Annotated in this window: 45 protein-coding genes, 1 tRNA gene and 3 pseudogenes; 24 read left to right on the top strand and 25 right to left on the bottom strand. The window is 70.6% G+C overall.

All coding sequences use genetic code 11. The annotated features are described in order from the left end of the window. A partial coding sequence (locus G3I19_RS05990) for a hypothetical protein (protein WP_239073995.1) occupies positions 1–973 on the top strand: 973 nt, incomplete at its 5' end. Here G3I19_RS05990 and G3I19_RS05985 read toward each other — a convergent pair. After that, the gene (locus G3I19_RS05985; protein WP_239073994.1) at positions 946–2,487 is read right to left on the bottom strand and encodes a hypothetical protein; all 1,542 of its coding nucleotides are present in this window, start codon (positions 2,485–2,487) and stop codon (positions 946–948) included. The two genes, G3I19_RS05990 and G3I19_RS05985, sit on opposite strands and share 28 nt — an antisense overlap. Positions 2,488–2,659: 172 nt before the next feature. Here G3I19_RS05985 and G3I19_RS05980 point away from each other — a divergent pair, with 172 nt between their 5' ends. The 3 genes from G3I19_RS05980 (at position 2,660) to G3I19_RS05970 (ending at position 5,429) form a co-directional block, all read left to right on the top strand. Beyond that, positions 2,660–3,196 (top strand): WcaF family extracellular polysaccharide biosynthesis acetyltransferase, encoded by a 537-nt coding sequence (locus G3I19_RS05980; protein ID WP_164260227.1) that lies wholly within the window; start codon positions 2,660–2,662, stop codon positions 3,194–3,196. Beyond that, positions 3,193–4,362 carry a glycosyltransferase gene (locus tag G3I19_RS05975; protein WP_164260225.1) on the top strand — a complete coding sequence of 390 codons (1,170 nt, stop codon included), beginning with the start codon at positions 3,193–3,195 and terminating at the stop codon, positions 4,360–4,362. The genes G3I19_RS05980 and G3I19_RS05975 overlap by 4 nt, the downstream gene beginning before the upstream one ends. A gap of 185 nt (positions 4,363–4,547) precedes the next feature. Further along, the gene (locus G3I19_RS05970) at positions 4,548–5,429 is read left to right on the top strand and encodes an SDR family oxidoreductase (RefSeq protein ID WP_164260223.1); all 882 of its coding nucleotides are present in this window, start codon (positions 4,548–4,550) and stop codon (positions 5,427–5,429) included. A gap of 75 nt (positions 5,430–5,504) precedes the next feature. Here the strand turns inward: G3I19_RS05970 and G3I19_RS05965 are convergent, their stop codons facing one another. The 3 genes from G3I19_RS05965 to gmd form a co-directional block, all read right to left on the bottom strand. Next, positions 5,505–6,176 (bottom strand): hypothetical protein, encoded by a 672-nt coding sequence (locus G3I19_RS05965; RefSeq protein WP_164260221.1) that lies wholly within the window; start codon positions 6,174–6,176, stop codon positions 5,505–5,507. Positions 6,177–6,260: 84 nt separating this feature from the next. Beyond that, a complete protein-coding gene (locus G3I19_RS05960) occupies positions 6,261–8,981 on the bottom strand; it encodes a DNRLRE domain-containing protein (protein ID WP_164260219.1) in 2,721 nt (906 codons plus the stop codon). Between the two features lie 32 nt (positions 8,982–9,013). After that, positions 9,014–10,027: a GDP-mannose 4,6-dehydratase gene (gene gmd / locus G3I19_RS05955; RefSeq protein ID WP_164260216.1), complete on the bottom strand. Its 1,014-nt coding sequence runs from the start codon at positions 10,025–10,027 to the stop codon at positions 9,014–9,016. A 125-nt stretch (positions 10,028–10,152) separates the two neighbouring features. Here gmd and G3I19_RS05950 point away from each other — a divergent pair, with 125 nt between their 5' ends. Then, entirely contained in the window at positions 10,153–11,091 is a 939-nt protein-coding gene (locus tag G3I19_RS05950) for a GDP-L-fucose synthase (RefSeq protein ID WP_164260214.1), read from the top strand. 97 nt (positions 11,092–11,188) lie between these two features. Here the strand turns inward: G3I19_RS05950 and G3I19_RS05945 are convergent, their stop codons facing one another. Then, complete coding sequence (locus G3I19_RS05945; protein ID WP_239073993.1) at positions 11,189–12,592, bottom strand: sugar transferase; 1,404 nt, start codon at positions 12,590–12,592, stop codon at positions 11,189–11,191. Between the two features lie 550 nt (positions 12,593–13,142). On the opposite strand from G3I19_RS05945, the gene G3I19_RS05940 reads away from it, so the two are divergent. Beyond that, on the top strand, positions 13,143–14,750 hold the full coding sequence (locus G3I19_RS05940) for an endo-1,3-alpha-glucanase family glycosylhydrolase (RefSeq protein WP_164260211.1): 1,608 nt from the start codon (positions 13,143–13,145) through the stop codon (positions 14,748–14,750). Positions 14,751–14,847: 97 nt separating this feature from the next. Here G3I19_RS05940 and G3I19_RS05935 read toward each other — a convergent pair whose 3' ends face one another. After that, positions 14,848–16,569 (bottom strand): coagulation factor 5/8 type domain-containing protein, encoded by a 1,722-nt coding sequence (locus G3I19_RS05935; RefSeq protein WP_203599226.1) that lies wholly within the window; start codon positions 16,567–16,569, stop codon positions 14,848–14,850. Between the two features lie 419 nt (positions 16,570–16,988). On the opposite strand from G3I19_RS05935, the gene G3I19_RS05930 reads away from it, so the two are divergent. Together G3I19_RS05930 and G3I19_RS05925 are read left to right on the top strand one after the other, a co-directional pair. Beyond that, positions 16,989–19,658 (top strand): TIM-barrel domain-containing protein, encoded by a 2,670-nt coding sequence (locus G3I19_RS05930; protein ID WP_239073992.1) that lies wholly within the window; start codon positions 16,989–16,991, stop codon positions 19,656–19,658. 118 nt (positions 19,659–19,776) lie between these two features. Beyond that, the gene (locus tag G3I19_RS05925; RefSeq protein ID WP_164260208.1) at positions 19,777–20,658 is read left to right on the top strand and encodes a sulfite exporter TauE/SafE family protein; all 882 of its coding nucleotides are present in this window, start codon (positions 19,777–19,779) and stop codon (positions 20,656–20,658) included. On the opposite strand, the gene G3I19_RS05920 is transcribed toward G3I19_RS05925, so the two are convergent. The 3 genes from G3I19_RS05920 to G3I19_RS05910 all read right to left on the bottom strand — a co-directional run bounded on the left by G3I19_RS05920 (position 20,640) and on the right by G3I19_RS05910 (position 22,617). Beyond that, entirely contained in the window at positions 20,640–21,317 is a 678-nt protein-coding gene (locus G3I19_RS05920; RefSeq protein ID WP_164260206.1) for a GNAT family N-acetyltransferase, read from the bottom strand. The genes G3I19_RS05925 and G3I19_RS05920 overlap by 19 nt on opposite strands. Next, complete coding sequence (locus G3I19_RS05915) at positions 21,314–21,967, bottom strand: GNAT family N-acetyltransferase (RefSeq protein ID WP_164260243.1); 654 nt, start codon at positions 21,965–21,967, stop codon at positions 21,314–21,316. The genes G3I19_RS05920 and G3I19_RS05915 overlap by 4 nt, the downstream gene beginning before the upstream one ends. A 131-nt stretch (positions 21,968–22,098) precedes the next feature. After that, positions 22,099–22,617: a GNAT family N-acetyltransferase gene (locus tag G3I19_RS05910; protein ID WP_164260204.1), complete on the bottom strand. Its 519-nt coding sequence runs from the start codon at positions 22,615–22,617 to the stop codon at positions 22,099–22,101. A gap of 149 nt (positions 22,618–22,766) precedes the next feature. On the opposite strand from G3I19_RS05910, the gene G3I19_RS05905 reads away from it, so the two are divergent. After that, positions 22,767–23,081 (top strand): hypothetical protein, encoded by a 315-nt coding sequence (locus tag G3I19_RS05905; RefSeq protein ID WP_164260202.1) that lies wholly within the window; start codon positions 22,767–22,769, stop codon positions 23,079–23,081. A 254-nt stretch (positions 23,082–23,335) separates the two neighbouring features. Here the strand turns inward: G3I19_RS05905 and G3I19_RS05900 are convergent, their stop codons facing one another. From G3I19_RS05900 to G3I19_RS05885, 4 genes are all read right to left on the bottom strand, one after another. Beyond that, a complete protein-coding gene (locus tag G3I19_RS05900) occupies positions 23,336–24,274 on the bottom strand; it encodes a DUF2510 domain-containing protein (protein ID WP_343234997.1) in 939 nt (312 codons plus the stop codon). Positions 24,275–24,355: 81 nt separating this feature from the next. Beyond that, positions 24,356–24,886 carry a helix-turn-helix transcriptional regulator gene (locus tag G3I19_RS05895; RefSeq protein WP_164260200.1) on the bottom strand — a complete coding sequence of 177 codons (531 nt, stop codon included), beginning with the start codon at positions 24,884–24,886 and terminating at the stop codon, positions 24,356–24,358. Between the two features lie 168 nt (positions 24,887–25,054). Continuing rightward, the gene (locus G3I19_RS05890) at positions 25,055–27,076 is read right to left on the bottom strand and encodes an NADPH-dependent 2,4-dienoyl-CoA reductase (RefSeq protein ID WP_164260198.1); all 2,022 of its coding nucleotides are present in this window, start codon (positions 27,074–27,076) and stop codon (positions 25,055–25,057) included. Between the two features lie 206 nt (positions 27,077–27,282). Continuing rightward, positions 27,283–27,780: a DUF309 domain-containing protein gene (locus G3I19_RS05885; protein ID WP_164260196.1), complete on the bottom strand. Its 498-nt coding sequence runs from the start codon at positions 27,778–27,780 to the stop codon at positions 27,283–27,285. Between the two features lie 131 nt (positions 27,781–27,911). On the opposite strand from G3I19_RS05885, the gene G3I19_RS05880 reads away from it, so the two are divergent. Next, positions 27,912–27,985, top strand: a tRNA-Pro gene (locus tag G3I19_RS05880). 227 nt (positions 27,986–28,212) lie between these two features. Here the strand turns inward: G3I19_RS05880 and G3I19_RS05875 are convergent. Then, positions 28,213–29,010, bottom strand: a complete 798-nt coding sequence (locus tag G3I19_RS05875; RefSeq protein ID WP_164260194.1) for an SDR family oxidoreductase — start codon at positions 29,008–29,010, stop codon at positions 28,213–28,215. A 109-nt stretch (positions 29,011–29,119) separates the two neighbouring features. Between G3I19_RS05875 and G3I19_RS05870 the strand changes: the two genes are divergently transcribed. Continuing rightward, positions 29,120–30,079 (top strand): AraC family transcriptional regulator, encoded by a 960-nt coding sequence (locus G3I19_RS05870; protein ID WP_164260192.1) that lies wholly within the window; start codon positions 29,120–29,122, stop codon positions 30,077–30,079. Positions 30,080–30,196: 117 nt separating this feature from the next. Here G3I19_RS05870 and G3I19_RS05865 read toward each other — a convergent pair whose 3' ends face one another. Then, positions 30,197–31,042 carry a helix-turn-helix transcriptional regulator gene (locus G3I19_RS05865; RefSeq protein WP_164260239.1) on the bottom strand — a complete coding sequence of 282 codons (846 nt, stop codon included), beginning with the start codon at positions 31,040–31,042 and terminating at the stop codon, positions 30,197–30,199. 220 nt (positions 31,043–31,262) lie between these two features. On the opposite strand from G3I19_RS05865, the gene G3I19_RS05860 reads away from it, so the two are divergent. After that, on the top strand, positions 31,263–32,006 hold the full coding sequence (locus G3I19_RS05860) for an SDR family NAD(P)-dependent oxidoreductase (RefSeq protein ID WP_164260190.1): 744 nt from the start codon (positions 31,263–31,265) through the stop codon (positions 32,004–32,006). 91 nt (positions 32,007–32,097) lie between these two features. Here the strand turns inward: G3I19_RS05860 and G3I19_RS05855 are convergent, their stop codons facing one another. From G3I19_RS05855 to G3I19_RS05825, 7 genes and pseudogenes are all read right to left on the bottom strand, one after another. Further along, positions 32,098–32,721: a TetR/AcrR family transcriptional regulator gene (locus G3I19_RS05855; RefSeq protein WP_343234996.1), complete on the bottom strand. Its 624-nt coding sequence runs from the start codon at positions 32,719–32,721 to the stop codon at positions 32,098–32,100. Between the two features lie 95 nt (positions 32,722–32,816). Further along, positions 32,817–33,965: an FAD-dependent monooxygenase gene (locus G3I19_RS05850; RefSeq protein ID WP_239073991.1), complete on the bottom strand. Its 1,149-nt coding sequence runs from the start codon at positions 33,963–33,965 to the stop codon at positions 32,817–32,819. A 261-nt stretch (positions 33,966–34,226) separates the two neighbouring features. Continuing rightward, a complete protein-coding gene (locus G3I19_RS05845; RefSeq protein ID WP_343234995.1) occupies positions 34,227–34,859 on the bottom strand; it encodes a VCBS repeat-containing protein in 633 nt (210 codons plus the stop codon). Positions 34,860–35,095: 236 nt separating this feature from the next. After that, positions 35,096–36,184 (bottom strand): annotated as a pseudogene (locus G3I19_RS05840) (ABC transporter family substrate-binding protein); the annotation flags it as partial. Continuing rightward, positions 36,184–36,354: pseudogene (locus tag G3I19_RS05835) on the bottom strand (ABC transporter permease subunit); the annotation flags it as partial. The pseudogenes G3I19_RS05840 and G3I19_RS05835, both read right to left, overlap by 1 nt. Positions 36,355–36,459: 105 nt before the next feature. Next, positions 36,460–37,368, bottom strand: a complete 909-nt coding sequence (locus G3I19_RS05830; RefSeq protein ID WP_164260188.1) for a PDR/VanB family oxidoreductase — start codon at positions 37,366–37,368, stop codon at positions 36,460–36,462. Between the two features lie 12 nt (positions 37,369–37,380). Then, entirely contained in the window at positions 37,381–38,010 is a 630-nt protein-coding gene (locus G3I19_RS05825) for an MSMEG_1061 family FMN-dependent PPOX-type flavoprotein (RefSeq protein WP_164260186.1), read from the bottom strand. 151 nt (positions 38,011–38,161) lie between these two features. Here G3I19_RS05825 and G3I19_RS05820 point away from each other — a divergent pair, with 151 nt between their 5' ends. Continuing rightward, complete coding sequence (locus G3I19_RS05820; RefSeq protein WP_164260184.1) at positions 38,162–38,779, top strand: TetR/AcrR family transcriptional regulator; 618 nt, start codon at positions 38,162–38,164, stop codon at positions 38,777–38,779. A 50-nt stretch (positions 38,780–38,829) separates the two neighbouring features. On the opposite strand, the gene G3I19_RS05815 is transcribed toward G3I19_RS05820, so the two are convergent. Further along, entirely contained in the window at positions 38,830–38,982 is a 153-nt protein-coding gene (locus tag G3I19_RS05815; RefSeq protein ID WP_164260182.1) for a hypothetical protein, read from the bottom strand. Positions 38,983–39,306: 324 nt separating this feature from the next. On the opposite strand from G3I19_RS05815, the gene G3I19_RS05810 reads away from it, so the two are divergent. The 4 genes from G3I19_RS05810 (at position 39,307) to G3I19_RS05795 (ending at position 44,418) form a co-directional block, all read left to right on the top strand. Continuing rightward, positions 39,307–41,145, top strand: coding sequence for a serine/threonine-protein kinase (locus tag G3I19_RS05810; protein WP_239073990.1), 1,839 nt, complete (start codon positions 39,307–39,309; stop codon positions 41,143–41,145). Next, a complete protein-coding gene (locus G3I19_RS05805; protein ID WP_203599222.1) occupies positions 41,130–42,326 on the top strand; it encodes an FHA domain-containing protein in 1,197 nt (398 codons plus the stop codon). Before G3I19_RS05810 ends, G3I19_RS05805 begins: the two co-directional genes overlap by 16 nt. A 223-nt stretch (positions 42,327–42,549) precedes the next feature. Next, entirely contained in the window at positions 42,550–43,356 is an 807-nt protein-coding gene (locus tag G3I19_RS05800; RefSeq protein ID WP_343234994.1) for a class I SAM-dependent methyltransferase, read from the top strand. A gap of 162 nt (positions 43,357–43,518) precedes the next feature. Then, positions 43,519–44,418, top strand: a complete 900-nt coding sequence (locus G3I19_RS05795; RefSeq protein ID WP_164260180.1) for a DUF3048 domain-containing protein — start codon at positions 43,519–43,521, stop codon at positions 44,416–44,418. A gap of 89 nt (positions 44,419–44,507) precedes the next feature. Here the strand turns inward: G3I19_RS05795 and G3I19_RS05790 are convergent, their stop codons facing one another. Beyond that, positions 44,508–45,167 (bottom strand): TetR/AcrR family transcriptional regulator, encoded by a 660-nt coding sequence (locus G3I19_RS05790; RefSeq protein WP_343234993.1) that lies wholly within the window; start codon positions 45,165–45,167, stop codon positions 44,508–44,510. A 155-nt stretch (positions 45,168–45,322) separates the two neighbouring features. On the opposite strand from G3I19_RS05790, the gene G3I19_RS05785 reads away from it, so the two are divergent. The 4 genes and pseudogenes from G3I19_RS05785 to G3I19_RS05770 all read left to right on the top strand — a co-directional run bounded on the left by G3I19_RS05785 (position 45,323) and on the right by G3I19_RS05770 (position 49,870). Then, on the top strand, positions 45,323–46,792 hold the full coding sequence (locus G3I19_RS05785; RefSeq protein WP_164260179.1) for a cytosine permease: 1,470 nt from the start codon (positions 45,323–45,325) through the stop codon (positions 46,790–46,792). A 105-nt stretch (positions 46,793–46,897) separates the two neighbouring features. Next, the gene (locus tag G3I19_RS05780) at positions 46,898–48,556 is read left to right on the top strand and encodes an amidohydrolase (RefSeq protein WP_164260177.1); all 1,659 of its coding nucleotides are present in this window, start codon (positions 46,898–46,900) and stop codon (positions 48,554–48,556) included. A 124-nt stretch (positions 48,557–48,680) separates the two neighbouring features. Further along, positions 48,681–48,812: pseudogene (locus G3I19_RS05775) on the top strand (acyl-CoA dehydrogenase family protein); the annotation flags it as partial. Continuing rightward, positions 48,809–49,870: an enoyl-CoA hydratase/isomerase family protein gene (locus G3I19_RS05770; RefSeq protein ID WP_164260175.1), complete on the top strand. Its 1,062-nt coding sequence runs from the start codon at positions 48,809–48,811 to the stop codon at positions 49,868–49,870. The pseudogene G3I19_RS05775 and the gene G3I19_RS05770, both read left to right, overlap by 4 nt. Positions 49,871–49,887: 17 nt before the next feature. On the opposite strand, the gene G3I19_RS05765 is transcribed toward G3I19_RS05770, so the two are convergent. Then, positions 49,888–50,478 carry a TetR/AcrR family transcriptional regulator gene (locus G3I19_RS05765; protein WP_164260173.1) on the bottom strand — a complete coding sequence of 197 codons (591 nt, stop codon included), beginning with the start codon at positions 50,476–50,478 and terminating at the stop codon, positions 49,888–49,890. A 94-nt stretch (positions 50,479–50,572) separates the two neighbouring features. Between G3I19_RS05765 and G3I19_RS05760 the strand changes: the two genes are divergently transcribed. The 3 genes from G3I19_RS05760 to G3I19_RS05750 all read left to right on the top strand — a co-directional run. Continuing rightward, positions 50,573–51,595, top strand: a complete 1,023-nt coding sequence (locus tag G3I19_RS05760) for an alpha/beta hydrolase (protein WP_164260170.1) — start codon at positions 50,573–50,575, stop codon at positions 51,593–51,595. Between the two features lie 65 nt (positions 51,596–51,660). Next, positions 51,661–52,170 carry a VanZ family protein gene (locus G3I19_RS05755; protein WP_164260168.1) on the top strand — a complete coding sequence of 170 codons (510 nt, stop codon included), beginning with the start codon at positions 51,661–51,663 and terminating at the stop codon, positions 52,168–52,170. A gap of 57 nt (positions 52,171–52,227) precedes the next feature. Next, positions 52,228–53,736: pentapeptide repeat-containing protein (locus G3I19_RS05750; protein ID WP_164260167.1), on the top strand; the 1,509-nt coding region annotated here is incomplete at its 3' end.

Below are 53,736 nucleotides of genomic sequence, written 5' to 3'. Positions count from 1 at the left end.
CGCACTGCTCGCGGCGGGGGGCGCGGCCGTCGGCGGCCGCCTCGGACACACCTTCATCGCGCTCGGGCTCGTCCTGCCCTTCGTCCTGCTCCAGGACGGTCTGCGCTACTCGTTCTCCGCGCTGCAGCAACCGCACCGCGCCCTCGCCGCCGATGTGCTGCGGCTGCTCTGTGTGGTGCCCGCGCTGCTGCTCCAGCCCCACCACGCCGCTCCCGCCCGGCTGGTGACGGTGTGGGGGCTGTCCGCCGTCCCCGCGCTGCTGGCCGGGCTGCTGCTGTTGCGGCCGCTGGTGCGCGGGGCCACCACCCAGGTACGGCGCTATCTGCGCCGCGGCCACCTCGGGATGCGCTTCGTCGTCGAGTTCGCCGTCGGCAACGCCTCCAGCCAGCTGGCGGTCCTCGGCCTGGGGCTGTTCGCCAGCCCGCTGGCGGTCGGCGCGCTGCGCGGGGCCACCACCCTCTTCGGCCCGCTCAACGTGCTGTTCAACTCGGTCAACGCCTTCGGCCCGCCGGTACTCGGCAGGCTGGGCGGCCGCCGCGCCACCACGCGGGCCGCCGCCGTCCTGGGCTGCGTACTGGCCGGGGTGGGCTTCGGCTGGGCCGCGGTCCTGTACGCGCTGCCCGACCGCATGGGGCGCCAACTCCTGGGCGCCACCTGGCAGTCGGCGTCCGCACTGCTGCCCGCCACCGGCAGCCAGTACGCGGTGATGGCACTGGGGACCTGCGCGCTGGTCACCCTCCGGGTGCTCAGCCCGCGCGCCACCCTCTCGCTCCAGGTGGTCTTCTCCCTGGTGTCCGTGGCGCTGATGCTCGGCGGCTATCCGCTCGGCGGCGCCACCGGCGCGGCCTGGGGGCTCGCGGCTGGTTCCGCGCTCAAGGCGCTCGCCGCCTGGACGCGTGTCGCCCGGCTGGGACCGGCCGCCGAGCCGGTCACCGGCGGGGACGCTCAGCGCAGCGCCGCACCCCTGTCCTGACGGTAGGTGGTGACCATCGCGACACAGATCACCGCGATGGCCACCCGGCCCGACGCCTGGAGCAGCGGACCGCGCAGCAGGATGAAGGAGTATCCGGCGACGAGCGGCACCACGAGCGAGATCAGGCTCCCCGGCGGCGTGCGCCGGACCGCCCGCCTGGCGTACCGCCGGTCCACCCGGGCGGCCGCGTACCCCATCGCGAGCAGTCCCAGCGTCATCCCGGCGGGGCCGAAGTCGATCCACAGCTCCGCCCACACCGGTGAGGAGAGGTTGGTGTTGACCGCGTCCATCCACTCACCGACCATCACTCCGGTGTCGTGCGGTTTGCCGTGCCACACCGAGCGCGGCACGGCGAACAGGATGGACCCGGCCAGCTGCTTCCCGTACAGGTGGCCGACCCCGGACCGTTCGAAGGTGATGGTGTTGGCGAACATCCCGATCTGGTCGTAGTCCTTGAGCGCCAGCGGTTCGAGCACCGAAGTGGTCTCCACCGGGTGGTAGTTCTGCTCGTCGTAGCGGAAGCGGTCGGCGAACGGGAAGATCACCAGCGCCACCACCACCCCCAGGCTCAGCGCCGAGCGGTACATCGCCGCGCTGACCGGGAACAGCGTGAACAGCAGCGCGAGCAGGACGGTCAGGAACCAGTAACGCGGGTTGGATATTGGGTTGTTGACCACCGTGTTCAGCGCGGCCAGCGCGATCCAGACCGCGATCACCGCGGGGGACCTGCGGGCCCGCCGGGAGGTGACGAGCCAGCGGGTGTACGCGAGCAGCGCGAACAGCGCGGGAACGGTGCCGAAGCCGCGCAGCAGGGCCTGGCCCGCCTGCGAGTCGGCCTGCGAGATACCGGCCTCCTCGATCCCGGCGATGATCTCCTGGCGGCTGCTGAAGAAGACGGCGGGCCCGCCCAGCTTGACGATGAGCGCACCGCTGCACACGAAGGCCACCACGACCAGCAGATACAGCCGCCTGCGGTGCACCAGCGCGGGACGCGTCTCACCACGGCCCCTGCCGCCCGGCCGGTGCCGGGCGAGCAGCGCCCCCACATCGAAGGCCGCGCACCCGATCAGGACGAGCGCCACCGCCTCCGTCACATCGGAGCGCGGCCCGACCACCGGAGTGGGGACCTTGCCGAGCACCGCCTGGGCCAGCGGCGCCACCCCCATCGCCATATAGACGAAGAGCCAGAACGTCCCCTGGAGCAGCTTGCGACGGCTGGTCAGCACCATCCCGGACAGCCGGGCCCCCGCGTACACGGTCAGGGTGAGCTGGAGCCAGTACGCGGCGTCGTGCACCCCGTCACCGGGCTGTACGGCGACGAGCAGCGGCAGTACGAGCGAGAGACCCAGCGCGAGCGGCACCGACAGGGCCCGGGAGAGCAGCGTGCGCGGGGACACGGGGGGCGCGAAGCGGAAGGGGCTCGCGGTGGCCCCCGCCGCGCCGGGGAGCGCACCGGGCCCGGCGGCCGGCGCCGGGGACTCCGGCCGGACGCCCTCGCTGGTGTCCGTCGCCATGGCTAGGCCCCCGCCCCCTGGTTGAACGCCCGTGGCCGAACGCCCCGTTATACGTCCGGCGCACTTCTCCTGTGGTTCCCCGGCCGCAGTCTACCGACGCCACGCCCCCGCCACCCGGCAAGCACTAGGCTGACCGCCAGGCGTCTGGGGAGGCGCCAGTGGGGGTGAAGTGATGCGGAATCTACCGGCGTTCACGCTGGCCGGATACGACAAGGGCCGGGGCAGACTGACCCAGGCGCTCTGGTTCGCCGTGCTGAACACCGTCTTCATGGCGTGGTTCTGTCCGGCCCGGCTGCGGGTCGCGCTGCTGCGGGCCTTCGGCGCGACGATCGGCGAAGGGGTGCTGATACGCCACCGGGTGCGGGTCCTGTGGCCGTGGAAGCTCACGGTGGGCGACCACACCTGGATCGGCGAGGGCGCCTGGCTCCTCAATCTGGAGCCGGTCACCCTGGGGGCGCATGTCTGCGTCTCGCAGGAGGCGCTGCTCTGCACCGGCAGCCATGACCACCGGGCCGCGGACTTCCGCTACCGCAACGCCCCGATCGTGGTGCGGGACGGCGCCTGGATCGCCACCCGCGCCACGGTACTCGCGGGCGTCACCATCGGCGCGCAGTCCGTCGTCGCGGCGGGCACGGTCGTCCACCGGGACCTCCCCGACCTGACGCTGCACACGGCCGCCGGCCGCCGGCCGGTGGAGGAGCCGGTATGAGGGTCCTGCACGCCGTCACCCTGCACAGCCCGACCCACGCCTTCGGCGGTCCGGTCAGGGTCGCGCTCAACCTCTCGCAGGGGCTGCGGGCGCGCGGCCACGAGGCGCGGCTGCTCGCCCTCGGCGACGGCTTCGGCGCTTCGGGAGAGCGGCTGCCCACCGAGGTGGAGGGTGTGCCCGCCCGGCTCTTCCAGGCCCGCAGACTGCTGCCGCTCGGCTTCAGCGGCATCACATCGCCCGCGCTGCTCGCGGCCGCCGGGCGCGTGGTGCGCGACGCCGACCTCGTCCATGTGCACCTCGCCCGCGACCTGGTGACCCTGCCCGTCGCCCTGGCGGCGCTGCGCGCGGGCAAGCCGCTCGTGCTCCAGACGCACGGCATGGTCGACCCGAGCGACCGGCTCCTGGCGAAGGTGCTCGACACCCTTGCGGTCCGCAGAGTGCTCCGCCGGGCCTCGGCCGTGCTGTATCTGACCGGCCATGAGCGCAGGGGCCTCGAAGCGGTGGCGGCCGGGAAGCGGGGCCCGCTCGCCGGCCCCGGCAGCCAGACCGGTTCCGGCGAGCCCGGCGGCCCTCTCCGGCTGGTCCGCCTCGTGAACGGCGTACCGGCCCAGGAGGTGCGGCCCACCCCGTCAGGACCCCCGCGCATCCTGTACGCGGCCCGGCTCCAGGCCAGGAAGCGCCCGCGGGACTTCGTCACCGCGGTGCCGGAGATCCTGCGCCACCACCCGGAGGCCGAGTTCGTCGTCGCGGGACCCGACGAGGGCGAACTCGCCTCCGTACAGGCGCTCATCAGCCGTCTCGGCCTCGGCGAGCGCGTGCACTGCCCGGGGCCGCTCTCCGCCGGTGAGATGCTCGCCGAGCTCCGGCACGCCCATGTGTATGTGCTGCCGTCGGTGGACGAGCCGTTCCCGATGTCGGTCCTGGAAGCCCTCGCGGCCGGGACACCCGCCGTGGTCACGCGCTCCAACGGCCTCGCCGGTGACATCGCGGACGCCGGTGCGGGCCGGGTGGTCGACGGCGCGCCGGAGCTGGCCGGGGCCGTGCTGGAGCTGCTCGACCCCGCCACGGCCGGAGCGGCCTCCACCGCGGCCCGGAAGCTGGCGGCGGAGTCCTTCTCGATGGACGCCGTGCTCGACACCCTCCTCGGGGTGTACGAGAAGTGCTGACGGCCTGACGCCGATGAGGCACGCACGGGAGCGGGCGTTCAGCACGTCGTGACACGTATCGCCCTCAGGATCGCGGTTGCCATCCGGGCATGACCATGACCCCAGGACAGGTGATGGGACACCTGTCCCGTCACCGTGTATCGTCAGTGATGGGACAACGGTCCCATCACTTTTCGGGAGGGCTCATGGACGTCTTCATCACCGGCGGTACCGGCACTATCGGCTCCGCCGTCGTCGCCGAGCTGCTCGGCAACGGTCACACCGTTCTCGCACTGGCTCGTTCGGACCAGTCGGCGCAGGTCCTGGTGAGCGCCGGCGCCAGGGTGCTGCGAGGAGACCTGGCGGACGTCGACGTCCTGCGGTCCGGCGCTGCGCAGTGCGACGGCGTGATCAGTCTGGCGTTCGGACGCGACTACAGCAGTCCGGATGCGCTCGCGCAGGCCATCGCCGAGGAGAGCGCCGCTCTCACCGCGTTGGGGCAGGAACTCATCGGCAGCGACCGGCCGATCGTCGCGGTCTCGGGTACGCCCTGGGTGCCGGGACGCGCTTCGACCGAAGCCGATCCGCTGCCGCTCGACGGACCGGTGGGCGGCCGGGGCCGTTCGGTGACGGCGCTGCTGGAGCTCGGCTCGCACGGTGTGCGCAGCATGGCTGTCCGCATGCCGCGCACGGTCCACAACGAGGGCAAGGGAGGGTTCGCCGGCCTGCTGGCCGATCAGGCGCGCCGTACCGGGGTGGCCGGCTACCCCGGCGACGGCACCCAGCGCTGGCCGGCCGTGCACGCGCTCGACGCCGCGGTCCTGTTCCGGCTGGTCCTTGAATCGGCACCGGCCGGTACGGCCTGGCACGCCGTCGGCGACGAGGGCGACGCGGTACGTGACATCGCGACAGTCATCGGCCGGCGGCTGGACCTGCCGGTCAAGGAGGTTCCGCAGGAGACCTTCGGCCCGTTCGGCCCGATCTTCGCCATGGACCAGCCGGCGTCCAGCACCCACACCCGCGACGCACTCGGATGGCAGCCGACGCACCCCGGCCTCCTGGATGACCTGGAGAACATTCGGCCCTGACGGGCTCCGGCTGAACACGGCCCGGGCGCCGCGCGCCCCAGCGGAGTACGTGCTGGGGAGGTGGCCGGACGGGGTCTACGCGGGCACCCAGGCGTAGCAGCCCGACGAGGTGAACTCGGCGGCGCCCGCCGGGACCCTGGCCCTGACCGTCCCCTTGGCTCCGGTGCCCGGCCCGGACGCGAGCAGCTTGCCGCCGCTGTCCGTGACCCGCCAGGTGCAGTCGGCGGCAGCGGTCAGCGCCCGGTAGGTGCCGGCCCGCGGATTCTTCCGGGTGCCGTCGGGGAAGCCCGCGTCCGCGGCGTCGAGCACCGGCTTCTGGTCCGGGCAGAGCAGGGTGATGGCGGACTTCGCGTCGGGGATGTCGCCCGCGATGACCGCACCCACCGCCGCGTCCTTGTCGTGCGCGGCGGTCCTGGCCACCCGCTGGCAGCTCTCCTGTCCGGTCTGCAGCACGGCGGACGGATCCATGTCCTGCGGCACCCGGCCGCTCAGATACTTCTTGTCCTTCTTGCTGAACGAACCGGTGACGGGCGTGAGCCGGGAGTCCGGCAGCACCGGCTCCTTGGCGGAAGGGGACGGCGAAGGCCCCGTCGCGGTCTGCGGGTCCTGGACGCGCGGGGCCGGGGAGTGCAGGCCGCCGGCCGTGTCCTTCCCGTCGTGGGAACCGGACGAGCCGCAGGCGGATACGGAGACGAGAGCGGCGAGCGCGGCTGCAGCGGCGGCCGCACGGCGGTGGAGTGGACGCATGGGAGGACTCCTGTGGGACGGGCGGTGCGGGGCCCGGCCGACCGGGCCCCGCACACGGTCATGGTGGTGGTGTCAGCGGGCGGTTCACGGTGCGCCGAAGGTCAGCACGAGCTGCGGAGTGCCCTCGGCCGCCGCGGCCTCGTGGGACCACAGCCAGAGCGCGTCCGTTCCGGTACTGGTCAGGGCCAGGCTGTAGGTACTGCCCAGCGCCGGGGTGAGTGCGGTCGTGTCGAGCGGGGCCGAATAGACGGTGGAGCCGTCCGTGGCGCCGCTCAGGGTACCGAGTGTGCCGGGACCCGGCGTGGGCCGGTTGTTGTACGTCAGTCCCGACTCCGTCCAGTCCCCGGCGACCGGCACGACCGACTGGCTGTCCGTCGAACCCGCCCCGGTCTCGGTCGAGGTCTTCACCGACAGCCTGGCGCTCTTCAGCACCGTGCCGGCCGGGGCCTTCGGCAGGGTGAAGCGCAGACAGGACGCGTACGCGGATGTGCCGCGCACGGCGAGCGAGCTGGATGTGCCGTAATTCGCGTTCGGCGCACCCGCGTTGACGTAGGTGTCCTCGGACGCCCGGACCGTGGAGACGGTGTCCGCCGGGGCGCTCGCCAGCTTGTGGTGGTTGGCCACCTGCGCCGCCGTGAGCACCGAGGGGTAGATGGCCGTCTCGTCGATCTGGCCCGCGAAGAAGTTGCTCGTGGGCTGCTGCGGCCAGCCGCTGAGCTGGTCACCGCCGACCCGCCAGTAACCGGAGTACGCCTGGTTGCCCGTCACCTTGGACGATGCCTTCAGTGCGCCGTCGACATAGAGCGAGATACCGGACGCGCCCTGGGTGGCGACCACCTGGTGCCAGGCGCCGTCGTTGTAGGTGCCCGGCGTGGAGACGGTCCTGGCCCCGCCCGTGTACACGCCGAAGACCAGATTGCCGTTGTCGGTCAGGTAGATGTTCTTGTCGTAGTTGCTGCTGGTCTTCGTGGTGTTGTTGCCGAACCCGACGAGCTTGCCGCCCCGGTCGGTGGTGGTTCTGAACCAGGTCTCGATGGAGTAGTCACCGTCCACGGTCGTCCTGCGGTCGCTGTAGACGACCTGGTCGGTGCCGTCGAAACCCATCGCCGTACTGGGGCCGTTGACCGCCGCGGGCGTCTGCCGGAGCGACGGCCCGTTGAGCTGGATGCCGCTGCTGTCCGACGGGGAGGAGTCGCTGGTGAACGGGGCGCTCGTCTCGTCGTAACGCCAGTACTGCGTCGCGCCGTCCTTCAGCACGGCCGCCGGGTACGCCTCGGCCGACGAGGGGACCGTGACCGTGGCGGTGGGGGAGAGCCCGCTGGTGTTGCCGGCCGCGTCCGATGCCGTGACCCGGTAGGTGTAGGTCCGGCCCGCGGTCACCGAGGTGTCCCGGAACGACAGCTGGGGCCGCGACCACGGCAGGGATTCGCCGTCCACGGTGTACACCGGGGCCGACGAGCCGTTGCGGTAGACCTTGTACGTCAACGTGCTGTCGTCCAGGTCGGTGCTGGAGCGCCAGCGGACCTGCACCTCACCCGGTTTGATACTGACCGCACTGGCCTGCGGCACTCCCGGCACCCCGGTGTCGGGGCTCGACGCGAAGCGGGTCAGCCCCTGGGCGGGCGCGGCGTTGACCGTGGTGAACTCGCCGCCGACCCACAGGTACGTGTCGGAGCCGGTGTCCGAGACCGCCAGTGCGCGCGGGCCGATGCCCTCACCCAGGCCGTCGTTGGTGTTCGGGAACCAGCCCAGCTTGCCCACACTGGTGGTCGGCTGGGCCAGCAGATGGTTGCGCGCCCCGTCGGGGAACTCGCCCACACTGGAGCAGTCGTGCGCGTGCGACGCGCTGTACAGGACGTTCTCGTACGACAGCACGGCCTGCGTGGCGCCCAGACAGGTGTCCCGCCAGCGCTGCCCGAGATCGCTGAGGTTCAGCGCGATCCGTCCGTCGAAGACACCGCCGCCCGTGCCCTCGTTGCCGGTGTAGAAGCCGGTGGCGTCGGTCCCGATGGTCTTGACGACCGAGTTGGTCTCGATGAAGCCGGGATAGGTCTTCACGTTGTGGCCCGACGTGGCGTCGACCACGGCGAGCGCGTGCGAATCGGCGCCGTTGACGGTGAAGAAGTCACCGCCGAGCAGCACGTCGTGTCCGTCGGGCGTGACCGCCACGGCCCGCCCCGGCAGATCGGCGTCCGCCCGGAACGGGCGCAGCGCCCCGGTGGAGCTGTCCACCGCCGCGAACCGCTTACGGGTCTCGCCCGCCACACTCCCGAAGTCGCCGCCCGCGTACACCGTGTCGCCGGTGACGGCCAGCGCCCGCACCGTCGCGGGGAAGCCCGGGTGGAAGTCCGGCTTCGGAGTGCAGGTGGCGATGTCGATCGCGGCCAGGCTGCTGGCCGGTACGCCGTTGACGGCGCCGAAGTACCCGCCCGCGTACAGGGTCTTCTTGTCGGGCGATACCGCCAGCGCGCGTACGGTCGCGGTGCCGCTTCCCACGGTGAAGGACAGCTTGCAGGACGTGGGCGCCCCGGTGGCGGCGTTCATCGCCACGAAGTCGACGGCGTCCTGCGGTGTCCCGCTCGCCCCGTCCGGCGGCCTGACCTGTGAGAACGTTCCGCCGACGAAGACGGTCCCCTGCGCCTCGGCCAGTGCCCAGACGATGCCGTTGGTCTGCCAGGTCGGCAGGTCGTCGGCGGTGAACGCCACCGGCGGGGTGACGGCGGTGGCCGGCGCCGCCGCTGTCACCCCCAGAGCCGCTGTGACGGCCAGGACAAGGGCGGCCGAGAGCCCTCTGGATCTACGCATGTCCATACCCCCCAGGCATGAAGTCGTGCACGTCAGCGGTCGATGCGGACGTTCGCACCGGCCAGTTGGTCCGCCACCTGACGCATATCGGCGTCCACCATGATCCGGGCCAGCTCCTCGACGAGCACCTCCGGTTTCCAGCCGAGCAGCCGGTGCGCCCTGGCCGGATCGCCGATCAGCGCGTCCACCTCGCTGGGGCGCTCGTACTTCGGGTCGTAACGGACGTACTTGTTCCAGTCGAGACCGGCGTGCGCGAACGCCGTCTCCACGAACTCCCGCACGGTGGCGGCCACTCCGGTCGCCACCACGAAGTCGGTCGGTTCGTGGTGCTGGAGCATCCGCCACATCGCGTCCACGTACTCGGGGGCGTACCCCCAGTCGCGTACGGCGTCCAGGTTGCCCAGATAGAGCCGGTCCTGCAGCCCCGCCTTGATCCGGGCCACGGCGCGGGTCACCTTCCGGGTCACGAAGGTCTCGCCGCGGCGTGGCGACTCGTGGTTGAAGAGGATGCCGTTCACCGCGTACATGCCGTACGCCTCGCGGTAGTTGACCGTGGTCCAGTACCCGAAGACCTTCGCTGCGCCGTACGGGCTGCGCGGATGGAAGGGTGTGCCCTCGTGCTGCGGGGGCGGGGTGGCGCCGAACATCTCGGAGGACGACGCCTGGTAGTACCGGGTCTCGATACCGCTCGCCCGGATGGCCTCCAGGAGCCGCAGCGCACCGAGGCCCGTCACGTCGCCCGTGTACAGGGGGGCGTCGAAGGAGACCCGGACATGGGACTGGGCGCCGAGGTTGTAGACCTCGTCCGGTCTGAGGTCACGCAGGAGATTGACCAGCGCCACCCCGTCCGCGAGGTCCGCGTGGTGCAGTACGAAGGACCGCTCGGGCTGCTGGGGGCCCTGGTAGATGTGGTCCACGCGCTCGGTGTTGAAGCTGGACGAGCGCCGGAGCAGCCCATGGACCGTGTACCCCTTGGAGAGCAGCAGCTCCGCCAGATAGGAACCGTCCTGACCGGTGACCCCGGTGATCAGCGCGGACTTGCTCATATGGGATGTCCCTCTCTGGCGGACCGGTCCGGGACCGGCCCGGACGCCGCGGATATGGTGTGGTTCACGGAATAAGTCAGGATTCTGGGCGCAGTGGCGTGCTTCGTCCTGGCATGATCCGGCTCATGACTGAATCGCTGTTCCTGCCGGCCGGCGCCCGTATATTCGTCGCCGGCCACCGCGGCCTCGTCGGATCGGCCGTGGCCCGCCGGCTCACCGCCGACGGATACCAGGTCCTCACCCGCCCCCGTACCGAGCTGGATCTGCGCGACGCCGCGAGCACCGCGCGCTATCTCCACGACACCCGCCCCGACGCGGTCGTCCTGGCCGCGGCCAAGGTCGGCGGCATCATGGCGAACAGCACCCACCCGGTCCAGTTCATCGAGGAGAACCTGCGGATCCAGCTGAGCGTGATCGCCGGTGCGCACGCGGCGGGCGTCGGCAGGCTGCTCTTCCTCGGCTCGTCCTGCATCTACCCCAAGCTCGCCCCGCAGCCCATCAGCGAGGACGCCCTGCTGACCGGGGCGCTGGAGCCCACCAACCAGGCATACGCCCTGGCCAAGATCGCCGGGATCGTACAGATCCAGTCCTACCGGCAGCAGTACGGCGCGGCCTACATCTCCGCCATGCCGACCAACCTCTACGGGCCGGGCGACAACTTCGACCTGGAGACGTCGCACGTGCTGCCCGCGCTGATCCGCCGCTTCCACGAGGCCCGCGCGGCCGGCCGGGACGAGGTGGTGCTCTGGGGCTCCGGCGCACCGCGCCGCGAGTTCCTCCATGTCGACGACCTCGCCGCCGCCTGCGCGCTGCTGCTCCGCTCGTACGACGGCGCCGACCCGGTCAACGTCGGCTGCGGCACCGATCTGACGATCCGTGAACTGGCCGCCACCGTCGCCGAGGTGACCGGTTTCGAGGGGCGGATCGGCTGGGACACGTCGAAGCCGGACGGCACCCCGCGCAAGCTGCTCGACATCAGCCGGCTGCGCGCGCTCGGCTGGGCACCGGGCATCGCGCTGCGTGACGGGATCGCCGGCACATACGCCGCGTGGCAGCGCGGCTGACGGCGGGCACACCAGGGTCCGGGGCCGGGTCCGGACCCGGACCCGAGTGGGCGGCGGCCGGTGCGCCGCGGTCCGGTTCGGCACGGACGGCGGCCGGTCAGTACGCACCGCGGCCGTCGACCACGGCGCGGAGCGTACGGGCCATCACATCGACGTCGCTGGTGAACGACCAGTTGTCGACGTACTGGAGATCGAGCTGGACGGTCTCGTCCCAGGAGAGGTCGGAGCGGCCGCTGACCTGCCAGAGCCCGGTCATCCCGGGTCGCACGGCCAGCCGCCTGGCCTCCGTCTCGTTGTAGAGCGCGGCCTCCTCGGGCAGCGGCGGCCGTGGACCGACCAGGGACATGACACCCAGTAACACATTGATGAGCTGGGGGAGTTCGTCGAGCGAGGTGCGGCGCAGCAACCGTCCTGCCCGGGTGACCCGGGGGTCGCGCCGCATCTTGAACATCGGCCCGTCGGTCTCGTTCGCCGATGCCAGCTCGGCCTTGCGGGCATCCGCGTCCAGCCGCATCGTGCGGAACTTCCACATGACGAACGGGGTGCCGCCCTGCCCGATCCGCCGCTGCCGGTAGAAGACGGGGCCCGCCGAACTCACCCCGACCACCAGGGCTATCACCACGAAGAGCGGCGAGAGCAGCAGCAGTCCCAGCCCGGCGCCCACCCGGTCCACGACGGACTTCAGCACCGGCTGGGCGCCACGCCGCACCGGCGGCACGATCCGCAGCAGCGCCATCCCGGCCGCCGACGAGGGCTCCATCCGCTTGACGGAGATCTCCACCAGCCCTGGGGCCAGGGCCAGTTCGACCCCGGCATCGTGCAGTGCCCAGGACAGCCGCCGTAACCTCTCGCCCGCCATGCCCGCACCGGGCGCGACCAGCACGACATCGGCGGCCAGCTGGCGGGCGGCGCCCAGCAGCGGCACGGTGTCGTCGGCGGTGACCGCCGGGGCGTGCGGCGCAAGCCGGCCCGCCAGCCGTGAGCCGCCGTCCACCGGACCGGCGCCGACCGCCACGATGCCGACCACGACGTACGGATGGTCGGTGCGGCCGGCCAGATGACCGGCCACATCGCCCGCCGCGGTCGGCTCGCCGACCACCAGCACCCGGGTGACGACCTGGGCCTTGTGGCGCGCCGCCGTGAGATGGCGGTAGGTGGCCCGCCGGCAGACCAGCGCCGCCAGCAGGGCGGGGAGGAGCACCAACAGGCAGAGCAGCGGCGGGTGGTGGAGCTCGGCCGCGCTGCGGATCACTGCCAGCACGCCCAGTAGGATCAGCCAGTCGTGCAGGACGGGCAGGGCGCCCCTGGACTCACCCAGGGCGCGCTTGGTGTAGCGGTGCCTGAACGCCTGCACCCCGAGCCAGGTGACCGCGGTGACGGCGGCCGAGCGGAGCGCGTACGGCTGTCCCTGGGCGCGGAGGGCCAGAGTCACCGGCAGTGCTGTCGCCGCGGTGTCGGCGAGCAGCGCTGTCGGTAAGTACCACGGTGCTTTCAGGCGCATCCCGTGCGGGATCGCGCCTGATGACGTGCTGATGTCGGACGCACTTGTCTCAGGCGTTCGGACATGCCACATGTACCCCCCCGGCACGTGTTGACTGGTTCGTCCTGTTCGTCGATTCCCCGATCGACGAACTGGAGTCGCAACAGGGACAGTACGACAAACTCCAGGTAGCACAATGCCGTTTACGTAAACGTTGCGACCGATTGGCCCCGCATCGATCGGGAGACGATGTGGCGAAGTGGTGGTGACCTCGTGCAATTCCGCCTCGGGGGCTTCCGGGAGCGCCGCTGCCCGTATCCGGGTTCACCCGGCGGCCACGCGTGCGAACGACAGGGCGCCGGGGCGGGCATCTTCCGCGGTACGTGATGCGGAGGGGCGGCCTCGGCGGGCTGCGCCGCTGGTCACGCCGGACAAGCACCGGACGGCCGTGGGCGCGGGGCGGCGGCGTACGGCTCCGTCCGGCCCGGGCCCCTGTTGTCCCGAAGCCGCATTTCGGTTCTACTACTGCCCAACCCCCGTACTGCGGGCGGCTTTCCGGGAAGGAACGACGATGGCCCAAGCGCCGGTACGACCGTGGGCGCACCACCGCCGCAGAGTCACCGGGCGGCGCGTCCTGCTGCCGGGGGCCTTCGGTATCGGTCTGCTGCTGATCTGTCTGCTGGCCGGCAGCGGAATGGCCTGGTCGCCCTTCGGGACGGACGGCGGCCCCGCGGGCGGGACACCCGCGGCCGCACCCTCCGCGCAGGACCCGGCGGACCGCGCCGGAGCCCTCACCCCTCGGCCGCAGCGCGTCACCGGCAAGGAACTGCCCTTCGACCTGCCCGCACCGGCGACGCTGCGCGGCGGCCACCACCTGGTGTTCGCGCACTACTTCACGCCGTATCCGCTGTCCCTGGACAACAAGCCGGCCGCGCAGGACTACTACACACGCAACTACCTCACCGCGCGCGGCGAGCACGGCAAACACGCCCTGTACGGCGGGCTGTTGCGGGACCGGCCGCTGCCCGTCGCGCCCCGGAGCGGCGACTGGCAGCTCGCCAACCTCCAGCAGGAGGTCCGTACGGCCAGGGCCGCGGGCATCGACGGGTTCAGCGTCGACATCCTCGCGCTGACCGGACCGAACTGGGAACGGGTCAACCTCCTGCTCAGGGCGGCCGCTTCGGCCGCGCCCGGCTTCCGGATCATGCTGATGCCGGACATGACGTCACTGCACACCGACCCCGCGACGCTCGCCGACGCCCTGGCGGGGCTGGCGGCCTCACCGGCCGCCCACCGGCTCGGCGACGGGCGGCTGGTGATCTCGCCCTTCAAGGCGGAGGCGCACGATCCGGGCTGGTGGTCGCAGCTGACGACGCGGCTGCGCACCCACCACGGCATCCGGACGGCCCTGGTCCCGCTGTTCCTGGACTTCACCGCGAACGCCGACCGGTTCGCGCCCATCAGCTACGGCTTCTCGGAGTGGGGGAACCGCAGCTACACCGCACAGGCGGGCGCCGCCGCCGATGTGTCCCGGGCGCACCGGCTGGGCAAGACGTGGATGCAGCCGGTCTCGGTGCAGGACGCCCGGCCCAACCAGGGGGTGTACGACGAGGCGGGCAACACGGCGACGCTGCGGGAGGGCTGGGGCCACGCGATCGACGACGGCGCCGACTGGGTCCAGCTGACCACCTGGAACGACTACTCGGAGGGCAGCCAGTTCGCGCCGTCGCTGCACAACGGATACGTCTACCTCGATCTGTCCTCGTACTACCTGACCCGCTTCAAGACGGGGCAGTGGCCGAGGATCGTGCGTGACACGGTCTATCTGACCTCGCGGGTGCAGTTCGCCGGGGCCCGGCCCGTCCCCGGCGGGCAGCGGAAGCTGATGAGCCCGCGCGCCGGGACGGCTGCCCCACGTGACGCGGTGGAGGCGCTGACCTTCCTGACCGCGCCCGCCGACCTGGACACCGTGGTCGGGACCGACCGCAGGAGCCACCCGGTGCCGGCCGGGGTCAGGGCCACTCTGGTGCCGCTGCACACCGGATGGAGCGCGGCGACCGTCCGCAGGGACGGCCGGACGGTGGCGGAGGTGACCTCGCGCCACCCGGTACGGAGCCAGGTCCGGGTCCAGGACCTCCAGTACTACGCGGCGAGCAGCGGCCGCCCCGACATGCCCTGAGCGGGCGGCCGCTCCTCGTCTCGGTCTCACTGTCCGAATCTCACCTGCGGGATCTCACTGGCCGGAACTCACGGGGCCGGATCTCGCGCGGCTGACCTCACGGGTACGAGACGACCGTGGAGGGCACGGTCGATGTTCCCGATGTGGCGGAGCCGGTGTTGTTGATGACGTGGTTGTACTGGCCCTTCCCGCCGAGCGACACGACCAGCAGATCGTGGAACTTCACCCCCGCCTTGTCGGGCGCGGCGAATCCGTGGTCCTGCTGGATGGTCGGATCCGCGGTGAAGTTGCAGTAGCTGCCGAGACCCCAGCCCTCATGGGTGTTCACCGAGTCGGCGACCTTGTAAGCGGCGTACCCCTTGGTGTCACCGTCCTGGACCGCGGCCTGGTCGGGGGCGTCGTACGCCTTCTCGTTCTGGAAGAAGATCGTCTTGCCGTTCTCGCCGTTCCACTGGACGTCGTACTTGTTGAAGTGCTCGACGAACAGCCCGGTGGCCAGCACGTTGTCGCCGTTGACGGTGAGCCCGTAGTCGGCTCTGTTGGTGTCCCAGCCGACGCCGTCACCGTGGTCGGCACGCCAGAGCCAGGTGTGGTCGACGATGGTGTCGTTGCTGTTGATCTCCATGCTGGTGGTGGCCTTGCCGGGCCCCGCGCCGCCGATCCGGACGAAGACGTCCTGCACGGTGGTCGGATTGGCCGAGTGGTCGGCGGACGAGCCCTCCGGGCCGACCTGGAGCAGCGTGTCCGAGTTGGTGGTGCCCGCGTCGATCAGCAGGCCGGCCAGCTTGACGCCGTCCACGTCGGCGACCTTCATCGCCGTCACCCCGTTGTCGGGGACCAGCGTCGCGTATCCGAGACCCAGCACCACCGTGTTGGCCCGCTTCACGTCGATGGTCTGGTCGAGGTGGTAGATCCCGGGCGTGAAGAGGAGGTTGAGCCCCTGGTCCAGCGCCTGGTTGATGGTCGCAGCGGTCGCGCCCGGCTTGACCACGTAGAACTGGTCCAGCGGAATCGACTCACCCTTCGGCGCGCCGTTTCCCCAGGTGGTGCCGCTGGCGTTGGTGCGCTTGTCCGGTGTGAACACCTTGTAGTCGTTGCCGTCCAGGTACAGGAACGGCTTCTCCCGGGAGACCGGGGTGGTGTCCAGGGTGGTGTACGTGGGGTCGGGGAAGCCCTGTGCGGGTGCGCCCTGCACGCCCGAGAACACCATGTTCCAGACGCCGTTGGCCCAGCCGCCGACCGAGCTGTCCCGGGTGTACCACTGCTGCTGCGAGTACGGGCTGACCGTCCCGTCGATCTTGCTGTCGGCGATATAGCCGCCGCTGGCCCAGCCGTAACCGTCGGGGGCGAGGTTGAGCCCGCCCTTGACGTGCATCCGGCGGAACGGGGCTGCCTGGGCGACGGCCCAGCGGTCGGTCCCGTTGGCCGGGGTGAGGGCCAGGTTCTCCGCCGAGCGCCAGAAGTTCTGGGTGGCGTTCCCGTTGAACCAGCCCGCGTCCACGGTGACATCGCCGTTGATGTTGGTGTCGTCGGGTGAAAGGCCGAGACCGGCGATCGAGGTGTAGAAGCCGAGCTGGGCGTTGATGTTGCTGTAGGTGCCCGGCTTGAAGAAGAAGGCGTCCCTGCCGGTGCCGAACTGTGCCGACTCCTGTTGCTTGAACACCGAGTCGAGCTGGCCCTGGATGTCGGGCGTGGACGGGTCGAAGACGTGCACGTTCGGTCCGAGGTCGCCGCCGCCCGGCAGATCGGCGGCGTGCGACTTCGACGGGGCGACGACGAGGAGGGCGGCGGCGAGTGCGGCCGCCGCCACCACCGACATCCTTCTCCTGCGTGCCGTGGGGGGAACAAGCATGGGGAAATCTCCCGCAGTTGGTGGCTCAACGGTGAGCCTTCAAGAAGTGAAGAGCGAAAGTGTCTGGGAGCGCTCTCTGATGGGTTGGATCGTTCCTCCGGGCGTGCGCCACGTCAAGAGTTGTGCAAAAAGTGGGGGAGATGGCCGGTGTTTCTCCAACTCTGTTGAATAAGGGGCTATTTGAGCGAGCCGGGCGGTGTTCCGCGGCGCCGTCGGCGAGGGTGACGGCAGGCCGGGGGCAGCCCTGCGCGAGGGGGGTGGATCGCGCCGAAACGTTGACATGTACTGACCCCAAGGTGAATTGTGATGCTCGAATTTCCAGTGTTCCAAGCATGTCTGCGCAGGCATTGCACATTTTGCTGTTCGGTACGAACGGAGAACACTCCTTGCGAATCCTCAGAACCCGCCCCCGGCAGGGCGCGGCCGCCGCGGTGTCGGCACTGGTACTCGCCCTCACCACCTTGACCGTCCCGGCGTCGCAGGCACACGCGGCCGCCGCCCCGTCGGGGACCCTCGACAGCGGGACGAAGAGCGTCACCTGGCAGAGCCCCGTCTACGCCAAGGGCACCGTCGACGGGCCCGACAAATGCGGTACGGCGGCCGACGACCCGGACCAGGCCAAGTGCGCCCGGTTCGATCTGACCGTGAACCCGCCGGCGGGCCAGTGGGACGACAACCCCGAAGGCGGTGTCCCGGTCTCCATCCAGTGGCAGACCCCCACCGACGACTTCGACATGTACATCTACGACAAGGACAACAAGGAGGTCGCGTCGAGCGCCGGGACCGCCGACCCCGAGGCGACGGTCATCCCCAAGGCGTCGGGCACCTACCACGTGGTGGTCGTCCCGTACACCGTCCACAACAACTCCTTCACCGGCAAGGCGTATCTGCCCGAGTCCACCGACGCGGGCAACCTCACCGGCTTCAGCGGCTCACACGGGACCTACGACTTCGCGGCCGGCGCTCTGAAGGCCCGCGCCTCGTTCTTCACCGACGAGACGATGCGGCTCCAGGCGTCCCCCGACGGCGACCTCTCCGGTCCCGCGGGCAGCCACATGATCCAGCAGCAGCCGAAGGCCGAGCCGCACACCTCGTCCTTCAACGCCGGTTCCTACTACGGGATCCGCTCCAAGGGCGTCGTGCTGCGCGTCTACAAGAAGCCGCTGAAGCTCGCCCTGTACAAGGCGGACAACCGTACGGTGATCTGGGCGGAGGCCGACCCGCTCCGCTGGACGTCCGGCGGTATGCGGCAGAGCCTGAAACGCGGGCCCAAGGAGCAGTTCTTCGGCGGAGGCGAGCAGAACGGCAGCTTCTCCCACCGCGACCAGGTCATGAACGTCGGCAACAACACCGACTGGGACGAGGGCGGTTACAACAACTCCCAGCCGTTCTACATCTCCACCGCCGGCTACGGCGTCTTCCGCAACACCATGACGGCCGGGGTGTACGACTTCGGCTCACCGGTCAGGACCGGACAGCAGGAACGCCGCCTGGACGCCTACTACTTCACCGGTGACACCAAGAAGGTCATCGGCGAGTACACCTCACTGGTCGGCAAGCCCTTCATGCCGCCGGTGTACGGTCTGGAGCCCGGCGACGCCGACTGCTATCTGCACAACGCCAACCGGGGCGAGCGCCACACCCTGGACTCCCTCAAGGTCGCGGACGGCTACGACCAGAACCAGATGCCGCTCGGCTGGATGCTGGTCAACGACGGCTACGGCTGCGGCTACGAGGACCTGCCGCAGACCGGTGCGGGGCTCAACAAGACCCACACCCAGCTCGGCCTCTGGACCCAGGACGGTCTGCCGAACCAGGCCGACGAGGCCAAGGCCGGCGTACGCGTCCGCAAGCTGGACGTCGCCTGGGTCGGCAACGGCTACGGCATGGCGCTCGACGCCTGCGACCAGGCCAAGGCCGGTATCGAGGACAACAGCGACGCCCGCGGCTTCGTCTGGCTGCCCGTCTCCTGGGCCGGTGCCCAGCGCTGCGGTGTGCTCTGGAGCGGTGACCAGAAGCTCTCCTGGGACTATCTGCGCTGGCAGATTCCCACCTACGCGGGCGCGACCCTGTCCGGGATCGCGTACAACACCGGCGACGTCGGCTCGATCTACAGCCACGACCCCAAGATGTACGCCCGCGACCTCCAGTGGAAGGCGTTCCTCCCGGCCATCATGACGATGGACGGCTGGGCCACCGACATCACCACCAAGAAGCCGCACGACCAGCAGCCCTGGCTGGACGGTGAGCCGTACACCTCCATCAACCGCAAGTACCTCCAGCTGAAGGAGCGGCTGCTGCCGTACATGTACACCCTGTCCAAGGACGCCACGAAGACCGGTGTCGGGGCGGTGCGCCCGCTGTCGCTGGAGTACCCGGACGACCCGGCGACGCTCGGGGCCGACGCCAAGTACGAGTTCATGTCCGGCTCGGACTTCCTGGTGGCGCCCGTCTACAGCGACACCGACGTCCGCAACGGCATCTACCTGCCGAAGGGCACCTGGACCGACTACTGGACGGGCAAGACCTACCACGGCCCGACCACGGTCAACGGCTACAAGGCGCCGCTCGACACCCTGCCGCTGTTCGTCAAGGGCGGCTCGATCGTGCCGATGTGGCCCAAGGGCACGACGTCCTGGGAGACCCGGAACAAGAGCGAACTCGACTACGACATCTACCCCAAGGGCACCACGGACTACACGCTGTACGAGGACGACGGTGTGACGCGGAAGTACGCGAAGGGCTCGTCGGCCACCCAGCACGTCCAGGTGAAGGCCCCCACCCACGGCAGGGGCGCCACCACCATCGAGGTCGGTGCCAGCAAGGGCAGTTACACGGGCAAGCCCGCATCCCGTTCGTACACCTTCTCGGTGCATGCCAAGAACGCGCCGTCCCGGGTGGGCATGGCGGGCGGCAAGCTCCAGCGGCTCGGCTCCGCGAAGGCGTTCGCCGCGGCGAAGTCCGGCTGGTACCGGGACCCGGCCACCGGAGTCACCCAGGTCAAGACGCCGTCCCTCTCCACGGGACACGGCTTCTCGGTCACACTGCGCGGGTAGCGGTACCCGAGCACGTGTGAGGCGGGTCAGGGGTCGTCGGGCACCGGCGGCCCCTGACCCGTGCCGGGACCGACGGCCTGTTGGCCTGGCCGACCTGTGGCATAGCATCCTCAGCTCTATGGACACGCTGAGCATCACGGGAAACATAGGGGGCATGGCCGCCCTCGCGGCGGCGGCGATGCTGGTCGGCTTCTCCAAGACCGCGGTCAGCGGGGCCAACACGATCAGCCTCGCGGTCTTCGCCGCGGTCCTGCCGGCCAGGGAATCGACCGGGGTACTGCTGCCCGTACTGATCGCCGGGGATGTGCTCGCCGTCCTCACCTACCGCAGACATGCCCACTGGCCCACGCTCTGGCGGCTGTTCCCGGCCGTCGCGGTGGGGGTGGTGATCGGAACGGGGTTCCTGTTCTGGGCCGACGACGCGGTGGTCCGCACCTCGATCGGCGCGATCCTGCTGCTGATGGCCGGTGTCACCCTGTGGCGCAGACGCGCCACCGAGACGGCGCGCACGACTGCTGCCGGTGCCGGTGCCGACGGAGCCTCCGGTGAAGCCGCCGGTGAGGCCGTGGACGGAGCCGCCGGTGAAGCCCCCGGTGGACCCACCGGCGGCCCTGGCGACGCACCGCAGGGGCCCAGCGCCGGGCGCGGCCGGGCCATGGCCCGTTCGTACGGTGTGCTGGGCGGCTTCACCACCATGGTCGCCAACGCGGGCGGGCCGGTCATGTCGCTCTATCTGATCTCGGCGGGCTTTCGGAAACTGGGGTTCCTCGGCACGTCGGCCTGGTTCTTCCTGATCGTCAACGTCACCAAAGTGCCGTTCAGCGTGGGCCTTGGCCTGATCGGCACCAAGTCGCTGCTGCTGGACGCCGCGCTGGTCGTCTTCGTCGTCCCCGGCGCCTTCATCGGGCGGGCCTGTGTGCACCGGATCAACCAGCGGCTCTTCGAGCGGCTGGTGATCGGCGCTACCGTGCTGGGCGGCGTTCAGCTGCTGTTGCGCTGAACCGCCGGCCCGTCCCGCAGGTCCAGCACCATGACCGAGCCCCAGTCCTGCCGTTCGGCCTCGGTGAAGCCGAGCGCCAGATAGAAGGCGCGCGCCCCCGGATTCCCGCCGCCCACCCCGAGATGCAGCCCCGGCACACCCCGCGCCCGCAGCTCGTCCAGTACGGCCGACATCAGCCGACGGCCGAGCCCGGCGCCCTGGCCGCGCGGCAGGATGTCGATGTGCAGATGCGCCGGGTGGCGCTCGTACAGCGGATCGCCGTCCGCGGGCGGGGTGCGGTGGAGCTGCGCCACCCGCTGCCAGTCCCTGCTGCCGTCGCCCGGATCGTCCGCCATGGACTCCGGGTGGCGCAGCCGCAGCGGGGCGTACCAGTGGACCTCGCGCCACTTCTCGTACGCCGCCGAGTCGGCGGTCGCCACGACGTAACCGACGACCCCGTGTGCGTCGGACGCCACGAAGGTCAGGCCCGGGTCGGCGGCCGGGTAGGGGCCGGCGTACACATGGCCCAGCAGATCGGGGTCGTGGTAGAGCGCGGTGGCGTCGCCGCCCGAGTCCCCGGTCAGCAGGCAGACCCGGTACATGCCCGGCAGGTCGAAGGGCTGGAACGGCCGGATGCCGATACTCGTCGGGCGTCCGTGTGCGGCGGGTTCTGCTGTCATCCCGCCAGCGTAGGCGGCCGGCCGGACAGCCTGGCTCCGGTGCCCAGGCCGAGGTAGGTCAGCGGCCCCGGGTCCGGCACCGGGATCTCGTGGAACCCGATGCGGTCGTAGAACGCGCGCGCCGGGGTGTTGGCCGTGACCATGCCCAGATGGACGGCGGGCACGCCCTGCTCGGCGAGGGCGCCGATGAAGCGCGTCATCAGCGCGCGCCCGAACCCCGCACGCTGATGGCCGGGCAGCAGATCGATGTGCAGATGGGCGGGGTACGCGGCCAGTTCGGGCAGCAGCATGCGCTCGGGCCGGTGCAGGAGCGCGGCCATCTGATCGGCCGGCGTCCGCAGCGGACCGGGCGGGTCCGGGTACCGTCCGGCCAGCGCGGGCAGCCACTCCGTACGGAAGCGCTCGACGAACAGTGCGGTGTCCGCGGTGCCGAGGACATATCCGACGGGGAGGCCGCTGCCGTCGTCGACCACGAAGGCGAGACCGGGTTCGAGCTCCGCATAGGGGCCGGCGAAGACACTCGGCAGCAGCGCGTGGTCGGCGTACAAGTGCCGTGCGTCGCCGCCCTCTTCGCCGGTGCGTATGCAGATGTCGTAGAGCGCCGGCCGGTCCTCGGGGCGGTAGGGGCGCACAAAGGGCTGAGGAGTCACAGCAGTCACAGCGTCACTATGAGGGCCGGGGGAGCGCTCCCACAACCTGTTTTCGGATGCGTGGCGCCACGGCCGCCCGGCCTCTCGGCGGCTGACCGGCCCCTCGGCGGTCCGTGGCCGTCAGCCGGCCGTCAGTCGCCCGTCAGCTCGTACGCCCACAGCCCGTCCACGTCGGCCAGCCGGACGAAACCGGCCCGGCGCAGGACCTGCTGCGAGGCCAGATTGCCCGGGTCCGTCATGGCCACGATCGTGTGGACGGCGGGGAGTTGCAGCGTCCAGCGGGTGAGCGCGAGCACCGCGTCGGTGGCCCATCCGGCGCCTCGCGCCGACTCCGTCAGGTCGTAGCCGATCTCCACCGAGCCGTCGGACGGCGGCCCGTGGAAGCCGATTCCGCCCAGCGTGACGCCGTCGGTGGCACGCTGGATGGCGAACAGCCCCCATCCGGGCAGATACGCCCCGGCCTCGGCCGCCATCGCCACCATCTTCCCGGCGATCTGTGTCCCGCTGCCCGGGGCCGCGTCGAGCCAGTCGAGTCCGGCCGTGCCGCCCTCGGCCAGCACGGCGGCCGCGGCGGGTGACTGCTCGCGCAGCACGAGCCGTTCGGTCTCCAGAGCGAGCAGGCCGTTCTCTCGGAAGGAGTGCAGGGTCATGGCGTCGGCCACCTCGGTACGGGGAGTGGAGACCGGCGCCTCCGTGAACTCGGCCCGGACAGTATCTCCCGGATCTCCCGGCCCGCGCCGCGCATCAGGACGGGCTGCGGTCGACGCCGGTCGCGCGCTCTCCGTTACGATTCCCGCTCATGAGCACTCCTGACCAGAGCGAAGCGGTGGACACGGATCTGACCGAGCCCGGGAAGCCGGGACTGACGCCTCGTCAGGCGCGGCGGATACGTATAGCGGTGGCGTCCGTGGTGATGGCGGCGCTCGCGCTGGTGCTCGCGGAGCGGATCACCAGCCGGTCGTCCCTGCTGGTCGTGGCCGACTACGGGATGGCGCTGATCCTCTGCGGTGTGGTCATCGAACTCAGCCGCAGCGGCCGCACCAGGGTCGCGAGCTGGCTGCTGTGCGTGGGCCTGGTGGCGGCGGTCGGCGCCGACTGGCTCGTACTGCCTTGACCGGAGCCGGAGCCGGAGCCGGAGCCGGAGCCGGCGCCGGAGCCGGGATATGACCTCATCCGGACTTGATCCGCGCTCGGCCTGATCCCCGCTCGGCTCGATCCCGCGCTCGGCCTGATCCGGCCCCGGCCTGATCCGGCCCCGGCCTGATCCGGTCCGGTCTGATCCGGTCCCGACTGGCCCCGGGCCGGGCACCCGCCCGACCTGTGACGGCGCCCCCGCCCAAGGGAGCGGGGGCGCGGACGGGCAGTGGGTCAGGCGCCCTCGCCCGATCCGGACCCGGACCCGGATCCCGAAGTGGAGGCCGCCTTGATGCCCTTGGTGATCTTGTCCATGACGGAGAGGGCAGGCGCCTTGGCGTTGATGTCGAAGCCGGAGCGGACCATGATCAGCATGCCTTCGGCCCCGGGGGACGGGAAGGCCAGCGACTGGACGTACCCGTCGTCGCCCTTCTTCGTCACCACCTTCCAGCGCACCAGGTACCCCTGCTGTCCGGCCACGGTGACGGCCTCGGACTTGAGCAGTCTGTGCGAGGTGATCCCCGAAGAGGTCTCCCCGTACGACTCCTTGGCGTTGCCCGCGATGTCCTTCTTCGCCGCCGCCTTCGCGGTGGTCGCGGAGATCTTCAGGGCGATCGCCGGCTCCGAGAACACCCCGCCGCGCACACACTCTGCGGGCTTGCCGTCCGAGTCGGTGCCGCCGGGGCAGGAGTACTTGCCGATGGTCACGCCCGCGCCGACCGTCCCCGACTGGCCGGTCCAGCCCTTCGGCACGGGGATGGCTATCCCGCTGGCCGCGTCGGTGGCGTAGCCGTCCTCGGTCGGCGGTGCCTGCTGCCCGGGGCCCTGATCCCCGCCGCTGCCACCGCCGTTCTGGCCGTTCTGGCCGCTGCTCCCGCCGCCCGGCCGGCTGGGGGCGTCCGAAGGCGCCCTGGACGGCGCGGTCGCCGCGTCCGATGTGTGCCCGGAGCCCGATCCGTCCGTCAGCAGATAGATGCCGCCTCCGATGGCCGCCAGGACCACCACGGCGGCAGTGACCGCGGCCCCGATCCGCAACCTGCGCCGCCGGATGGCGGCAGGCGGCATCCGCAGCTGGTCGGTCCACTGGGCGCCGTCCCACCAGCGTTCCTGGACAGGGCCTGTTCCTGTATACCCGGGGTCTCTGTGCCAGCCGGGAGGGCTCATCTGGGTCACAGCCGCCACCGTAGCCGCGCTGCGTGAAAATCACATGAATCAGGGCCGCCGGGCCACCGGGGAAGACGGACCAGGCACGCCTCAGTCTTCGCTGACCTCGGCCAGCGCCTCGGTGAGCCAGGCGATCCAGTACTTCTCCAGCTCGATCCCGCCCCGGAGCACCAGATGCTGGAGCCGGTCGTCGGCCGGGAGCGAGGAGCCCGGGAAGTCACGCTCCTCGATGGCCAGATACTCCGCCAACTGCCGCTCGTGCAGGCCGAGGTGGCGTTCCAGTTCGGCTCCGATGCCGTGGGTCCCCACCACGGCCGCGGCCCGCAGTCGCAGCAGCAGCGGATCGCGTACGGGTCTGGGGTCCTCGGAGCCGGCCACCCAGGCCGTCAGCTCGGCGCGCCCCTCGGGCAGCACCTCGTACTCCCGCTTCCGCCCCCGTGAGGGCTGCTGGGGCAGCGGCCTGATGAAGCCGGACTGCTCCAGTTTCGCCAGTTCGCGGTAGATCTGCTGGTGCGTCGCCGACCAGAAGTAACCGATCGATCTGTCGAATCTCCGGGTCAGCTCCAGCCCCGACGACGGCTTTTCGAGCAGAGCGGTGAGGATCGCGTGGGGGAGGGACATGCGGGCATCCTAAAGAGATCCCGGCGGGGGCCGTTGCCGCGCTGCCTGGCGCGGCTACCGGTGCGGGTCGCGCTGCGGCGTATGCCGGGCCGCCGTGCCGCAGTGCGGGTCGTGCTGCGCGGTGCGGCGGGCCGCTGTGCGCTGCGGGCCGGGCCGCGGCGTGCCGGTTCAGAGCCTCGCGGCCAGCTCGGTCCCCTGGCGTACGGCCCGCTTGGCGTCCAGCTCGGACGCCACATCGGCCCCTCCGATCACGTGCACCGGGTGCCCGGCGGCGCGCAGCGCCTCGTACAGCTCACGGCGCGGTTCCTGACCGGTGCACAGCACGACCGTGTCGACCGGGATCAGCCGGCCGGCCCCGTCGACCGTGATGTGCAGGCCCTCGTCGTCGATCCGTTCGTACGTCGCGCCCGCGACCGTCGTCACGCCGCGGTGCTTGAGCTCCGCACGGTGGATCCACCCCGTCGTCTTCCCGAGCCCCGCACCGACCTTGCCGGTCTTGCGCTGGAGCAGATGCACGGTCCTGGGTGAGGCCGGGCGGACCGGTGTACGCAGTCCGCCGGGCGTGCGGTGCTCCGTGTCGACCCCCCACTGCCGGAAGAAGACCTCCGCGTCCTGGCTCGCCGACTCGCCGCTGTCGGTGAGGAATTCCGCCACGTCGAAGCCGATCCCGCCGGCTCCGATGACGGCGACACGCCGTCCCACCGGGGCGCCGTCCCGCAGGACGTCCAGATAGCTGACGACGCTGGGGTGGTCGAGGCCGGGGATGTCCGGGGTGCGTGGGACGACTCCGGTGGCGAGCACGATCTCGTCGAAGCCCTCCGCCGTGAGCGTCTCCACCGTCGCCAGGGTCTTCAGACGGACATCGACCCCGCGCAGTCCGAGCTGGACGCGGAAGTAGCGCAGGGTCTCGTCGAACTCCTCCTTGCCCGGTATCCGCCGCGCCACGTTCAGCTGTCCGCCGATCTCGTCGGCGGCGTCGAAGAGCGTCACCGCGTGGCCGCGCTCGGCGGCCGAGACGGCGAGGGCGAGTCCGGCGGGACCCGCGCCCACCACACCGACGCGCTTGCGGCGCCGGGTCGGCGAAAGGACCAGTTCCGTCTCACGGCAGGCGCGCGGATTGACCAGGCAGGAAGTGATCAGCCCGCTGAAGGTGTGGTCGAGACACGCCTGGTTGCAGCCGATGCAGGTGTTGATGGTGTCGGAGCGGCCTTCCCGGGCCTTCGCCACGAACTCGGGGTCGGCCAGGAAGGGACGGGCGAGCGACACCATGTCCGCGCCTCCGCCGGCCAGCAACTCCTCAGCAAGCTCGGGGGTGTTGATCCGATTGCTGGTGACCACGGGAATGGAGACCGCGCCCATGACCTTCTTCGTCACCCAGGTGTAAGCGCCACGTGGCACCGAGGTCACGATGGTCGGGATCCGGGCCTCGTGCCAGCCGATGCCGGTGTTGATGATGGTCGCCCCCGCCGCCTCGATCTTCCGGGCGAGTGCGATCACCTCGTCCTGCGACGAGCCGCCCGGGACCAGGTCGAGCATGGAGAGGCGGTAGATGAGGATGAAGTCGGGCCCCACCCGTTCCCGTACCCGCCGGACGATCTCCAGGGGGAAGCGGATCCGGTTCTCGTACGACCCGCCCCAGCGGTCCTCGCGGTGGTTGGTCTGCGCCGCGATGAACTCGTTGATCAGATAGCCCTCGGAGCCCATGATCTCGACACCGTCGTACCCCGCGCCCCTGGCCAGCTCGGCGGCCCGTACGAAGTCCTCGATGGTCCGCTCGATCTCGTCATCGGTGAGGGCGTGCGGGACGAACGGGCTGATCGGTGCCTGGACCGCGCTCGGTGCCACCAGGCCGGGGTGGTAGGCGTACCGGCCGAAGTGCAGGATCTGCATGGCGATCAGGCCGCCCGCCCGGTGGACGGCCTCGGTCACGGTCGCGTGCTGGGCGGCCTCGGCGGTGGTGGTCAGCTTGGCGCCGCCGTCGAGCGGCCTGCCCTGCTCGTTGGGGGAGATCCCGCCCGTCACGATGAGCCCGGCGCCGGCGCGTGCACGGGCCGCGTAGAACTCGGCCATCCGCTCGAAGCCGTCGGGTGCCTCTTCGAGCCCGAGGTGCATCGATCCCATCAGGACGCGGTTGGGCAGCGTCGTGAAGCCGAGGTCGAGGGGGCTCAGCAGGTGGGGGTACGGGCTCATCCGGCGCCTCCGGTGCGCAGTGGTGGTCAGCTCTTTGTAGACCAGCCGGGCCCCTTTGTGCAACAAGTTGCATAATGGAGTGCGTCACTGACCGCACGGCACGCTCGCCGGACTCCCGGGATCAGCTCCGTACGCCTCTCCACGGCGGAGGTGCGATGCACTGGGCGTCTCCGGCCGGCGAGCGGCATCAAGGGGGGAGGGGGCGGTCAGGCGCCGGTGAGACGCGGGGCCGAGGCCCGCGGATCGACCGGTCCGCGGAGCCCGCCCGCGAGGTGCCCGGCCCAGGCCGTCAGCCCGCCGATGTCGATCCCGTACGGCATGGCCTCGGGGTACGCGGTGAGTCCGCCCGCGCCCCTGAGCAGCAGCCGTGCACCGCCGGCGGTATTGCCGCGGGCGGCGTGCGTCAGCCCGACGGCGAGCTGCGCGAGCCCGCGCCACAGGGCTCGCTCCGACTCGGGCCCCGACTTCCAGGCGTCCTCGAACACCTCATGCGCGTGAAAGGGCATCCCGGCGTCGAGCAGCCGCTGCGCCTCCCGCACGGTCTCGGCGGGAGTGCGCACCACCCCCTCCGGTTGCCGCTCCACACCCTCGGCCCCATAGGGGAGCGGGCGCCCGAGCCCGTCCCTGGGCCGCGCGTTGCGCGCCCGGCCCTCCGGGTCGCGATCCCTGGCGGTGCCGTCCGAGCCGTCGCTCTTCTCGTCCATCCGCTGATTGTCCCCCTGTTGTGGCCCTGCGTGCCGGCACGGCCCTCCATGGCGGAGTCGGTCGGACGGCCGGAGTGGGGTATGGTTCTCTTGCAGGTCAGGCCAGGGGAAACCCCAGGTCAGACGGGCATCGGGACGTGGCGCAGCTTGGTAGCGCACTTGACTGGGGGTCAAGGGGTCGCAGGTTCAAATCCTGTCGTCCCGACTGGAGACAGTCGCAGGTCAGGGCCGGTTTCGGAGAAATCCGAAACCGGCCCTTGGCCATTCTTGGGGACCAGTTGGGGGATCAGCCTCCTTGACCCGGCGTCAAGAAGCCATGGTGATCGGGCGGCACCGGGCTGTGACCTGCCGACACCTGCGTCCAACGCGGGTGCGTGACGTGTTGAGCACGGCGGTGGGCAGGCGCGATTCAGCACGTTGACCGCGTGTCGGTCAGCGCAGCCGGGTTGCCGCCATCCCGCCATCGACATCGAGGGTCGCCCCGTGCACGAAGGCCGCCTCGTCGGAGGCGAGGTAGCGGACGGCGTAGGCGATATCGATGGGGCGCACAGGAGTACCGGCAGGCGTCGCCTTCGTCATCGCGGCGAGCGCGTCCGCATTCTTCGCGGTGCCCCGTGTCGCTGTGGCTCCCGGTGCCACGGTGTTCACGCGGACGCCCCGCGGTCCGTACTCCGCCGCCCAGGAGCGGGTCAGCTGCTCGATGGCGGCCTTCGTCGCCGGGTACAGGGCCTTGTTCGGGACGCCTACGCGTGCCATCCAGGAGCCGATGTTCACCACAGCGCCGGAACCTCGTTCGGCCATGCGCGGTGCCAGGCTCGCGACGAGGACGTGCGGGGCACGAATGTTGGTGGCCCACAGGGCCTGCATCTCGTCATCGGTGACGGCGTCGGTGCGGAAGCCCGGGTACACGCCCGCATTGTTGACGAGAATGTCGACTCGTCCACCGAGTGCGTCCTCGGCCCCCTGCGCGAAAGCGCGGATGGCGGCGGGATCGGCCCCGAGGTCGGCGGTGAGAGCGTGTGCCCTTCCGCCGGATGCGGTGATCGCGTCCACTACGGCCTGGGTCCGCTCCGGATTCCGGCCGCTGACGACGGTGTCGGCGCCAGACGCGGCGAGGACCCGGGCAACGGCCTCGCCGATCCCGCCGGACGAGCCGGTGACCAGGGCGGTGCGGCCGGCGAGCGTGCCATCGGCGGGGAGGGAGGAAAGGAGGTCTTCGTTCGTTCGCATAAGTCGATCATCACCTCCTGGGTGACCGGAATATTGCCTGCACCGCTCATCTTCTTGCTCATTTCCCACGTGTGAGCCCCGACCAGGCCGATGAGGTTGGATGTCCGGTATGGACGAAGCGACCGCCGGAAGTCTCGACCGGATGGCCGAGGTCATCCTGCGACGGTCAGGTGACCCGGTACGGGCGGACAGGCTCGGGCTCCGGCTCAGCCATGTCACCGCCCCCACGGGCCTGGGCTACCAGCACTACCCCCCGTCCCTGTCCGTCGTGGTAGCCGGACGTAAACGCTCTGTCGTCGGCAACGACAACCAGGTCTGGGGACGCGACCGGTTCTTCATCACCCCGGTCGACCTCCCTGTCGTATCGGCCGTGGTGGAGACGGAAGAACAGCGCGGCTTCCTGTCCGCGCGCTGGCGGCTCTCCCCGACCCTCATCGCGGAAGTGGCGGCCGCGATGCCGGGCGGCAACCGGCTGTCGGCGGCCGGGGACCGGCTCGGCACCTGGACCCCGGCTCTCGCCGATGCATTCGCCCGCCTCGTCGCCCTCCTGGACGAGCCCGAGCACATGGCCGTCCTGGGGCCGCTGGTGTCGCGCGAGGTCATCCTGCGCCTGATGCAGACAGACCAGGCACCGAGAGTCGTCGCGGCGGCCCTGAACGGAGATGCCGTCGTGCCGCGCGTTGTGAGCCTGCTGACCAGCCGCATGGCTGAACCCTGGACGGTCGACGCGCTCGCTGCCGCGGCCCGAACGAGCCGGCCCACACTCCTGAGACATTTCAAAGAAGCGACATCGATGACACCCACGCAGTACCTCAAGCGGCTCCGGCTGGGAGAAGCCCGCCACCGGATGATCGTCCTCGAAGAAGCCGCGGCAAAGGCCGCGTCCGCGGTCGGCTACCGAAGCGCATCCCACTTCTCCCGCGACTACCGGCACCTCTACGGCCGGACACCGGCGGCGGACGCCGCACATACCCGGCTCCAGCTGCGGGAACTCGGGCTCGGGCGTGAACCCGACGCTGACACGGGCACAGCTGCCGGTGCCACCGTCGTCCACGATCCCGCCCCGTAGCCGGTCTGTGGATGCGGAACGGACGGGCCAGTGACTGGTCCCCGGTCCGGACTGCTGAGGCCGGCAAACCGACGGTCGCGGTGCGGTCCGAGACCGGAGGCCAAGGCGAGCGCGGGGTCACCCGCTCGGGAAGCTCTCCGCGCCGAGTACGTTCAGCAGGCTCAGCCTGTCGTAGCTGTCGGTGCCGGGCGTCGCGGTGAAGACGAGCAGGGTCTGTGCGGTGTCGAGATCCTGCAGGTTCTGGCAGAACAGATCGATGCGCCCGACCTGCGGGTGGACGAAGCGTTTGGCGTCGCTCCAGCGCAGGCCGACCTCCTGCCGGTCCCACAGCGATGCGAACTCCTCGCTCTCCCGCAGCAGTCCGGCTGCAAGGCGGGAGGCCTGCGAATGGGGTCCGTCCCGCGTGGAGACCGCCCGCAGAAGCGAGACGTTCACCCTGCTGTAGTGGTCGTGGTCATCGGGAAGGTACCGGCTGCGCGCGACCTCGTCGGTGAACCAGCGGTACGGGGCGCTGCGCGCGTCTCCGGTGTAGTGGGTCTGCTCGCCGAGCAGGGCCACGGCCGGAGGTGTCTGGAGCAGCGTCTCTCCGAGGGGGCCCATCACCTGGGCCGGGGTGTCCTGCAGCCGGTCCAGGATGCGCATCAGCCCGGGGCTGACGTGCTCGCTGCGCAATTGCCGGTGCGGTGTGCGGTGCCCGCACAGCAGGAACAGGTGATCCCGCTCGTACGGGGTGAGGCGCAGCCCGCGGGCGATGGCCGCCGCCATCTGCTGCGAGGGCTGCGGCCCGGTGCCCCGTTCCAGCCGGGCGAAGTAGTCGGCCGACATGTCACAGAGCTCGGCCACCTCCTCCCGTCGCAGCCCACGGGCGCGCCGGCGCGATCCACGACGCAGTCCCACGTCCTCCGGTTGCAGCGACTCCCGCCGGGCACGCAGGAAGGCGCCCAGCGAAGCGCGGTCCGCCATCTCATCCATGGGGCTCCTCCGGCACGTTCACGTTCACCATGGTCGCAGCCGTGCTGGGCCTTATCCACTGACCGTCGATCAGTGGCTGAGCGGGCCCTTCATCCGGGCCGCCGGATGACGTCGACTGGTCGGTACACGCCGAGTGCCGGTACAGGTGCATCCGCACCGGCTGTCGGCACACGTCGCTCTCCCCACCAACCGACCACAGCGGAGAACACCCATGAAGCTCACCGGCAACACCGTCTTCATCGCCGGGGCGACCTCCGGTATCGGCCTCGGCCTCGCGCTGAGCCTGCACGCGGCAGGCAACCGGGTCATCGTCTCCGGGCGCCGCGAGGAGAGGCTGGCGCAGATCGTCGCGGAGAACCCAGGCATCGAGTCCGTCCTGCTCGACACCACCGACCCGGTCGCCGTCCGGGACGTCACGGCGCAGCTGGTGAGGCGCTTCCCCGACCTCGACGTCCTGGTCGCGATGGCCGGCATCATGCTGCCGGAGGACCTCCACAGCGGCGACTTCCTGAGTACGGCAGAGGCGACCGTGACCACCAACCTGCTCGGCCCCATCCGTCTCGTGGCCGCTCTGACCGAGCATCTCGCCACCCGACCGCAGGCGACGATCATGACGGTCTCCTCCGGGCTGGCCTTCGTCCCCTTGCCCATGACGCCGACCTACTGCGCCACCAAGGCCGCGGTCCACTCCTTCACCCAGAGCCTGCGTGTCCAGCTCGCCGACACCAGTATCGAAGTCCTGGAGCTCGCGCCTCCGGCCGTCCGCACCACTCTCATGGGGCAGGAGGAGGCAGAGAATGCCATGCCGCTGGATGCCTACCTGGACGAGGTGTTGGACATCATCGGGTCCGACGAGCAGCCGGCCGAGATCCTCGTCAAGGCCGTCGAACCCCTGAGGTACGCCGAGGCCCGTGGGCAGCATGCCGACGTACTGCGCATGCTGTCCAGCCACTGAGCCGCGCCGCTCCAGGGCGGCGGCGATCCGCTCGGCAAGTCGAGTACGGACAGGGGATGTGGACGGGCCGTGCTGACATCCCGTCGCTGCCCTATCCGGCGTGCACCGCGTGAAGACCCGCCAGAACGATGTCGACGACCTGCTCCGCGTCCGCGCGGCTGAATGACCGCTGACCCCGGCGGAGGAGCAGATGTACCGGGCCGGACAGCATTTCGGTGAGGAAATGGATGTCCACCGACGGCAGCTCGCCGCGTTCGAACGTCTTCTCCAGCCGCCGGTGCATGGTCGCCATCCGCCGCTCGTGCGCGGCGTCCACGATCGCGATCACTTCTTCGTTCGCCGGGGCCAACGCCGCGACGTTCGACAGCGCGCGGCCTCGCGGAGTGGACAGGGAATCGGCGAGGGCCATGAGGAAGTCGGCCAGGTCCGCGCGGAGGTCGCCGGAGTCCTTCACCGCGATGGTGTCCGCGTCGAACGAGGACAGCGCTTCGACCACCAGCTCGGCGTGGTCCGGCCAGTTCCGGTAGACGGTGGTCTTGTTCACCCCTGCGAGTTCGGCCACTTCCTCGTAGCGGAACCGCTCGATGCCGTCCCTGGCGACCAGTTCGGTGGCCGCGGCCAGCACGCGCTCACGCAGGCGGGCGTTGCGTCCACCCGGCCGCCGGGCCGGCGTCGCGTTTCCGGCGTCCTTGCTCGCACTGCTGTGGTCGGCCACCGTCACTCACTCCTGAAGACTCACTGCTCAGCGGCCGTTCGAGGACAGGGGGCGGTGCCGCCGGGCCGGCCCCTGTGCATGATGCCGCACCGCCTCTACCGCGCGGGCAGCAGGCGCGCGTTGCGCCGCTCGATGTCCTCCCACGTGGCAGGGACCATGAGATCAGCCCCACCGTTCGCGGACTCCTGTGCCTTGTCCGAGTACGGCCGCTGGCGACGCTCGTACTCGGTGAACGCCGCCGTGTGGTCGCCGTCGTGGCGGGTGAGGGCCTCGGTCAGCAACCACGCCCCGGTCAGCGCGAGCGAGGTGCCGCGCCCGGCCATCGGAGTCGCGCAGTGCGCGGCGTCGCCGATGAGGACGACGCGCCCCCGGTGCCACGTCGGCATGTGGATCTGGGCGATGGCGTCGAAGTACAGCTCCGGGTCCGCCTGGGCGGCGGACAGCAGTTGAGGAATCCTCCACTGTCGGTCCTCGCCGTAGAAGTCGGTGAGGATGCGTTTCTGCGCGGCCAGGTCGTGGTGGTCGTACTCGATTTCCTCCGAGCGGAAGGTGAAGATCGCGAGTGCCTGATCCCGGTAACGGCCGATGCAAGCCATCCGCCCCGGCAGGTTGAGGATGTGCACCGAATGCGCGGTGTTTTCCGGGGCTGCTTCCTCGGGCGCGGCGCCGATCGCGACGTAGAGGCCGAGATGCCGGGAGAACTCCCGCTCCGGGCCGAACGCCTGCCGCCGCACGTTCGAGTGCGCGCCGTCCGCACCGACCACGAGGTCGTACCGGCCCTCCCGCCCCGATTCGAACACGACGGTGACCTGGTCGCCGTCGTCGGTCAGAGTCCGCACGGAGTCCTCGAAACGCAGCTGGGCCTCTTCCGGCAGAGCCTTCCGCAGCACGCGCATCAGGTCTTCGCGTGGAATCTCGATGTCGTCGTCGGAGTCATTGGTCTCCGACATCGGCTGAGGAGCGATGACATCGCCGTTGTCGTCGACGAACTTCGCCCCCTCGGTCATCGTGATCGAACGCCCGGTCACCTCGTCCAGCAGCCCCATGCGCTCGACCACCCCGACGGAGTCACCGCGCACGTCGATGGGTGAACCGTTGATCCGCAGGTGTCCGGCACGCTCGACGATCTCGACCGTGTGCCCGGCACGCGCCAGATCGATGCCCGCGCTCAGGCCGGCCACCCCTGCCCCACTCACCAGGATCCGCATCCCGGCCTCCTCTCCCTTGAACTCACGGTTCACCATCCCCGACAACTATAGCAACTTTTTGTTGCTTTTAGCGTCGAAGTCCTGTGGCGGTCCGCCGACGGAGTGGGTGGACTGTTTTCGCGGCCTCGGGGGCCGGAGGATCCCGCGACCGCAAGCCGGGGCGCGGGCGGGCGGGCCCGTTCCTCGGCCCGGGCCCGCCCGGCGGCAGAGCTCAAGCCCGGCGCGGGGCCACGCGTTGCCGGGGCGCGTACCGCGTACCCGGCACAACGAGCAGGTGGCTACGGACCTTGCTCCTCGCTAACCGGCGACCTTGAAGGATGCCTCGTCGCGGCCGGCGCCGTCGGTGATCCAGCAGCTGCCCCCGCCGAGCAGGGCCAGTTCCGCGCGGCCGTCGCCGTCGAAGTCGCCGGCGACCGGCGCGGTGTGGTATTCGCTGCCCGGTAGCAGGACGCGCCTGTGCGGTCCGCCGGCCTGCGGGCCCTTGGGGCCTCCCCACAGGACACTGGCGGCGCCGCTGACGACGAAGTCGGCGTGGCCGTCCTCATCCAGGTCGGCGACCGTGGGCCGCCACGTTTCGTCCGCCGTCTGGGTGTCGTCCGGCACACCGAGGTCCTCGCGGGTGAGGAGGGTCGCGCGGTCATGGTCCGGACCGTGCTCGGAGCCGGGCACGACGAGCACGTCGAAGGTCTCCGTGTCGGAGATCTCGTCCACCGGATCGGCGAAGCCGTCCCCGTCGACGTCGGAGGTCGTCCCCGGGGTCTCGCGCGCCGAATCGGCCGGTCGGCAGGGGCTGTTGGGCACCGGGCGCGCGCCGCCGGACGGGAGGAGGACGAGAAACGCCACCACCGCCACCACTACGAGGGAGGCCGGCACGGCGTGCCATATGAGCAGGCGACGGAGGTACCGGCCGCCTGCTGTCGGAAAGTGCATCAGCCCACTCCAGGGGCGTGGGCGCGGCCCGCACAAGGAAGTGGATCATTTCGTTACGGGGGTGATGCACGACGGCCGGTGTGACTGAGCGCTGCATACGGCGGGACTCGTCACCTTCACTGCTCCGCACGCAAAGCCCCGACCGCTACTGGCCGGCGTATCCAACGGGCCGGCGTGCCCGACTGGCCGGGGGCTCCGCCGCAGCATCGATGTGGCGGAGCCCCCGGCAGGGTGGCTTACTTCTTCTGCCAGCCGATCAGCTCGGGCGGGCCCATGACGCCGTAGTTGCCGTAGAACTGGGCGGCCCCGTAGTTGGCCAGTCCCTTCTTGACGGCCCAGATGGTGGGGCCGTTGTAGGTCGGCATGACGCCGTAGGTCTTCATGGCTTTGAACTCGACCTTGTTGCCGGCGTCGAGCTGCCGGTCCAGGCTCGGCAGGTTGGTGACGGCCTTCGTCTCCTTGTCCATGCTCTTCGGCACCGAGCGGGAGACGTTGAGAGTGGAGTCGGAGCAGTACATCTGGCAGATGTAGAGCATCCCGTTCGGGTCGCTCGAAATGAAGCCCATACCGAATATGTCGAAGGCGCGCTGGGTGAACACCTTGTTGAAGTCGGCGGAGGGGTGCGCCTTGATGTCCAGCTTGACGCCGATGTCCTTCATCATCTGGGCGAGGGCAGTGGCACGGGCCTTGGTGGTGGACCTGTCACCGATGGTGGGGAAGGTCAGTTCCAGCTTCTCGCCGCCCTTGGCCCGCACACCGTCCGAGCCGGGCTTCCAGCCCGCGGCATCCAGGTCCTTCTTCGCCTTGGCGGCATCGAACTTCACGAGCTTGCCGAAGTTGTCCTGGTAACCCTTCTGGAAGGGGTAGAGATTGAAGGATCCCGGCAGGGGCTCGGTGTAGCCAAGCCCCTGGAACGTGATCTTCGCGAGCTGGGAACGGTCGATTCCCTCCATCAGAGCCTTGCGCACCGCCGGGTCCTTCAACTGCGGCGACGTGCTGTTGAAGACCAGAGGGTTGTTGGAGGTGGTCGTGCCGCGGCGAAGGTCGGCCCCCTTCACCGACTTCACCTGGTTGAGCTGCTCTGCGTCCTGCACCTCTACCGCGTCGATCTGGCCGTTCTTGAAGGCGTTGACGGAAGCGCTCTCTTCCATCTGTACGAAGGTGAACTCGTCCAGATGCGGCTTGGCGCCCCACCACTTGGGGTTGGGCTTGTAGGAGACGGTGCCGCCCTTGGCGTCGAACTTGGAGATGGTGTAAGGGCCGGCGCCCCACTCCGGGTGGGGGTTGCTCACGTACGCCTTGTTGAAGGCGTCGGCTTTGGCGAGACGCCGAAACCGATGAAGGAGAGTGCCGTCTCGGCCTGCACGGTCGAGGCCACACCCAGGGTGAACGTCACGATGAGCAGGGACCCGATGTTCGGTACCAGGTGACGGACGATGGTGTGCATCGGACTGACGCCCATGAAGCGGGCCGCCACCACGTACTCGCGCTCACGGCAGCGCAGCCGACGACGGGCCTCGGCGGACCTCGTCCACCTGCGGTCGGTCAGCCGCTCCGTTGATACGTACCGGAGCAATCCGGCACGGCCCCTTGAGTCCTTCTACAGGTCCAGAACCAGGCGAGGTGAAAGCGCGCGGGACACGCACGGGTACATGCGGCCCTCGGGCGCGCCGATGTCGTCGCGGTGTTCGGGCTCGCCGTCCAGGACGGTGAGTTCGCAGCTGCCGCAGACACCTTCGCGGCAGCCGGACGGGACCGGCCGCCCGGCGTGGTTCAGCGCGTCGAGCAACGACTTACCGGCATCGACCTGGACCGTCTGTCCACTTCGGGCGCACACCGCCTCGAACGCCCTCTCCGGTGCGAACGTCCGCGCGGCGGGCCGGAACCTCTCGATGCGCAGCTGCCCGGCGGGGAAGGCCGCTTCGAGCGCGGCGAGCATCGGCCCCGGGCCGCAGCAGTAGACCAGGGCGTCGGAAGCCACCCCCGCTGCCGACGCGACGAAATCCGGTCTGCCGTGTGTGTCGGTCGCGACGATGGTCACTCTGCCGCCGTACGCGGCCCGCAGCTCATCGGCGAACGGCATGGAAGCGCGAGACCGGCCCACGTACACGAGTTTCGCCGCGGCACCCCGCTCGACCGCCGTACGCAGCATCGGCAGGATGGGCGTGATGCCGATGCCACCGGCCACGAAGAGGTACTCCGGCGCGGGTTCCAGCGGGAAGTGATTGCGGGGCAGGGAGACTTCGAGTGTCCGGCCGGGCCTCAGGAAACGGTGCACGTACTCCGAGCCGCCCCGGCTGAGCGGTTCATGGCGGACCGCGATGCGGTACCACTCGGGCTCCGCGGGGTCGCCGCACAACGAATACTGCCGCGTCAGCCAGTTCGGCAGGACGAGGTCGATGTGCGCCCCCGCCTCCCACGGCGCCAGTGGCCCTGCGGCGCCGCGCAGGTCCACGGAGACCACACCATCGGCGATCTCTTCGATCCGGTCGATGACCGTGTGTTGCATGGGAAACCCCTGTCAGTACAGCTCGCGATAGCCGGCCTCGAGGCCCGCTTCGACCATTGCCGGATCGATGTCTACGTTGAACTGGGCAGCCGCGACCTCGCCCACCGACGGAAGTTCATCGGCCAGCGCCTGGCTCGCTGGATCCCACATCCGGGACCGGATCAGCGCGCGACCGCAGTGGAAGTACGCCTCCGTCACCTCGACGACGATCGCAAGGACGGGCTCGCGCGCCTCCGTCTGCATCCGGGCGAGCACGTCGGGCTCGTCGGTGGGATAGCCGCGTCCGTTGACGCGCAGCGTCTCCCGGGCACCGGGGATCAGGAAGAGCAGCCCGACCCCGTCGTGCTCGGCGAGGTTGGTGAAGGAATCGGCGATCTTGTTGCCGGGCCGGTCGGGGATCGCGAGCGTGTGCTCGTCGAGCACTTTGACGAAACCCGGGTAGTCGCCCCGCGGCGAGCAGTCCAGCTGACCGGACGCGCTGGAGGTGGCCAGCGACAGGAACGGGGAATGCGCGATGAAGCGGCGGGAGAACTCGTCGATGCGGTCCTGTTTCTTCTCCTTGAGCATCGCTTCGGGTTCGCCCAGCCGGGCACGGACCTCGGCGGGTGCCACCCTGCGCGGCCGGACGCGGGCATGCGTCATGACGGGCTCCTTCCGGTTTTGTTCGCAGTGGGGTGCGCCTGCGGCAGCCGGCGCGGCGGCCAAGTCTGCTGAGCAGCAGGTCATGGCACTATTATGAGCAATTACTCAATACCGGCGCTACTCGCTTTGGCGCTGCTTCGAAGGGGGTGCCATGGGGACGGAGAAACGACGGCTTCAGCCACGTAAAGAGCCACGACAGGTGCGCGCGGAGCTCACACGGCAGCGCATCCTCACCGCGGCTGCTCACGTTTTCGCCGAACACGGCTATGCCGCGGGCACCACGAACCGGATCGCCGAACAGGCCGGAGTCTCGATCGGTTCGCTGTACCAGTACTACCCGAACAAGGACGCGATCCTGGCCGAACTGGTCACCCGGCACCTGGACGCCGGCGCCGCGGCCATGAGCCGCCGCCGCAGCGGCGCGCTGCCGGAGTCGTTGGAAGAGATCATCCGCCTGTTCGTACGGACGTCGATCGAGAACCACCTCGGGGATCCGCATCTGCTGCGGGTCATGATGGAACAGCCGCCGCTGTCGGCTGAGCTGGTGCAGAAGGTCGCCCGGCTCCACCAGGCGGACATCGAATACATCCGGGAGCTCTTCGAGACCCACCCGGAGGTCCGGGTGGCCGACACCATGACGGCGGCGCGGGTCGCGGTGTCGGCGATCGAATTCATCGTGCACCCGCTCATCGCCGAGCCCGCCCCGGTCGACCCCACCAGGCTGGAGAACGAACTGGTGGCGATGCTGACCCGGTATCTGCGCGGCTGAGCGTCGGGCCCGCAGACAGGTGCGGTGCGATTGGCCGGCCGGGCGACGGATCAACGGTCGGCGATGATCGTGCCGACGTGATGGTGCGGACGTGTTCCGAGCGGCGAGTTCCGCGTCCCGTAGCCGTCTGCGAAGAGCGACGCTGCTCCCGAGAAGATGTCTTCGCGGTGCTGGTTGGCTCCGAGTTGGACGGCGGTGGGCATCCACGTCATTTCATTTGGCGATGCGGCGATGGCGTATGAGAGTCGCCGCCTCGGCTGTGACGGCTGTGAAGGTGAGGAAGTGCTCGGGGCTGCGTTCGTAAAGAGGAGGTAGTCGCAGCCTTCGCCGCTGTGGAGTTCGGCGGACCGTCGGCGTCGGGGCCGCGGAGACGCCGAGTCCCGACTCGCCACACAGGACACTGTCCCAGGCCCTGTGACGCGTGCTCCCGAGGCGTTCCCCTTGGTTACCAACTCCTCCACGCTTGGTTACCAACTCCTCTACGCTGTACTTGCGTTGGCCCGCGATCGTCTGCTTTCTCGTACCACTTGCTCATCTGGGAGGCCACCATCAGTACGGACGCCGACATGACCCTCGGTGCGCTGCACCCCGACGACCCGCAGGAGGTGGCGGGCTACCGGCTGCGGGCCCGTCTGGGTGAGGGCGGCATGGGCACGGTCTTCCTCTCCCACACCCGCGGTAGCCAGCCGGTCGCGTTCAAGCTGATCAGACGCGAGCTCAGCCAGGACGACGGCTTCAGGCGCCGCTTCGAGCAGGAGGTACGGGCCGCGCGCCGGGTGCAGGGCTACCACCTGGTGCCGGTCGTCGACCACTACACCACGGGCGATATGCCCTGGGTAGCCTCGGAGTTCGTCCCCGGCATTCCCCTGGAGGAAGCCCTGGACGACCACGGCGCGCTACCGCTGCCCACCGTCTTCCAGCTGGTGGGCTGCACCGCGCTGGCGCTCACCGCGATCCACGCCGCCGGCGTCGTGCACCGCGACCTCAAGCCCAGCAACCTCATGCTCGCGGCGACGGGCCCGTACGTCATCGACTTCGGCATCGCCCGCGCCGCCGACGCCACGAAGCTCACCACCAGCGGCAAGTTCATCGGTACCCCGCAGTACATGTCGCCCGAGCACGCCCTCGGTGACCCCGTCGGGCCGGCGAGCGACCTGTTCTCGCTCGGCCTGATCGCGGCGGTGGCGGCCACGGGCCGGCACCCGTACGGCGAGGGCGGCGGCCTGACCATCGCCACCCAGATAGCCAATACCGCGGCACGCCCGCCGGACCTGTCGGAGTACCCGGGCATCCTCCGCCCGCTGCTGGAGCGCTGCCTGGCCGCGGACCCGGCCGACCGGATCCCGGCCGCCGAACTGGCCGCGCTCTGCGAGGAGTACGGCGGTCGGCCGCTGCGGGACATCGCCGGATGGCTGCCGGGGCCGCTGAGTGCCCGGGTCGCTGTCCGGGCCGAGGCGGCGCGTGCGGCCGGGCAGGAGGCCCCCCGACAGGGTGGGGAGGCTGGGGGAGCGCCTACGGAGCAGAGCACGTCCGGCGGCACGTCCGCCGGCTCAGGCCCGTCCGGTACCGCAGGCCCTTACGGACCGCCGCCCGGCACCGCCGGGAGCCACCGCTTCGCCGACACCGCCACCCACCCCTGGACCGAAGGACCGCAGCAGCCTGGATTCGGAGGTCCGTACGGAGGCGACCCCGGGACCCGACAGCCGTCGCCGCCGCCATTCACCCCTGCGCAGCAGCAGTGGTCGGCCGGCGGCGGCAGCCGTAAGAGACGCAACCCGGTGCTGATCACCTGCCTGTCCGTCGGTGGTGCCTTCCTCGCCCTGCTCATTGCTCTCATCGCCTGGCTCTGGCCGGACGGCGGTTCCCCCGACCCCGGCCCCGGCCCGGGGCCGACAGTGCAGAGCCCGACCCACAACGAAAAGAACAACGGCGGAGAGCCGGAAAAGCTCATCGCCGCGCAGCCGTTCGCACTCCGCGCACCGGCCGAACCCGAGGTCGTCCCGGTCGATCTCGACAAGCCCAGGATCTACGGCCACGACGAGACCGCGGACGGCGACGAGGAACTGGTGATGAGCGAAGTGCGCAGCCCCGAATCCGGCGGTCGCTGGGAGCTGGAAACGCCCATGGGCATCAGCAGCGGAACGTCGTACGCGAAGTGCAATCAGGCCCCGGGCAGCAACGCGCTCTCGGGGAACGTCGAGAGCACCGAGCTGAAGCGACAGCGGACCATCAAGGCGGGCACGGTGCTGTGTACCAGGACCAGTGAGGGCAATCTCGCGATGCTCGTGATCGAGCGGATCACCCCGTCCAGCGGCTCGGACCTCCCGGATGTCCAAACAAAGCTGACGCTGTGGGGCGCAGAGTGACGATGGACCTCGACGACATCGCGGCGCACCTCACCGGCGACCCGGAACAGGCCGACGCCCTGATCGACCTCTCCAACGTTGTCCGCGACACCGCCATTGGTGGCCCGCACGCCCGCTCTCTCGACCGTCTCGGCCTCGTCCTCGACGCTCTCGCCCGCCGCACAGGCGACCGCAACGCGACGGCCTACGCCCTGGCCGACCGCAGCCTGCGCCACAACGTCCACGAATACCCCGACCGTGCGCAACCCGCCCGTCTCGTGGAGTGGATCGAAGCCGGCCTCGTCGAGGAGCTGCCCGACGCCGACGAGCGCCTCCTCGACCTCGCCGAAGGCTTCGGTCTGCCGGTGATCAGCCGGGACGGCTTTGCCGACTTTCGCCTCACCCACCCCTGGATCCAGGGCAACACCACACAGTTCCTCACCCCTGTCCCGACCCCCGTACGGGCCGTGAAGCTCGCCGAACGGGACATGGGTACCCGCAGCCCCGCGCAGATCTCCCGAAAGCTGGAGGAGTCCGACCTGAAGGCCCACGGCCTGCTGGCCGGACGCAACCGCAGGCCGATCACCGAGGTCGTACGCCGCCACTGGCGATGCCCCGAGCGCGGCTGCACTCTTTACGACAGCCGCAGGGGCGGCGCCATACGCCTGCCCCGCATGAAGCGCGGCGTCCCCGTCTGCGAGCTGCACCGCACCCCGCTCGTCGACGACGGGCCGCGCACCGGCGTCGCGCAGCTGAAGCTCCTCGTGGACGGTGACTGCCTCCACCGCTTCACCCTGGACGTCGGCTCCACCGTGGTCCTGGGCCGCGACCCGGGCCCCGGCGGCATCTCCCTGTACGGCCACGTCGCCCCGGAGCGGCTGCGCCGCATCAGCCGCGCCCATCTGTCGGTCCAAGTCTCGGCGCAGTCCCTCGCCCTCCGCAACCTCGGCGTCAACGGCACCCGCCTCCGCCGCAACGGCGCCAGGCAGCCCACCCTGCTCACGGACGAGGAGTACGTCACCCTCCACGTGGGCGACACCGCCGAACTGGCGGAAGGTATCCACCTCACCCGCAGCGCCCGCCGCTTCCCCATGGAAATCGCTGCCGCCTGGCAATCCCGCCCCCAGCGGCAGCCGACCTCTGGGCCGACCGCGGCGATCACGATGCTCGGCGAGACGGCAGCCTCCGACGGCCCTGGTTGAGCGGCGAATTCTTCGGGGCTCGGGGTGCGGGCCTCTTCGAGGGACCGGGCGAGCCGCGGTTCGACGTCGTACGGGCGGGCGTTGAGGGTGTCGACCGGCCTCGCCGTACCCGCCTCCGGTGAACAGCGGCGCCCCGAACGGCCATGAGCGGGGTTGCCGGCCGGACGGTTGGGTACTGTCCGGTGCGGCCATGATGTGCTCGGTCCAGGGGGTTGGTGGTGTCGTGAACGGGTTCGACGAGAGTTCGCGTTCCGTCTGGTCGGGGCGGGCTGTTGCGTACGCGGAGTCCTTCGCCGCGTTGTGCGCGTATCCGATCGGGCAGTTGCTGGACGCCGTCGGGGCCGGTCCCGGTGTCCGTCTGCTGGATGTGGGCACCGGGTCGGGGAACGTCGCTGCGGGAGCGTGCGCGCGGGGCGCCCGGGTCAGCGCGGTCGATGCCGAGCCGGGGATGGTGGAGTTCGCGGCCAAGGCTGTGCCCGCCGCTGATGTGCGTGTCGCCGAGCTGCCCGTTCTGCCCTTCGACGACGACGCCTTCGACGGAGTGACCGCCAACTTCGTGCTGGACCATGTCGGCCGGCCGCGGGCCGCGCTGGCCGAGTTGGGCCGGGTGACCAGGCCGGGCGGACGGATCGCGGTGACCATGTGGTCCGTGCCGGCCGGGGCCGGGCGGGACCTGCTGGTACGGGCGACGGAGGCCGCTGGTGTGGAGCGCCCGGCTCACCGGCCCGTGCCGGCGCCCGAGACCGATTTCCCGCGCACTGAACAGGGGCTTGCAGACGTGATGTTGGCAGCCGGGCTCTCCGGCCCCTCCTGCCGGACCGTCGCCTGGGACCATCGAACATCCGCGCAGGAGTGGTGGCACGGTGCGGCATCGGGTGTCGGCTTCACCGGTCACCTCATCGCCGCCCAACCGGCCGGGACCAGGGCGGAGATCAAACGGCAATTCGACCTGCTCAGCTCGGAGTTCACCGGCCCTGACGGCCGGCTCGCCCTGCCGCACAGAGCGCTGCTCGGCTGCGGAACAGCCTGATCTGCTGTCCGCTGTCTGCTGAGAACGACAACGACGCCGAGATCCGTTGCCTTCTGGGTGTGAGTTCGCTGCGTGTGAGCGTTATGCCCGAGTATCGTCCAGTGGGCCGGGATGGTACGCCGCTGGCGGGGCCTGTGGTCGGTACGGACGTGAGGAGCGCGGATGGACGGGTCGAAAGCACTCCGGGCGGGCGCGGTCGCGGCCCTCGTCGTGGGGCTGGCCGTGGGCTGTTCGGCCTCGAAGAGTGGTGGCTCGGGCCGCTCGGTCCTGACCGGGGAGAGCGGGGCCGCGGGCCGGGTCCTCGCCGTGAAGGTCGACAACGTACGCGCCGCCCGGCCGCAGACCGGGCTCAACGACGCGGACCTCGTGTACGCCATCGAGGTCGAGGGCGGGCTCTCGCGCCTCATGGCCGTCTACGACAGCAGCCGTCTGCCGCCGACCGTCGGGCCCGTCCGCAGTGCGCGGGAGACTGACCTCCAGCTGCTCCAGGCTTACGACAAGCCCGCACTCGCCTTCTCCGGTGCCCAGAGCATGCTGCTCCCCGTACTCAAGAACTCGGACATCGTCACCAGAACCGGCACCAGTGCGTTCTTCCGCGACCCGGACCGGCCGGCCCCGCACAACGAGTACGTGCACACGAAAGGGCTCACCGACGGCGCCGGTACGGCCAAGGACATCGGGCTGCGCTTCGCCGCGGAGGTCCCCGGCGGCGGGCGGCCGGCGGCTGTCACGTCGGCCTCCATGCCCGCCGCCCGGTTCACCTTCACCTGGGACGCGCCGCGCTACCGGGTCGCCATGGACGGTGCGGCATCGCCCTGGACGGCCGACAACGTGATCATCCAGCGGGTGAAGGTCAAGGAGTCACGCTTCCACAGCCGCACGGGATACGTTCCGTTCTCCCGGACCGTCGGGAGCGGCTCCGCCGTCGTGCTGCGTGACGGGCGGTCGTACGACGTGCACTGGAGCAGGCCCGCGGCGGACGCCGGGACCACCTACGCGTACCAGGGGCGGACCCTGCCGCTGCGGCCCGGCCGGACCTGGATCGTCCTCGCCCCCGGCTGACGGAGCGCGGACAGAGGTATCGGAGCTGACGGCCGTGTTGGTCATGTCGGCCGCCTCGGTCATGTCGGCCGTGTTGCCCGGCAACGATGTCAGCCGGTGCCGCCCGGCCGGCTGTCCGTGGTGCCCGCGGTGTCCGTCAGTGTCGTGACGCCGAGCAGTCGGTTCGCCGCCGACCGGGCCGACGCCAGGGCCGCCCTGCGGTCCGCGTCCCGCTGGCCCAGTGCCACCCGGGTACTCAACCCGTCGAGGAGCGCGAGGAGTTCACCGGCTCGCGCCGGTACGTCGTCGATCGCGAAGCGCTGCTGCACCGCACCCTTCGCCAGGACCTCTTCGAGGTCCTCCTGCCAGCCGCGGTCCAGCTCCTCCTGGGCGGCGCGCAGCTGTTCGTTCGACCCGGCGCGCGCCCACAGTTCGATCCAGAGCATCCAGCGCGGATCCCGCGGGCCGTTAGGCAGATACAGCTGGAGGAAGCGGTCGAGCAGGCGCGTGGCCGCCGTCCGGCCCGCGAGCAGGGCCCGGCGCTCCACGGTGAGCGCGTCCTCGCTCCACCTCAGCGCCTCCAGCAGCAGCCGGTCCTTGCTGCCGAAGTAGTACAGGATGTGGCCGCCGCTGGTCCCCAGCCGCTCGGCGAGTGCGGACATGGTGAGCGCCGCGAGCCCGTTCTCGGCGATGGCCGTCATGGCCTCTTCGAGCATCCGGTCCCGTGCGATCTTCCCGTCCTTGCGATGTGCCACTTCCGCCCCGCTCACGCTGGTCTGCTCCGGACGCTGTCGAGCCTATCCCCGACCTGTGAGATCAATTCGGCCGGAGGTCTTGACGTGCCGGCGGTGCGGGGCGCATCTTGAATGCCGTTCTAACACTTAGAACGGCATTCAAAGTGTGGATGCGGAATACGGAGGCTCGTATGGCGCGACAAGCGACGGACGTCACCGACCGGAGCGCGCCGCCGGGCGCCCCGTCGAGTGCCGCGCGGCCGGCCGGCCGGGGGACCGGCGTCAGCAGTGACGAGGTCTTCCAGGTCGAGACGCACGGCATCGACCCGATTCCCGACGAGGAGCGGCACGGCAGCGCGAAGGACCTCTTCTGGCTCTGGTTCGGCTCCAACCTGACCTTCACCTACGTCATCAACGGCGCCCTCGCCGTCAGTTTCGGGCTCTCCTTCTGGCAGGCCACCGCCGTCGTGGTGCTCGGCGGGCTGACCTTCTTCGTGATCAGCGCCGCCGGACTGAGCGGCATCAGGACCGGCACCGCGACCCTGGTCATCTCCCGGGCCTCCTTCGGCGTCCTCGGGAACTTCCCCGCCGGTCTGCTGAACTGGGTCGTCTCCATCGGCTACACCATCGTCAACACGGTGGTCGGCACCCTCGCACTCGAAGCGCTCTTCGCCGACCTCGGCTGGCACGACGGCGGTGACGCCGCCAGGGCGCTCGCCCTGGTGATCACCCTCGCCGTGACGTTCGCGGTCGCCATGTGGGGCCATGCCACCGTGCAGTTCGCCGAGCGCTGGATGGCGTACGTGCTCGCCGCCGGGTTCGGTGTGCTGCTGGTCTTCCTGCTGCCGGGCGCCACGACGGGCGCCGCCTCCGGCGGTACGCCCGGGTTCTCCGGCTGGACGCTCGCCTTCGTCGTCATGCTGGCGGGGCCCTTCTCGTATCTGCCGATGCCCGCCGACTACACCCGCTATCTGCCCCGCGAGACCTCGCTGCGCTCCATCACCTGGAGCGGCGCGCTCGGCGGTCTCATTTCCTCCGTCGCGCTCGGGGTCGCCGGTGTCGCGGCCGCCACCCAGGCCGATATGACGGACGCCGTGGCCGGGGTGGAGAAGCTGCTGCCGGGCTGGTTCCAGCCGGTCTTCCTGCTGCTCGTACTCGGCGGTTCGGTCACCAACTCCATCCTGACGCTGTACTCGTCCAGCCTGAACCTCCAGGTGCTCGGCATCCCGTGGAGCAGGGCCAGAGCCATCATCGTCAGCGTCGCCGTGACCGCCCTCGGCTCGCTCGGCGCGCTCTTCCTGGTGGACTTCACCGAGTCGCTGCTGAGCTTCCTCTCCCTGCTGATCATCGTGTTCGCCCCGTGGGGCGGGGTCTTCCTCGCCGACATGCTCATACGCCGCTGCCACTACGACACCCGGTCGCTGCACGCGGGCCGCGGCGGGGCGTACTGGTATCGCGGCGGATTCCACCCCGCCGGGATGGCCGCCCTGGTCTCCGGTATGGCCTTCGCCGCGCTGACCTGCAACTCCGAACTGTGGACCGGGCCGTTGGTCGCGCCACTCGGCGGCGGCGACCTCACGCTGCTCGGCTCGGTCGTCTCCGGGCTCGTCTACTGGGCCCTGACCCGCCGCAGGCTGCGAACGGCTCCCGCCGACAACTGACCGGTAAGCGTACGGCCTTTACTGCCCGCACCAACCGCCTTACCCGTACGGCCCGCACCACTGGCACCGCCGTACCACCCGTCCTACCCCAGGAGTCCGTCCCTCATGACCCGCACCACCGCGCCCGCCGATCTGGTCCTGCGCAACGCCCGTATCCACACCGTCGACCCGCGGCTCCCCGCCGCCGAGGCGCTCGCCGTACGCGACGGCCGTATCGTCTGGCTCGGCCCCGACGCGGAGGCGGCGGCCTGGGCGGGCGACGACACCCGGATCGTCGACGGGGCCGGCCGGCTGGTGCTGCCCGGTTTCATCGACGCCCACAACCACGTACGGCTCGGGTCCGACGACGCCTGCGTCCAGCTCGCCGGAGCCCGTACGCTCACCGAGATCCACCACCGCATCACCGCCTGGTGCGCCGAACACCCGGACGCCGAGTGGATCGAGGCCGAGGCGTTCGACTACTCCGCGATCCCGGACGGCCGGATGCCGAACGCGGCCGACCTCGACCGGGTCACCGGCGACACCCCGGCCTTCGTCCTCAGCTACGACGTCCACACCGCATGGCTCAACACCGCGGCCCTGCGCCGGCTCGGCGTCACCAGGGTGACCACCGAGCTGCCGTTCGGGCGCGCCGAGACCGACCCGGAGACCGGCGAACCCACCGGATTCATCAAGGACTTCGCGGTCAAGGGGCTGTCCCGCGACGGAAACCGGGCGCTGCGCGAGCTGGGGGTGCCGTGGGCCGCGTCCGACCGCCAGTACGGCCGGCTCGTCAAGAGCCTCGACGACGCGATCCGCTTCGGGATCACCACCGTGGTCGAGCCGCAGAACTCCCTGGACGACCTGGAGCTGTTCACCCGCGCCCGCACCGAGGGCCGGCTCCGCTCGCGCCTCGTGGCCGCGCTCTTCCACCCGCGCGGCACCACCGACGCCGACCTGGACGACTTCGCCGCGACCGCCGCCCGCTTCAACGACGACCGGATGCGGGTCGGTCCGCTCAAGCTCTACATCGACGACGTGGTCGAGCCGCGCACCGCCGCCCTCCTGGAGCCGTACACGGGCTGCGGCAGGCACCGGGGCGACACCTTCTACCCGGCGGAGGAGTTCGCCGGGCTGCTCGCCAAGCTGGACGCCCGGGGATTCCAGTGCTTCGTGCACGCCACCGGCGACCGGGGCATCCGCACCGTACTGGACGCCGTCGAGCACGCCGCCGCGGTCAACGGACGGCGCGATGCCCGCCACCAGGTCGTCCATGTCGAGTGCCTCGACCCGCAGGACACGGCGCGCTTCGCGGAGCTGGGCGTCGTCGCCTGTATGCAGCCGAGGCACTGTGCCCCCGAGATCGCGGGACCCGGCCAGGACTGGGCCGAGAACATCGGCTCGGACCGCTGGCACAAGGCATGGCCCATGCGCAGCCTGCACGAGGCGGGCGCGGTGCTGGCCTTCTCCAGCGACTGGAACGTGGCCGAGATGGACCCGCTCATCGGTATCTACACCGCGGTCACCCGCCGTCCGCTCGGCGGCGGCGAGCCGTGGCAGCCCGGCGAGACGGTGGACGTCGAGACGGCCGTCCACGGCTACACCATGGGCTCCGCCTACGCCAACTTCCTTGAGGACGAACGGGGTTCGCTGACCGTCGGCAAGCTGGCCGACTTCACCGTGCTGTCCAGGGACATCCTGCGGATCAGCCCGGACGACATCCCGGGCACGCGGGCCGAGCTGGTCGTCGTCGGCGGTGAGGTGGTCGCCGGTACCGGGGCCTGAGACCCGGGCGGTGGTGTCCGGGGTGGGGGTGCGCGCGGTGACGGCGTACCGGGCGCGTGGTGTACGGGGAGGCCGGTTCCTCCGTACGGCCACCCGCCCCCAGCCGCCCACCCCTCTCCCCTGAGGCCACCGATTCGCGAACGAGTACGGTGGCGAGGAGACCGTCCGTGACCTGCGGGTCCACCGGATCCTGGAAGGAACCAACGAGATCATGCGCGTCACCGTGGCCCGTGGACCGAGGCAGGTGTTCCCGTGACCGCCGGCGAGGAGCATGTGCTGCTCCGTACCGAGGGCCGCGCGGCCCACATCACGCTCAACCGGCCGCGGGCGCTCAACGCCCTCACCCACGCGATGGTGCGGCGCATCGACGAGGCCCTGGCGGCCTGGGAGAGCGACCCGGCCGTGGAGACGGTGATCACCACCGGCGCCGGGGGCCGTGGCCTGTGCGCCGGTGGTGACATCCGGTCCATCTACGAGGACGCGCGCGCCGGAGGCACTGCCTCCTACGGATTCTGGCGGGACGAGTACCGGCTCAACGCCCGTATCGCCCGCTACCCCAAGCCGTACGTCGCCGTGATGGACGGCATCGTGATGGGCGGCGGCGTCGGACTCTCGGCGCACGGCAGCGTCCGTATCGTCACCGAGCGCTCGCGGATCGCGATGCCCGAGACGGGTATCGGCTTCGCACCTGATGTGGGGGGTGCGCATCTGCTCGCCCTCGCGCCCGGTGAACTCGGCACCCACCTCGCCTTGACGGGCACTCAGATCGGTGCGGACGACGCCCTGTTGTGCGGGCTGGCCGACCACTTCGTACCATCCGACGACCTGCCCCGGCTGCTGGCCGGCCTCGCCACGCAACCGGTCGGGGACGCCCTCCGGCCGTACGTGGGTCAGCCGTCGCCCGGAGAACTGGCCGGGGACCGGGCGTGGATCGACGACTGCTACGGCGCCGACACCGTCGAGGAGATCGTCGTCCGGCTGCGCGGCCACGGTTCGGCCGCCGCCCGGGCGACGGCCGACACCCTGGCCGGCAGGTCGCCCACTGCCCTCAAGGTCACGCTCGCCGCGATGCGCAGGGCCCGCAGGCTCGGCTCGCTGGAGCGTGTCCTGGAGCAGGATTACCGGAGTTGCTGCGCCGCGCTCGCCTCGCACGACCTGGCCGAGGGGATCCGCGCCCAGGTCATCGACAAGGACCGCAGTCCCCTCTGGAAACCGGCCACCCTGGCGGAGGTCACCGACACCGAGGTGGCGCGTTACTTCGCCCCGCCCGCCGGGGAGGAGTTCCGGCTGGCCGCGACCCCACGGCAGGCGTAGACCCGGCCACCCGGGCACTAACTCCGGGCGTGCAAGGCGTGCGAGAGCGCGCTCATGCTGATGTCGACGACCGTGCGGAGCTGCTGCCGGCCCGCCCCGGTCCTGCTCATCACGGCCAGTGCCTGGTTGACCCCTGTGATGTGAACCGCGAAGTCGTCGGCATCGCTCTCGGTCAGCCGCGCGGCTTCCAGGGCGGTCCGCAGCCGTGTGCGCTGAAAGCCCAGAGCTTCGACCGCCCGTGCGGCGATGGCGGGGCTGAGTACCGGTGTCGCCATCGCGGTCTGGGCGATCAGGCATCCATCAGGTACGTCGGGGTCGGCGATGCGCCGCAGGGTGACGTCGAAGAACGCCCGTACCGCCTGGAGCGGTTCCTCGGACGCACCGGAGAGCGCCTGGTCGTACCTGCTCCCGTACCGCGCGGCGTAGCGGTCGAGGCAGCGCAGATAGAGCGAGTCCTTGTCGCCGAGCGAGGAGTAGATGGAACTTCGGTTCAGTCCGGTCGCCCTGGAGAGGTCGTCGAGAGACGTGTCGGCGTATCCGGACCGCCAGAACTGGACCATCGCCGCGTCGAGCGCGACGCCCATGTCGAACTGCTTCTTCCCGGCCATCACGTGTGCACCTCGCTCCTGGACCAGCCGCTGCTGATCTGCCCATCCTACCCATCTTGAACTAGTCAGTCCAAGATGGGTTAGGCTCTGAGGTATGTCCGATGACGCCATGGCCCCGAACCACTCCCGTGACCAGAAGAACCCCTTCCCCGGGCTGCCGCTGCACGACCTCGCGGGTTTCGCTCACCGCTGGGCCGATGCGGAAGGAATCCGGCTTCATGCCGTGGAAGGCGGATTGCCAAACGGCCCCACCGTCGTTCTGCTCGCCGGATTCCCGCAGACCTGGTGGGCCTGGCGAAAGGTGATGCCAGGGCTTGCCGAGCGATTCCATGTGATCGCGATCGACCTGCCGGGGCAGGGCCACTCCGACCGCCCTCAGGGCGGCTACGACACGCACACCGTCGCTTCGCGCGTCCAGGCCGCGCTGGCCGCGCTCAAGGTGCCGGAGTACTGGCTCGTCGCCCACGACATCGGGGCCTGGGTGGCCTTCTCGATGGCCCTGAAGTACGAAGAGCGCCTGCACGGTGTCGCCCTGCTGGATGCCGGCATTCCCGGAATCACCCTCCCGGACTCCATCCCGACGGACCCCGACCGGGCCTGGAAGACCTGGCACTTCGCGTTCCATCTGGTGCCCGAACTGCCCGAGACTCTGCTCACCGGGCGTGAGCGTGACTACGTCGGCTGGTTCCTGAAGGCCAAAGCGCTCTCACCGGACGCGTTCGACGACGCCGAGATCGACCATTACGCCGCCGCCCTAGCGGCCGAGGGCGGGCTCCGGGCGTCTCTCGCCTACTATCGCGACGCCGCGGAATCGGCCCGCAGCAACCATGAGGCTCTCGAACGAGGGCACTTGAGCATCCCGGTCCTGGGCATCTCCAGTTCCCACGGCTCGATCCCCGACATGGCCGCCTCCATCCGCCCGTGGGCGGAGAACGCGACCGGCGCCTTCATCCCGGAAGCAGGGCACTTCATTCCCGACGAGCAGCCCGACGCGACTGTTGAGGCGTTGACCGCGTTCATCGACCAGGAGCGTGGCCGCCCCCGCCCTTCGAGGGGCACCCGCGGTGGGGCAGCCGGCAGGCACCTTCCGGCGGCTGACCCCGGCGGGCTCATGTAGTTCTCATCTTCGGCATCACGTGCAGACCTGGCATGGTGTGCCATTTGAGCGGTAGGTTCTGCCCCATGGCCTCCTCGATGCACAGTGCCGTGATGGCGGCGCTCACCCTGGTCCTTGCCGTGGTCGCGGTCGTGGCGCACCGGCCGGCCGCGCGGAGAACCGGCTGGTCGGCAGGGGTCACCCTGGGGGTGCTGCTCGCGGTGACGGTGTGTCTGGGGATCACGCTCCCCGACCAGATCGTCGGCGGGACGGCCGGGCGGCTCGGGGCGTGTGTGACCGGTGATTCGGTCCGTACGCTCACGGGCGGCTTCGCGCACAACGCGGTCAATGTGGTGCTGTGGGTGCCCATGGGGCTGCTGGGCACCCTGGCCTCGCGCCGGCCGCTGCTCGTGACGCTCACGGGATCGGCGGCGTGGGTGGTGGTGGAACTGCTGCAGACACTCGATCCCGTACGGTCCTGCCAGCCGCTCGACTGGGCGAACAACACGCTGGGCATCGCGGCCGGCGCGCTGCTGGGATGGCTGATCGGCCGGACCCGAGTCCGGGCGGGGAGGCCGGGCCAGGGGCTGTCCTGACTCGGCTCAGGGTGTGGACTCGCGCAACCGGCCGCCCCGGCTGCGCGTCCTCACAGTATGCCGATCCACGTCGCCCCCGCCTCCTCACCCGAGCCGCCGCTCTGGCCGTACTGCGGGTCAGGAGCGGTTGAGGTCCGGGACCCGGTCGGATGCCGCGGCCGTCGGGTGGACCCGTACGGGGAGTGCCTGGCGCACCTCGCGGACGCCGACCGGGCCGCGTACCTCGACGGACTGGTGCCCGGCAGCAGGCTCGACCACCGCGGCACACCGTTCACCGGCGACACGCTGTGGCGGTTGCTGGACCGGCTGCGCGACCGGGCGACGGGGGAGCCGCGCCTCGGGGCCGCCTTCTTCAAGGACGCGGTCTTCTCCACCCGGGCCGTGTTCAACGGCGCTGTGTTCTCGGCGCGGACCGTGTTCGACGGGGCCGTGTTCTCGGCCGAGGCCGACTTCGGCGGGGCGGCGTTCTCCTCCTACGCCGGGTTCGGCGGGGCGGCGTTCTCGGCCGGTGCCGGATTCGGCGAAGTGACGTTCTCCGGCGGCGCGGTGTTCGACGAAGCGGAGTTCTCGCAGGAGGCGGTGTTCCGGCGGACGCGCTTCACGGCGCACGCCGGGTTCCGGCAGACGAGGTTCCGCGGCAACGCGGTGTTCGACGAGGCCGTGGTCTCCGGCGAAGCCGCCTACGACGGCGCGGTGTTCGCGGCCCGCGCCGAGTTCGGCCGGGCTGTGCTCGACCGCGCCATGTTCCGCGGGGCGGCGTTCGCCGGTGTCGCCTCGTTCGCGGGTTCGCGGTTCGCCGCGCGAGCGGACTTCGAGGAGGCGGTGTTCGCCGCCGACGCCGGGTTCGACCGTGTGGTGTTCTCCGCAGACGGCGCGTTCACCGGGGCGGCGTTCGGCGCTCGCGCCGGATTCTCCGCGGCGGGCTTCGAGGGCTGTGCCGGGTTCGACCGCGCGGTGTTCTCCGGGCGGGCCGGGTTCGACGGGGCGGTGTTCTCCGGCCGGGCCGGGTTCGACGCGGCGGTGTTCGCCGCCGAAGCCGGCTTCTCCGGCGCGGTCTTCGAGACCGCTGCCCGGCTGGGCCCGCTGACCTGCCGGGGAGTTCTCGACCTGTCCGGCGTACGGTTCGGGGGCCCCGTCACCATCGAGGCCGCCACCACCCGCCTCGCCTGCGGACGGACCCGCTGGGAATCCACCGCGGCACTGCGGCTGCGCTACGCCACCGTCGACCTGAGTGACGCGGTCATCGACCACCCGGTGAGCATCACAGCGCAGGCGCGGCCCTTCGCGGGCGCCGGGGAGACGGATGGGGCGGAGCCGGTCCTGGGCGACGCGGATCCGGGTGTACGCATGGCATCCCTGCGAGGTGCGGACGCCGCGCACCTCATGCTCCAGGACATCGACCTCTCCGGCTGTCTGCTGTCCGGAACCGTCCACCTGGACCAGCTGCGCCTGGAGGGCGACTGCCCGCTGGCGCCCGCCCCGTCCCGGCCGTACCGGCGGGGGCTGCTGCCGGTGTGGCCGGCCGTACGGCGCACCCTGGCCGAGGAGCAGCACTGGCGCGCGGCG

The organism is Streptomyces sp. SID10853 (assembly GCF_010548145.1).
In the GTDB taxonomy this organism is placed as follows: domain Bacteria; phylum Actinomycetota; class Actinomycetes; order Streptomycetales; family Streptomycetaceae; genus Streptomyces.
This window is presented reverse-complemented; position numbering and strand designations above follow the sequence as displayed.

Excerpts from the sequence above, each read along its gene's own strand:
- G3I19_RS05890 (WP_164260198.1), bottom strand. The coding sequence starts at position 27,076 with ATGAGCCCGTACCCCCACCTGCTGAGCCCCCTCGACCTCGGCTTCACG.
- G3I19_RS05860 (WP_164260190.1), top strand. The coding sequence starts at position 31,263 with ATGAAGCTCACCGGCAACACCGTCTTCATCGCCGGGGCGACCTCCGGT.
- G3I19_RS05895 (WP_164260200.1), bottom strand. The coding sequence starts at position 24,886 with ATGTCCCTCCCCCACGCGATCCTCACCGCTCTGCTCGAAAAGCCGTCG.
- G3I19_RS05755 (WP_164260168.1), top strand. The coding sequence starts at position 51,661 with ATGGCCTCCTCGATGCACAGTGCCGTGATGGCGGCGCTCACCCTGGTC.
- G3I19_RS05935 (WP_203599226.1), bottom strand. The coding sequence starts at position 16,569 with ATGTCGGTGGTGGCGGCGGCCGCACTCGCCGCCGCCCTCCTCGTCGTC.
- G3I19_RS05920 (WP_164260206.1), bottom strand. The coding sequence starts at position 21,317 with ATGACAGCAGAACCCGCCGCACACGGACGCCCGACGAGTATCGGCATC.
- G3I19_RS05885 (WP_164260196.1), bottom strand. The coding sequence starts at position 27,780 with ATGGACGAGAAGAGCGACGGCTCGGACGGCACCGCCAGGGATCGCGAC.
- G3I19_RS05850 (WP_239073991.1), bottom strand. The coding sequence starts at position 33,965 with ATGGTGAACCGTGAGTTCAAGGGAGAGGAGGCCGGGATGCGGATCCTG.
- G3I19_RS05830 (WP_164260188.1), bottom strand. The coding sequence starts at position 37,368 with ATGCAACACACGGTCATCGACCGGATCGAAGAGATCGCCGATGGTGTG.
- G3I19_RS05940 (WP_164260211.1), top strand. The coding sequence starts at position 13,143 with ATGGCCCAAGCGCCGGTACGACCGTGGGCGCACCACCGCCGCAGAGTC.
- G3I19_RS05905 (WP_164260202.1), top strand. The coding sequence starts at position 22,767 with ATGAGCACTCCTGACCAGAGCGAAGCGGTGGACACGGATCTGACCGAG.
- G3I19_RS05875 (WP_164260194.1), bottom strand. The coding sequence starts at position 29,010 with ATGCGAACGAACGAAGACCTCCTTTCCTCCCTCCCCGCCGATGGCACG.
- G3I19_RS05820 (WP_164260184.1), top strand. The coding sequence starts at position 38,162 with ATGGGGACGGAGAAACGACGGCTTCAGCCACGTAAAGAGCCACGACAG.
- G3I19_RS05815 (WP_164260182.1), bottom strand. The coding sequence starts at position 38,982 with ATGCCCACCGCCGTCCAACTCGGAGCCAACCAGCACCGCGAAGACATC.
- gmd (WP_164260216.1), bottom strand. The coding sequence starts at position 10,027 with ATGAGCAAGTCCGCGCTGATCACCGGGGTCACCGGTCAGGACGGTTCC.
- G3I19_RS05870 (WP_164260192.1), top strand. The coding sequence starts at position 29,120 with ATGGACGAAGCGACCGCCGGAAGTCTCGACCGGATGGCCGAGGTCATC.
- G3I19_RS05960 (WP_164260219.1), bottom strand. The coding sequence starts at position 8,981 with ATGCGTAGATCCAGAGGGCTCTCGGCCGCCCTTGTCCTGGCCGTCACA.
- G3I19_RS05795 (WP_164260180.1), top strand. The coding sequence starts at position 43,519 with ATGGACGGGTCGAAAGCACTCCGGGCGGGCGCGGTCGCGGCCCTCGTC.
- G3I19_RS05865 (WP_164260239.1), bottom strand. The coding sequence starts at position 31,042 with ATGGCGGACCGCGCTTCGCTGGGCGCCTTCCTGCGTGCCCGGCGGGAG.
- G3I19_RS05910 (WP_164260204.1), bottom strand. The coding sequence starts at position 22,617 with ATGACCCTGCACTCCTTCCGAGAGAACGGCCTGCTCGCTCTGGAGACC.
- G3I19_RS05765 (WP_164260173.1), bottom strand. The coding sequence starts at position 50,478 with ATGGCCGGGAAGAAGCAGTTCGACATGGGCGTCGCGCTCGACGCGGCG.
- G3I19_RS05965 (WP_164260221.1), bottom strand. The coding sequence starts at position 6,176 with ATGCGTCCACTCCACCGCCGTGCGGCCGCCGCTGCAGCCGCGCTCGCC.
- G3I19_RS05825 (WP_164260186.1), bottom strand. The coding sequence starts at position 38,010 with ATGACGCATGCCCGCGTCCGGCCGCGCAGGGTGGCACCCGCCGAGGTC.
- G3I19_RS05925 (WP_164260208.1), top strand. The coding sequence starts at position 19,777 with ATGGACACGCTGAGCATCACGGGAAACATAGGGGGCATGGCCGCCCTC.
- G3I19_RS05980 (WP_164260227.1), top strand. The coding sequence starts at position 2,660 with ATGCGGAATCTACCGGCGTTCACGCTGGCCGGATACGACAAGGGCCGG.
- G3I19_RS05985 (WP_239073994.1), bottom strand. The coding sequence starts at position 2,487 with ATGGCGACGGACACCAGCGAGGGCGTCCGGCCGGAGTCCCCGGCGCCG.
- G3I19_RS05945 (WP_239073993.1), bottom strand. The coding sequence starts at position 12,592 with ATGCGCCTGAAAGCACCGTGGTACTTACCGACAGCGCTGCTCGCCGAC.
- G3I19_RS05780 (WP_164260177.1), top strand. The coding sequence starts at position 46,898 with ATGACCCGCACCACCGCGCCCGCCGATCTGGTCCTGCGCAACGCCCGT.
- G3I19_RS05845 (WP_343234995.1), bottom strand. The coding sequence starts at position 34,859 with ATGCACTTTCCGACAGCAGGCGGCCGGTACCTCCGTCGCCTGCTCATA.
- G3I19_RS05950 (WP_164260214.1), top strand. The coding sequence starts at position 10,153 with ATGACTGAATCGCTGTTCCTGCCGGCCGGCGCCCGTATATTCGTCGCC.
- G3I19_RS05970 (WP_164260223.1), top strand. The coding sequence starts at position 4,548 with ATGGACGTCTTCATCACCGGCGGTACCGGCACTATCGGCTCCGCCGTC.
- G3I19_RS05975 (WP_164260225.1), top strand. The coding sequence starts at position 3,193 with ATGAGGGTCCTGCACGCCGTCACCCTGCACAGCCCGACCCACGCCTTC.
- G3I19_RS05785 (WP_164260179.1), top strand. The coding sequence starts at position 45,323 with ATGGCGCGACAAGCGACGGACGTCACCGACCGGAGCGCGCCGCCGGGC.
- G3I19_RS05760 (WP_164260170.1), top strand. The coding sequence starts at position 50,573 with ATGTCCGATGACGCCATGGCCCCGAACCACTCCCGTGACCAGAAGAAC.